Source organism: Actinomadura sp. NPDC048032, assembly GCF_040653175.1.
Lineage (GTDB): Bacteria > Actinomycetota > Actinomycetes > Streptosporangiales > Streptosporangiaceae > Spirillospora > Spirillospora verrucosospora.
In genome coordinates this window covers 1-41,066 of the sequence record NZ_JBEZJP010000015.1, presented here as the reverse complement: position 1 = coordinate 41,066, position 41,066 = coordinate 1, and the positions used below count along the sequence as shown (strand labels likewise).

The window sequence follows — 41,066 nt, the reverse complement described above, 5'->3', positions numbered from 1 at the left end:
GAGGACGACGGCGGCGCGGGTCCCGGTGGTGCCCTCGTCGATGCTCAGCACGCCGCGCCGGCGCTCTCTGATCATCTGCGAAACATTCCTCTCGTCAGCGCGCGCTCAGGCTGGCACCGTCTCGCGCCGCTCCAGCCGGATCGGCTCCTCCTCCAGGTTCACCGCGACGCGCGTCGGGTCCCACTTGACGATCACGCAGGTGACCAGGCCGAGCAGCGGGACGGCCGACAGCAGCATCAGGCTGGCGCCTACCCCGAAAGCGGCCTGGAGCTGCGGGAACACGTACAGGCCCGCGACGGAGCCGAAGCTGCCGAGCATCCCGGTCACGCCGGTGCCGAGGGTGCGGATGTCGCTGCGGTACGACAGCGCCGCGATCGACTTGCCGTTCGGGCCGGGGCCGGCGGAGTGGAAGAAGATGAACAGCACCGGCAGCGCCGCGGCCAGCGCGATCGGGAGCTGCTTGAACGTCGCGCCCATGACCAGCAGTGCCACGAACACCACCGCGTACCCGGCCGCCGAGCTCACCCGCAGGCCGAGCCGGCGCCCGAAGTAGGCCGACAGGCATCCGCCGACGATGCCGACGGCGTTGAACGCCATGGAGCCCGCGGTCGCCTTCTCGAACTCCTTGCCGAACAGCTCCAGGCTGATCACCGGGAGGTACCAGCCAACGGCGAAGTACTGCATGGACTGGGTCAGGGAGATCACCGTCGACAGCACGGTCCGGGGCAGGTACGCGCCGCGGAACAGCACTCCCGCGTCCCGGATGCCGACCTGGTGGCGCGCCTCCAGGGCCTGCGGGGTCTCCGGCGGGCCCTCCTCCGCCCGCACCCCGTACATGCGGCGCAGGTTCGCCGCGCACTCCCGCAGCCGGCCCTTGGACGCCAGCCAGGTCGGGCTCTCCACCAGGAAGGTCATCTGAAGGACGAGCAGCGCGGTCGCGAAGACGACCGCCGAGCCCACCGACCATCGCCAGATGTCGGAGCCGACGTCGAGCTTGTAGAACAGGAGCGTGAGCGCGAGGTTGGTGGTCGTCGCCACGTACCAGGCGCCCTGCCAGAAGTTGAGCCTGCCCTTGAGCGAGGACGGGGTGTACTCGGCGAGCAGCGCCATCGCCACGGCGAAGTCGATGCCGTAGGCGACGCCCACCAGCGCCCGCCCGGCGAAGACGGTCTGGAAGTCCGAGCCGACCGCGGTCAGGACCGCGCCGACCCCGAAGACGACCTTCGTCATCAGCAGGGGTTTGATCCGGCCGATCCGGGCGGCGAGCCAACCGCCGAAGGGATTGGAGACGATCGCGATGGCCGGGGCCATCGCGGTGAGCACGCTGACCTGCGTGGGCGAAAGGTCGAGCTGCTCGACCATGGGGGACAGCCCCGCGCCGAGCGCCGCGTTGGAGTAGGCGTCCAGGAACAGGCCCGAGAGGGCCAGGAACCAGATCCAGTTCGCTCGGCCGCGCAGACTGGTGAGGGTGTCGATGAGCCCGGCCGCGTCCGCCGCGTTGCGGATGACCGCCGTTCTCGTGCTCGCAGGGCCGTCGTTCATGCCCGCCGCCTTTCGGGGGTTGAAACCCTTGCCAGCGGTCCGGGAATGACAAAGGCACAGACGAAGACCACTGACAGGGGTGTCTTCGTCTGTGCCTGTCGGTTGACGGGAGGTTAAGCGGGGCCGATCCGGTGTGTCAAGCGCCACAACGCCGCCGGCCCTGCCGCGAACCGGCCGCGAACCCGCAGGCCAGGGGCATCCGCAGGCGCCGCGATGAGTTCTCGCCGGGCCGCGGGTCTTCATTCCCGACCCGTTGGCGACAGGAGGAGAAGCCGTGGGAAACGATGTGTGGCCGATGGTGCACGCGGAGCGGGCGGCACTGATCGACGACCTCTCGCATCTCGAAGGCGAGCAGTGGGAGCGGCCTTCGCTCTGCGACGGCTGGACGGTGCATGACGTGGTGGCTCACCTGGTCGACACGGCCCGCACGACCCGCCTCGGGTTCGTCGCCCGGCTCGCTCGGGCCCGGTTCGACTTCGACCGCCAGAACACGCAGGGGGTGGAGCGCGAGCGCGGCGCCTCACCTCAGGAGACCCTGGAGCGGCTCCGCCAGGTGGCCTCGCGGACGTCGACCCCTCCGGCGCCGCTCGACAGCCGGCTCGTCGAAGAGGTCGTCCACGGCGAGGACATCCGCCGGCCTCTGGGAATCGTCCACGCCTACCCGCTGGAGGCCGTCGTCAGATCGCTCCGCTACCAGGCCCGCACACCGGCGTCGTTCGGCGGAGCCAAGGAGCTGACGGCCCGCCTCCGCCTGACCGCGACGGACGCCGGCCTCTCGATCGGAGACGGCCCGGAGGCGAGCGGAACCGCGCTCTCCCTGCTCCTGGCGATCTCCGGCCGCCGCGCGGCGTTGGACGATCTCTCCGGACCGGGCCTCCCCGCGCTGGCCGCCACCTGAGGGATGCCCGCTCATGATCACGACTCGGCGACGGCTGTCGGAAATGCCGCTTTCATTGGCATTTCTCGTTCTACCGTGCCGCCGTGACCACGCCACCTCCCTCGGACGACGCCCCGAACGACCCCGTGCCGTTCCCTGCCTGGGTTCCGCCCGACGGCTCCACGCCTCAGGCTCTCCCGCCCGCCCCGCCACCGGCGCCGCTCCCGCCCGTCCCCGCTCGCCGCCGGACGAACCGGTTCGCGGTCACCGCGCTGGTCACGGGGCTGCTCGGCCTGATCCCGGTCGCGGTCGGCTTCGTCATCGCCGCGCTCGTGCAGACCGGCCGCCGCGGCGAGAAAGGCAAGGGACTCGCCATCGGTGGACTCGTCGCCTCCGTCGCCTGGGCCGCCGCCGTCGCCCTGACGCTGACCCTGCTGTCCGCGGACGCGAACGGACAGTCCGTGCGCAAGGACGGAAAGGTGGCGGTCACCACCATTCGACCGGGGGAGTGCTTCAGCGAGTTCGAGGAGACTCCCGCCGGTATGTACGTGCGGCGATCGTCCTGCACCGCGCCTCATCAGGGAGAGGTCGGTGCCGAGGGGGAGCTCCCGGACATTCCGTATCCAGGAGAAAGGGAGACGGCCGACCGGGCGTGGACCGTTTGCCGTGAGCGGACCGAGTTCCTGGAGAGGAGCCGGTACGGCTCCGATCTGAAGCTCCGCGTCGCGCCACCGGATGAGGACGCGTGGAAGGGCGGAAGGCGGGCCGCGACCTGCGTCATGGTCTACGGGGGATCAGGTCTGCTCCCGGCCCCTCTCGCGCAGACCATGGAAACGAAATCCCGGGACGAATCCGAACTGGCGCCGGGTGACTGCGTCCAAAAATGGAACGACGACGGCGTGCAGCCCATCATCGCCTGTACCGAAGAACATGAATTCGAAGTGCTCGCCGTCTACACGATGCAAGGCGGCAAGTACCCGGGAGACAAGGGGATGGAGAAGAAGGTAATAAAAGGCTGTCTCAAGTTCGCCCGCAAGGCTTGGGGGGAGAACCCGCCCGCCGACATCGACTTCGCCTACGTGGTCCCCAACGAGGACGGCTGGGAAGCCGAGAGGCGCTTGGGCTTCTGCCTGGTCGAGGGCCGTCATGGACCTCTGAAGCGGTCCGTGGTCCCGCACTAGGACGGCGGGCGAAACGAGCGGCCCGGCGCATCCGGTCAGTGGAGGGCTTCGATGAAGCGGAGCGCCTCGTCGCGCCGCATACCTGTTTCGGCGCAGACGAGCGCGATGGCCGATTCGAGGTCGCCGGCGGTCTTGAAGGCCCTGACCCGGTCCGAGAGCATGGGCCGGTCCACGGGCGGCTCCACGGGTATCAATCCCGCCCGCACGGCGTCGACGTAGTCTTTCGCGGCTCTCAGCCCCAGAGAGGTCTCCTGCCGGACGAACTTCGCCGCGTCCTTCCACCTGCCTTCAGCGATCATCGCGCGCGCTTTGGCCTGGACGTCGGCCGGGACGGTCCGGGCGTACGCCTCTCCCTTGAGGCCGTCCACGTAATCCTTGGCCTCCTTGAGGCCCAGCCCGGTGGCCTGGCGGATCAGCCTGACAGCGGGAATCATGTCGCCTTCCGCGACCAGGGCGACGGCCCGCGCCCTGGCCTCGGGCATGACATACGGGACGAACGGCTTCACTGAATCGCTCCTCCTCGCAGCGGGAGCCGAAGACTCCGCCTAGCGTTTGCGGCCTATGCCGCCGTACATGTGGACGTGGGCGTCCGGGACTTCGGACGCCGCCTGGTCGGGGTGCCAGTGGTTGACGAGCACGATGCCCGGGTCGAGGATCTCCAGGCCGTGGAAGAAGCGCTCCACTTCGGGCTTCGTGCGCGCCACCAGCGGGATGCCGTTGGCGTTGTAGGCGGCCACGCCCGCGGCCACCTCGTCTGGAGCGCTGTCGGCCGTGCAGGTCGACAGCGCCAGCATGCTTCCGGGAGCCAGCGGCTCCATGAGGCGGTCGATGATCCGCTGCACCTCGGCGTCGTCCGGGATGAAGTGCACGATCGCGATCAGGCTCAGCGCCACGGGCAGGCCCAGGTCGAGGGTGTCGCCCAGGTGGTCCGAACCCAGGATCGCGTCGGGGTCGAGGAAGTCGGCGTCCAGATAGGTGGTCCTGCCTTCGGCCGTGCTCGTGAGCAGTGCGCGCGCGTGCACCAGGACGATCGGGTCGTTGTCGACGTAGACGATCCGTGACTCCGGCGCCACGGACTGGGCCACCTCGTGCAGGTTGGGCGAGGTGGGGAGCCCCGTGCCGATGTCGAGGAACTGCCGGACGCCGAACTCGGCGGCGAGGTGACGGGCCGTCCGCGCCATGAAATTCCGGTTGGCCCGCATGGACTTCGGCAGGTGGGGCCAGTCGGCGACGATGTTCGCCGCGGCCTCGCGGTCCGCCGGATAGTTGTCCTTGCCGCCGAGAATGTAGTCGTAGACCCGGGCGGAATGGGGGATCTCGATATTCAGGTCCACCTGGTCCTCGGTCATTTCCAGCCCCCCGATCGTCATGACTGCCGCCCAAGATCACTCTAGGTGCCGCGCCGGCGTCCGTCCCGCGGATCTTCCGCATCGATGAACCGCCGCCGCGCCAGGGGCGGGCGACCGCGTCCGGATGCCGACCCGTGAGCCGCCCCAGCCGGACATGGTCGCCGAGATCCGCCCGGGACGGATCCGGCATGTGCCGCGGCGCCCGGTCCCTGTGACCCGGCGGAGGCTGCCACCAGGACGGCGCCTTCACGGCTCGCCGAGGGAGTGGGCTCACGAGGCCCCGCGCACTTCGTCATTGTGCTCGCGGGCGCTTTGAATTATGACACGGAGGCCCTCTCTCCAGAAGTTTCGCGTCCAAGAAATTCGTTCCTTCGAATTTGTCGGGTTAGGGAAAAGTGTTTGAGGGGCTCTTGGCCCGCGCGGCGTCCGGCGCGCCGCCGGGTGACTCTCTCGCCAGGTCAGAGGTGGTGATCATTGTCGTGGTGATCGACGACATCGTCATTCGCATAGCGGACAAACCTTGCCGATCTGGTGAGGCCTCGCAGCTGAGGCATGCAGAACAAACGACGCAAAATAAACGTCGCTCCGTGGGGCGGGCGCCGTGATGGCGCACTCGGTCCGGATTTCAGAAGAACTGCGCCCGAGGATCTCGAAAGAATCTACCTGTGGCCTGTCATTGATCGTTTTCTATTGGCTATAAACAAGAGAGTCCGCGCGGTTCGCGGAAAGGAGCGAAGCCGGATCGAGCGCCCGTGGTCTCCCGGACCGGAAGGCGCCGAAGCGACGCTCAACACCGATCTCCAGAGGCGTGACGGCCACTCTCGGCAGCCGAGCGAGGCGAGGGGCGCCGCCGCCGGCCAGGAAGGACAAAACCCCCTATGACCCGTACCCCCATGCTCCCTGGAACGCGTCGCGCCGGGCAGTGCGCCGCCCCGGCCCGCGACCGGCCGCGTTCCGCCCCGCCCGCTCCGGACGGTCCCGCCGGGGCCGGAAAGCGGGGCCAGGGAACGTGACCGCGCTCGAAGCCGTCAAGGTCCGCGCACGCGAGGTCGAACCGAACCACCGGCTCGGCGGCAGCGTCCGGATGCTCCTGTCGCCGGGCACGGCCCGGACGACGGCCGGCCTCATGGCCCTGCTCGAACTCCGGCCGGGGGAGCGTGTCAGCGAGCACTACCATCCGTACACGGACGAGCACGTGTACGTCTCCGACGGGAGCCTCGTCCTCACCGTCAACGGCACCGAGCACGTCGTGGACGCCCGGGAGGCGGTGCTGATCCGCCGCGGTGCCCGGCACCGCTACGAGAACCGGACCGACCGGCCGGTGACCGCCGTGCTCTTCCTCGGACCGCTGGCCCCGAGCCCCGACATGGGGCATGTGGAGACCGCGGAGCCGGCCGGCGACGGGCCCCCGCCCTCGGTGGACGCGCGGCCGCCCGCCGCCGCGGGCGAGCGGGAGCCGGCATGAGCGGGCGGCGGGCTCGCCCCGTGGCGATCACCGGGATGGGGGTCCTGACGCCGGGCGCCCCGGGAACGAGCGGTTTCTGGGGGACCGTGACCGGCGGCAAGCCCACCTTCCGCACGATCACCGTGTTCGATCCGGGGCCGTACCGGTCCCAGATGGCCGCGGAGATCGACTTCGACGCGGGAAGGCACGGGCTGACGCCCCGGCAGCGGCGCCGGATGGACCGCGCCGCCCAGTTCGCCCTCGTCACCGCGCGGGAGGCCCTGGCCGCCTGCGGGCTGCGGTCCGGCGACCTCGACCCCGCCCGCACCGGCGTGGTCGTCGGCAGCGCGGTCGGCTGCACCGTCTCGCTCGAACGCGAGTACAGCGTGGTCAGCGACAGCGGCCGCCTGGCGGTGGTGGATCCGGCCTACGGCTCCCCGCACCTGCCCGACTACCTCGTCCCGGCGTCCCTGGTCCGCGAGGTCGCCTGGGACGTCGGCGCCGAGGGGCCCGCCTGCGTGGTGTCGACGGGATGCACCTCCGGGCTGGACGCCGTCGCGCACGGTGTGGAGATCATCCGCGACGGCGCCGCGGACGTGGTGCTGGCGGGGGCGTGCGAGGCCCCCATCTCCCCGATCACGGTGGCCTGCTTCGACGCGATCCGGGCGACGTCCCCGGACAACGACGATCCCGAGCGGGCCTGCCGCCCCTTCGACGCCACCCGGGCGGGGTTCGTGCTCGGCGAGGGCGCGGCGATGCTGGTCCTGGAGGACGCGGCGGCGGCCCGGGCGCGGGGGGCGCACGTGCACGCGGAGATCCGCGGGTTCGCGTCCCGGAGCAACGCCTACCACATGACCGGGCTGCGGCCCGACGGGGTCGAGATGGCGGCGGCGATCACCACGGCGCTGGACGAGGCCGGCGTCCCCGCGGAGGGCGTCGACTACATCAACGCCCACGGGTCGGGCACCCGGCAGAACGACCGGCACGAGACGGCCGCCTTCAAACTCGCGCTCGGCCCGGAGAACGCCTACCGGCTGCCGGTCAGCTCCATCAAGTCGGTGGTGGGCCACTCGCTCGGCGCGATCGGCGCGATCGAGGTCGCGGCGAGCGCGCTGGCGATCGAGCACGACCTCGTCCCGCCCACCGCGAACCTGCGGCATCGCGATCCCGAATGCGACCTCGACTACGTCCCCGGGACGGCACGCGAGCAGCGGGTCGACACGGTGCTCACGGTCGGCAGCGGGTTCGGCGGCTTCCAGAGCGCGATGGTGCTCAGCGCCCCGGGACGGTGGCAGGGATGACCGCGGACGCGGCGGCGGCCGAGGACGACCAGGCCGTCATCACCGGGATCGGCGTGGTCTCGCCGAGCGGCCTGGGCGCCGAGCGGCACTGGGAGGCGACGCTCACCGGCCGCATCGCGATCGGCCCCATCACCCGGTTCGACCCGAGCGGCTACCCGGCCCGGCTCTCCGGGGAGGTCCCCGGATTCGTCCCCCGCGACCACCTGCCCGGACGGCTGCTGCCGCAGACCGACCGCCTCACCCAGCTGGCGCTGACCGCCGCCGACTGGGCGCTCACCGACGCCGGGCTGTCGCCGTCCCCCGAGGAGTCGCTGCGGTACGGCGTGGTCCTGGCCAACTCGGCCGGCGGTTTCGAGTTCGGTGAGAACGAGCTGCGCAAGCTCTGGTCGGCGGGGCCGAAGAAGGTCAGCGCGTACCAGTCGTACGCGTGGTTCTACGCGGTCAACACCGGCCAGATCTCCATCCGGCACGGACTGCGCGGCCCCTGCGGCGTCCTCGTCAGCGGCCAGGCCGGGGGGCTGGACGCGATCGGGCAGGCGTGCCGCGTGTTGCGCAAGGGCGCCGACGGCGTGCTGACCGGGGGGTTCGAGGCCCCGGTGTGCTCGTGGGGGGTGACCGCGATGTCGGCCGGCCGGGACGCGCCGACCGCTCCGCAGCTGTCCTCCGGCGACGACCCGGCGAGCGCCTACCGCCCCTTCGCCGCCGGCGCGTCCGGCCATGTGATCGCCGAGGGCGGCGCGATCCTCGTCCTGGAACGCGGGCGCCATGCCCGCGCCCGCGGTGCCCGGCACCGGTACGGGCGGGTCGCGGGGTACGCCGCGACCATGGACCCGCCGCCGGGTTCCGGCCGCCCGGCGACCCTGCGCAACGCCGCCGCGCTCGCCCTCGCCGACGCCGGCCTCGCCCCGGAGCGGATCGACGTGGTGTTCGCGGACGCCGCGGGCAGCGCGATGCGCGACCGCGCCGAGGCCGAGGCGCTCACCGGCCTGTTCGGCGCCGGCGGCGTCCCGGTGACCGCGCCCAAGGCGATGACCGGGCGGATGTCGGCGGGCGGCGCCGCCGTCGACGTCGCGACCTGCCTGCTGGCCATGCGCGACGGGATGATCCCGCCGACCGCCGACGTCCGGGCCGATCCGTCCTACGGACTCGACCTCGTCACCGGACGCCCCCGGCCCGCCCGCATCGACCACGCGCTGATCCTGGCGCGCGGCGAGGGCGGGTTCAACAGCGCTCTCGTCCTGGCCGCCTGCCCCCGCGAGGCCCCGTCCGCGGCCGGACACCTCGACGAACGGGCTCCCCGCGCCCTTCCCGGAAACGACCCCAGGAGCTGACATGGCCGAAGACGGCCCGATAACCCTGACCGACCTGGTCGCCGTCCTGCGCGCCTGCGCCGGCGAGAGCGACGGCGTCGACCTCGGCGGCGACATCGCCGACCACGCCTTCACCGACCTCGGCTACGACTCCGTCGCGATGATGGAGGTCTCCGCGCGGATGGTCGAGCGCTTCGGCCTGCGCCTCGACGAGGACAGGCTGTTCGACCTCCGCACCCCCGCCGAGATGCTCCGCTGCCTCAACCGGGCCGCGGCCGGGGACGGGGAGGTCCGGTCGTGACCGCGAGCACCGACAACCAGATCCTGGTCGACGCGCCCATGGAGCTGGTGTGGGAGCACACCAACGACGTGGCGGGCTGGCCCGACCTGTTCACCGAGTACGCCGCCGTGGAGATCATCGAACGGGACGGCCCCTCGGTGACGTTCCGGCTCACCACCCACCCGGACGAGCAGGGCAACGTCTGGTCGTGGGTGTCGCGGCGCACCCCCGATCCCGAGACCCGCACCGTCCGCGCCCACCGGGTGGAGACCGGGCCGTTCGCGTTCATGAACATCCGCTGGGAGTACCGCCGGCAGGCGGCGGGCGTGCTGATGCGGTGGAGGCAGGAGTTCGCGATGAAGCCGGACTCCCCGATCAGCGAGGACGCGATGCGCGACCGCATCGACCGCGGCACCGTCGAGCAGATGGCGCACATCAAGGCGGTCCTGGAGGAACGCGCCCGCACGGCCCCCGGCGGGTACGGGCCCGGCGACCTCCACGCGCAGCGCCTGCTGTACCTGACGTGCGGGATGCGGCTGGCCGCGGTGGTGAGCGCGCTCGCGGAACTCGGCGTGGCGGATCTGACCGCGTCCGGCCCGCGCTCCGTCACCGAACTGGCCGCGGCCGCCGGCGCCGTGCCGGACGCGCTCTACCGCCTCCTGCGCTGCGCCGCCTCCGTCGGAATCATGGAGGAGCAGCCGGACGGACGGTTCGCGAGCACACCGCTGGGCGACGGCCTGCGCGCCGACGACCCCTACAGCCTGCTGCCCCTGGTCCTGCACAGCACGCGGTCGTACGTGACGAAGCCGTTCGGGGCGCTGGCGCACAGCGTCCGCACCGGCGAGCCCGCGACGGTCCCGACGCTGGGCACCGACATCTGGCGCTACTTCGAGGACAACCCCGAGGACGGCGCCCGCTTCGACCGCACCATGACCACGCTGGGCCGCTGGGAGACCGAACGCCACCTGGACGTCGTCGGGCCCGAGAGGTTCGGCCGGATCGCCGACCTCGGCGGCGGGCAGGGCCATTTCCTCGCGGCGGCGCTGCGGCGCGCGCCGGACGCGTCGGGCGTGCTGTTCGAGCGGCCGTGCGCCGTCAAGGCGGCGGCGGAGGTGCTCGAAGCGGAGGGGGTCGGCGACCGCGTCACCCGGATCGCCGGCGACTTCTTCACCGACCCGCTGCCGGACGACTGCGACGCGTACGTGCTCAAGGCCGTCCTGCACAACTGGCCGGACGAGCGCGCCGCCGAACTGCTGACCGCCGTGCGTGAGGCCATCGGCGACCGGCGCGACGCGCGGCTCTTCATCGTCGAGCACGTGGTGGCGGAAGGGAACGGATGGGACCACGCCAAGTTCCTCGACCTCGACATGCTGGTGCTGTTCGGCGGCCGGGAACGGAGGCCGCAGGAGTGGCGGCGGCTCCTGGCGCGGTGCGGTTTCGCGCTGGTCGGCCGTCCCCGGGAGGGGCACTGGACGGTTCTGGAATGCCGCCCCGCGGAGGCCGCGTGACCGGGTGCCGGTGACCCGGGCCCCGACGTCAAGGAGGACGAGCATGCTTCCCCAAGCCCCGCCGCCCACCCACCGGGCGGTCATGATCCGGAGGATCGCGCCCGGCGACCGGGACGCCGTCGCCGCGGTGTTCCGCGAGCACGACCGCACCGACCTGCCGCGCCGCATCGGCGTCACGCGCCGCACGCTGCTGACCTACCACGACCTGTACATCCACCTGGTCGAGGGAGACGCCTCGTTCGAGCGGGCCCTGTACGCGGCCGGCGACGACCCCGGGTTCCTCGACATCAGCGCCCGGCTCGCGACGCTGCTCGTCCCGTACGACAGGGACCGCCCCGCCATGCGCCAGGCCCAGGCCGAGGAGTTCTACCACTGGTCGGACGACCGGCCGCAGGCGACGTACCGGCTGCTGCTGGAGATCAGCGTGGACGAGGGCCGTGCCGCGGAGTTCGAACGGACCTGGCGCCGGATGGCCGCCGCGGCGGCCCGCCACCCCGGGCACGTCGCCCAGTCGCTGTCGCGCGACATCGCCGACCCCGGCACCTTCCACCTGGTCAGCGACTGGACCGACGAGGACGCCCACGAGCGCTTCCTCGCCTCGCCCGGGCACCGGGAGCTCGCCGCCGCGCTCCGCGACCTGGACGCCAAGGTCCGCGCGACCCGCACGCGCATCAGCGCCTACCACCCCGGCCCGGCCGGGGACGGTGCGGCCGCCGCGACGTCCGGAACCGGGCGGGCGGAGCGATGAGCGAGCCGACGGGCCCGGCCGAACCGGGCGGCCACCCGCTGATCAACGACGTCCGCACGCCCGGACCGGTCGTCCGCGCGCGGATGCTGTCGGGCGACGTCGGATACGCCGTGACCCGGGCGGCCGATGCGCAGCACGTGCTGTGCGACCCGGCCTTCAGCAGCGCCGCGACGTTCCTGCCCCGCGCGCCAGCCGAGCCGCGGGAGCCGGTCGGCTCCAGCAGGGTCCTGTTCGAGATGGACCCGCCCGAGCACACCCGGCTCCGGCGCGCGGTCGCCCAGGCGTTCAACCGCCGCCGCGTGGAGGCCATGCGGGCGGGGATCGAGGAGGTCGTCGACGGGCTGCTGGACGAGACGGCCGCGGGCGGGCCGCCGGCCGACCTGGTCCAGTCCCTGTGCGCGCCGCTGCCGCTCACCGACATCTGCGAGCTGCTCGGCGTCCCGCGCGAGGACCGCGACTCCTTCCGCGGCTGGGCCGAGACGATCATGGCGCTGCGCGGCCCCTCCCCGCAGGAGATCGACCGCGCCCGCGCCGCGATCCAGCGCTACTTCGTCGACCTGGTCGCGGCCAGGCGCGCCGAACCGGCCGACGACCTGGTCAGCGAACTGCTGACGGTCCGCGACCGAGAGGAGCGGATCACCGAGGCGGAGCTGGTCAGGCTAGCGATCACCCTGCTGATCGCGGGGCACGGGCCCACGATGAACCAGCTCGCCCGGAGCGTGTACGCCCTTCTGACGCGCCCCGAGATGTACGCGGCGCTGCACCGCGACCCGGAGCTGGTGGCGACGGCGGTGGAGGAACTGCTCCGGACGGTGCCGTCGGTGCCGGTCGGCACGCCCCGCCTGGCCCTCCGCGACGTGGAGATCGGCGGCGTGCCGATACCCGCCGGAAGCACGGTGGCGGTGTCGTCGCTCGCGGCCAACCACGATCCCGCCCTGTTCACCGATCCGGAGGTGACGGACCTCGGCCGCACCGACAACAGGCACCTGACGTTCGGCTACGGCCCCCACTTCTGCGTCGGCGCCCAGCTCGCCCGCGCCGAGATGCAGACGGCCCTCGCCGCCCTGACGCGGCGCTTCCCCGACCTGCGCCTGTCCGTCCCCCCGGAATCGATCCGCTGGCGGACGGACTCCCTCTTCCACGGCCCCGTAGAACTACCCGTGACCTGGTAACCCGGTGGCCTGCCGGGTGTGCGGAGACGGCTGCGCGGCGGGGTCAGGGGGCGTGCCCGGTCAGCCTCGCGACCGTGTCGTCCAGTGCCCGGACCTGCGACGAATCGCCTGCGTAGGCGTGGACCAGCGCCAGGAACTCCTGGAGGCCGCCGGGGAACTCCGAGCACGTGCGGACGATCGAATGGACGTCCAGATGGGGCTGCGTGCGGCGCGGCACGCGGATCGCGATCTCCTTGCGCAGGGCGTCCACGATCTGCTGCCGGCCCTCGGCCGTCGTCAGCAGCGGAATGTCCATCAGCCGATCGACGATCTCGAAGAGCGCGGGGAGACCAGCGGACTCCGCCTGATCCGGTGGGCGGCGCGCGTCCGAGCCCGGGGCACGCGGTTCGGTACCGTTGGCCGGAAGCGGCCCCACCTGAGCGGGGGCTTTGGCGGCGTCCCCCGCCGGTGCCGTCGGAGGCGCGTCTCGGATGCAGAGCCAGGCGGTGGTCTCGGTCTCCTTGAGGCGCACGTCGATCGGCCGGAACTCAGTGGGGTCGACGGCGCCGCGGCCCTCCTGGATCACCGCGCGGTAGAACTCGTCGGACGCCAGGACCCCCAGGTCGGCCGGTACCGCGGCGAGTGCCTCCTTGAAGGACGGCGCGTCCAGAAGCCGGTTGACGTGGTTGACGGAGGTGCCGACGATCCCCTTGGCGTCCGATTCGAGCGGCCCGCCGTGCAGCGCGATCCGCAGCCGCATCCGGGCGTGTTCGGCGGCCAGCCCGTTGTGCCTGCGCAGAGCGCCGCGCAGGTGGTCGGGCAGCGGATGGGCCAGGCGGGACGGGTCGTAGGACGGCGGCAGCACGACGATGACACCGTCGCCGCGGTCCTCCTGGTAACAGCCTTCGAGGGGGATGCTCGACGCCTCGAAACAGCTCCGGAGAGCCTCGTATAAGACGGTTCGCAGATGGCTTTGCACGTGGTCAGCGCGTTTGCTGAAACTGATGATGTCGCAGACGAAGAGCGTGCAATGACCGGTCGGGGTCCAGCCTGTCCCCGCTTCGCCGGAGCCGTTCCGCATGACTCTGATGCCCCTTGAACGATTAGATTGCCCCCAAGGGTGCACGCATTGCGCTCACTCCGGCAAGTAGATGCCGACCGGCCTGTCCGGGAAAGGGCGCCCGTTGTGAAGGTGTGCCAAATCCCATTGTGTCCGGCGACGCAGAACGACCCGGTGATCGCGGCCTACATTGACTGGCGGAACGGCCGGGGGCGGGGAGGCGGGTGACGGCGCATGGCGGACGAGGAGACGAGGTCGCCCGCACTGGTGCCGCAGACGGCGCTGTCGCTGGGGCACGTGCAGGAGCAGGTCCGCACGGACCAGACCACCGCAGACATCGTCGCGCTGCTCACGGACATACCGGATATGCGGGAGGCGGCAGGCCGCTCCATCGTCGTCCACTACATCAACGAGCACGTGCGCGCGCCGCTGCTGTTGCCAGACCTGCCGCAGCCGAGGTACTACCTGTACCACCTCGTGCTTGCGTGCAGGGAGATACCCGACGGTCTGCAAATCCTTGTCCGCGCGGTTGAGTTCGTGGCCGGCCCGACCGCGGCCGTGGCGCACCTGAAGCGCATGCTGAGTCCCGTCCGCGCCCACCTGGAGCCGGTCGTCGAGACCCAGATCGAGGACCTGCTGACCGGTCTGCGTATACCTTCCCTCACCCGCCTCTACGTGGCCGCCACCGGGAACAGCATCGCCACCGTCCCGTTCCGGCTCACCGATGCCTGGGACGCGTTCTCGGCGCTCCTCGACCACAACACCTCGCCGGGGAAGCCTTCGCCGCACCTGATATTCGTCGCGATGCTGCTGCAGACGATGCAGACACGGCAGACCGCCGGAAGCGCCGGAACCGAGGAGGTCTGGCGGCTCAAAAGGCTGCGGGAGTGGCTGGCGATGCAGACGGAGCAACTGCGCGGCGCGGGCAACGCCGCCCAGGCCGACTACCTCGACCGCATGCGCGACCGCTCCGGGGTGCTTGCGACGCGCGCCGACAAGCCCATCTACCTCATCATTCAGCTCGAACCTCTCCCGGACCTCGTCGAGGACGAGGTCGTGTGCCGGCTTTCGCACTGGCGGCAGATCCATCCGCTCGAATGGCGGCCCGAGCCGGGGGAGGACAAGCTGGTCCGCCTGAGCGAGGTGCGCGAGCACGTCGGTGCCCTGATCCATGAGGCCGAGCGCGGCTGGGCCTATGAACTCGACGACTCCCTCGTGCTCGAGTTCGTGCTGCCGCTGGACATGATCAACCTCGATGTGGACCAGTGGACGCGCGACGCCTCGGAGATGCCGGACCCGCCGCCCCTCGGCGCGGAGTACGAGATCCTCGTCCGGAGCCAGGAGAGGCTGCGCGCGCTCGGTCTCCACCGCGCGTGGCGCCAGCGCTGGCAGGTGCTGGTCGACGCTGTGGACGGCCTCACCTACTGGGCCGCCGCGGAGGAGCCCGCCCATCCGCGTCCGATGGGCGACCGGCTGCTGAGCAGCCGCGAGATCGTCGCGTGCGTGCTGAGCGGTCCGCCCGACCGCGAGCCCGGCCGCAGCGAACTCTGGAAGGCGCTGCGCGCGGGCGTGCCCGTGGTCCTCTGGCACCGGGCGGATCAGCTCGCCTCGGAAATGCGAGAGGCGGTGCGGCAGGTCGTCGACCGTCCCGACATCAGGGCACTGCCGACCGACATCAGACGGCTCCGGGGAAACGCGCCGTCGCTTGACGGCAATGGTCGCTCCGCTCTGGAGGTAACCCTTCTTTGGGACGACCCGAATCACTTCCTGGACGACGCCCGTGCTCTTCGGGCTCCGACATCCCGGATCTGACTGCCGTCGTGATGTGACCGATAAAGGGTCGTGGCAGTCCGCCCTCCTGCCAAACCTTGCGAAGTGGCGTCTCGAAGGGGATGCTCGAACTAAGGTGGCCCTCACCGGTTCTGCCCGAGTTCGACCATTACATCGCAAGAACCCATAGCCACGCCAGAAGGGGACATCGTCGATGGCCGCTGACGAGCCGCCCGAGGTCCCTTACCCTCGCGACGCGCCCATGTCCGCCGGCCCGGGGGACGCCGCCCCGGACGCCCGCGCCGCATGGTGGATCTACCGCGGCACCGGCCGCCCCCTTCCGGAGGGGCGGTTCGCCGCGGCGCTGCCCCCGCCGCCCCCGTGGCGCGCCTTCGACGGCGGTCCGCCGCTCTCGCCTCCCCCCGCCGACGAGCGCGACCTCGTCCGCCGGCTCGGTCCCGTCAGCGCGCGGCCGCGCCAGGCCGATCCCGCGGAGGTCGACGCCGTCAACGCGGCGCTGTTCCTGCGGCGGCCGCTCCTTGTCACCGGGGAGCCGGGCGTCGGGAAGTCGACCCTCGCCTACCGGATCACCCGAGAGCTGGGACTCGGCCGGGTACTGCGCTGGCCCATCGGCAGCCGGAGCACGCTGCGTGACGGACTGTATGAATACGACGCGATCGGCCGGGCACAGGACGCCGCGACCGGCCGCGGAACCCTCGCCCGCCAGACGGGGGAGTTACCGGGGGCGCCGGTCAGTGGCGATCCAGGCGCCGCCGTGCCGGCCGACGCCGGAGTGGGCCACTACCTCACGCTCGGTCCGCTGGGCACCGCGCTGCTGCCCTATGAGCTGCCGCGCGTCCTGCTCGTCGACGAACTCGATAAGAGCGACATAGACCTACCGAACGACCTCCTCGACGTCTTGGAAGAGGGCGAATACGGAATCACCGAACTCTCCCGCGTGAGCGCTCGCGAACCCGTGGTGAAGGTTCACACCGACGATCCGGACGGCACGGCCGACATCGTGCGGGGGAGAGTGCGCTGCCGGGCTTTCCCCATCGTGGTCATCACCAGCAACGGCGAGCGGGAGTTCCCGCCCGCGTTCCTGCGCCGATGCCTGCGGTTCTCGATGGGAGAGCCCGACGAGGCGCGGCTCGCCGACATGGTGGCTGCTCATTTCGCCGAGCGGTCCGACGAACGCACCCGGCGACTGGTGCGCAGTTTCCAGGAGCACCGCAGCAGCCACCGCGGGCTCGCCGCCGACCAGCTCCTCAACGCCGTCTACCTCGCGACCTCCGGCGCGCGAGACCCCGAGGCCGGGTGGGAACGGCTCCTGGATCTCGTCTGGCAGCGGTTGGAAGTGGCGCCTGAGTGAGCGAGCGGACCGGACACCCAGCGGCGGGAGACGCGGCACGTTCCGACGCCCCGGCCGGTCCTCCCGTCTGGCACGAAGTGTCCGACGCCATCTGGCTGGCCGCGCAGATGAACGAGGCGGCCGTCGCGGCTGACCGCGTCGGCGACCCGGCTCGAGGACGCGCACCCCGAACGGAGCCTCGGCGGACTGCGAGCACGGAACCGGTCCGCACCGCCCGTGAGGGGCCACCACAGGACGAGGGTCTGGACGGCACTTCACGCGACTCCCCCGCGGGCCCGGTGCAGGCGACGCCGCCCAGCATGATCAGGACGTCGCCGGCGGGGACGGTTCGCGGCGATGGTCCGCCGGCTTCTGGGCCTCGTCTGAACGGAATCACCGCGCCCACCCGCCTCCTCTTGCCCGTGCGGAGCGACCCGTTCGCCGGAGTACGGCCTCTGACCGACCGTCGCCGCCTCGAACAGGCGCTCCGTCCCTTCAAACGGTCGGTCGAGTCGCGCAGGGGCGAGGTGGAGCTGGATGATGAGGCGACCGCGATCCGCGCGGTACAGGACGGGCTCTGGCTGCCCCAGACACGTCCAGTACCCGAACGATGGCTCGATCTCGACGTCGTCGTGGACGACGGTCGTCTGGCCGCGCTCAACCGCCCGACCACCGCCCGGTTCATCGACTGCCTCGGGGCCGTCGGCGCCTTCAGGATGATCCGCACGCACCTGCTCGACACCGATGGCGGAGGGGGCGGGCCGCTGGCGCTGCGCGAGCCGGGGCCGCTCGCCCCCGCGCACCCGGCCGCGGGGCTCACCTCCCGGGGACTCCCCGACCGGCGGCTCATCTTCGTGCTGACGGACGGGATCGCCGACGCCTGGCACTCGGGTGCCGCCCAGCGACTGCTGGCCCGGTGGGGCCGCCACGCTCCGATCGTGGTGATCAACCTGCTCGCCCGCCGCCAGTGGCGGCGGACGGGCCTCGCCACCAGGCCGGCCAGGCTCTACGCGGCGGGACCCGCGATCGCCAACGGCCTCTACCGCGTGCGCTACCCCTCGGCACCGCTCGCCGACCCTGGTGCCGGCGCCCCGCACGCCGACCGCTCGCACGTCCACGTGCCTGTGATCGAACTGGACCCCGGGCAGCTCGCCGGCTGGGCGGGGTTCGCGGCGGCACGCCGCGGCGACTGGTACGGCGCGGTCGCCGTCTGCGGTGTGTCCCCGGATCCCTCCCGGGCACCGGAGACGGCGCACGACGAGGATGCCGCGCCGGCGGAGGCGTCGGCGTCCGAGATCGTCCGGCGGTTCCGCGCCGCGGTCAGCCCGACCGTGTACGCGCTGGCGGTGCACCTGGCCGCGGCACCCTTGAACGCTCCCGTCATGCGGCTCGTGCAGCGCACCATGCTCCCGGAGTCGCGGCCCTCGGACCTGGTCGAACTGGTCGGCAGCGGGCTGCTGCACCGGGTCGGGCCAGAGCCGGGGCCGGCGGCCGACGCGCAGGACGAGGTCGTCTTCGACTTCGCTCCGGGAGTTCGCGACGAACTCCTCGCCGGGGGACGCCGTTCCGACACGACTCGGGTGCTGACGACGGTGGCCCGGCATCTGGGCGACCGCGTCGCTGGGCTCCGCGATCTGGCCGGATTGGTCACCGCCCCGGAGCGGGGTGAAATACCGGAATTGACCGCTGAGCTCGTGCCGTTCGCCGTTCCGGTCCTTCATGTTTTCCAGGCCCTCGCTGGACCCTATCTCAGGCCGGCGAAGGCGCTGGACGCCGAACTCAACGCCAAGGTTGACCACTTTTATGGACGTACACAGGATAGAGCCGTGCGAGATGCGGGAAGGACTGGCTCCATGCAATCGCTGGACATCGCCGCTCTCGACGCGCTCACCACACCTGGAGACATTGTCAAGGCCCCCCACCTTGGAGTTGGTGTGACAGTTCGAGATATCCCGGAGAAAGTCGGGCGCAAGGCGGGCGAGCCGCCGCCTGTCTGGGGAAACGTACCTCCCCAGAACATCAGTTTCACCGGGCGGGAAGAGCTGCTGGAGCAATTGCATGAGCGGCTTTCCCAGGGAACGACGGCAGTCCTACCTCAGGCGCTTCACGGAATGGGTGGAGTCGGCAAATCTCAGATAGCCATTGAATATGTTTATCGTCATATGGCGGATTATGACGTTATTTGGTGGGTCAGATCGGAACGGCCCGGCCAGATCCAGCAGGACCTCGCCGAACTGGCCGCAGAGCTCGACCTGCCGGTCAGCCAGGAGGTCAACGTCGCGGTGCCGGCCGTCCGCGAGGCGCTGCGGCTGGGCCGCCCCTACCGCAACTGGCTGCTGGTCTTCGACAACGCCGAGGAACTGCAGGACGTCCGCGACTTCTTCCCGACCAACGGCCCGGGCAAGATCCTCGTCACCTCCCGCAACCAGGAGTGGACGAAGGTTGCCAACTCACTGGAGGTCGACGTCTTCGCCCGGGAGGAGAGCAAGGCGCTGCTCCGCCTTCGAGGGCCCGAACTCGCCGACCCCGAGGCGGACGAGCTCGCCGAGGTGTTGGGCGACCTTCCCCTGGCGATCGCGCAGGCCGGGGTCTGGCTCGCCGAGACGGGCATGCCGGTCGACGAGTACCTGCAGCTCTTCCGGGAGAAGCACGAGAAGGCGACCGAGCTGCTGGCGGACGCAGCGCTGATGGCCAACGAACTGCCGGTCGCCGCGGCCTGGAACGTCTCGCTGGACCGGCTGCGGACCAGCGACCCCGCGGCCCTGCAACTGCTCCAGGTCTGCGCGTTCTTCGCGCCGGAGCCCATCTCGCTGCGGATGCTGTCGGGCGCGCGCAATGTGGACGGTCCCCGCGAGCTGATCGAGGCCCTGGGGGACCCGGTCAGGCGAGGGCGTGCGATCCGCGCGATCAACCGCTACGCGCTGGCCAAGATCAGCCACAAGCACAACACGATCATGCTGCACCGCCTGGTACAGCGGGTCCTCGTCGGACAGATCCCTCCGGAGGAGGCCGAGGAACTGCGCCGATGCGGTTACCAGCTGATGGCCAACTTCGACCCGCGCGACCCGGCGCTGCCGGCCAACTGGCGGCGCTACGCGGACCTGCTGCCGCACGTCCACTACTCGGGCATCGTCGGCTTCGACGACCCCTGGACGCGCCGGCTCGTTCTCAACGAGATCGACTTCCTCTTCCAGTGGGGTGACCACCGAGGCTTCCTCGAACTGGCGGAGACCGCGGTCAAGACCTGGACGGAGACCCTGGGCGAGGGCAACGAGCAGCTACAGGAGGCCATGCTCCACCTCGGCCGCGCTCTGCGCCTGCATGGGCGGTTCCAGGAGGCGTACAGTCATCACCTCCGAGTCCGCGACTTGCGCGCCGAAGCGCACGGTGTGGACGACGAACGCACGATCGAGGCGCAGCGCTTCGTGACGGTCGACCTGCGTTATCTGGGGCAGTTCCAGCAAGCTCTCGATGACGACAAGCGCTCCTTCGAGGCACTGCGCCGCATGTACGGCGAGGACGATCCGACGACGCTGCAGCAGGCTCATCTCTACGCCATCAGCCTTCGGCTCAACGGTGCTATTCAAGCGGCGTGCGATCTCGACCGGCAGACCTACCGGCACCTGATCAACATTTTCGGGGAGAACCACAGCCGGACCCTGTCGTCGCTGGCGGCGATTGCCGTGGACGAGATGGAGCTGGGCCACTTCGACGTGGCGAGGGAGCTTACGCGGCAGCACGCGCAGCGTCTCGAGTCCGCGTTCGGCAGCAGCTTTGCCGGTCTCGCCGAGAGCCTGACGTCGTTCTCCGTCATGGAGCGTAAGGCCGGTGACCACGAACGCGCGCTCGACCTCTCCACCGAGGCGCTCGAACGCTACAACGAGCGGTACGGGGGCTACCACCCCGGCTCAATCTCCGCCGCGCTGAACCACGCGGTGAACCTGCGCCAGGTCGGCCGGCTCGGGGACTCGATCCACCTCGCGCGCGTGACGGCGCAGAACTTCCTGCGGATGTTTGGTCCCGACCACCCCAACACGCCGAGCGCCAACGTCAATCTCGCGGTCGCGCTGCGGTTGAACGGGCAGCTCGAAGAGGCCAAGAAGCTGGACGAGGCGGCGCTGGAGGTCCTGACGCGGGTTCTCGATGTCGATCACCCACGCAGCATCGTCTGCGCGATCAACCTGGCGAGCGACCACTACGCGATCGGCAATTTCCACGAGGCCATGGAGAGAGACCGGAACACGCTGGAACGGGCACAACGCGTCCTCGGAGAGGAGCATCCCACCGCGCTCGCATGCTTGTTCAACCTCGGGCTCGATCTGCGCGCCATGGGCGAGGAGCAGGAGGCCGACGCGTTGACGGCGCGGGCCATCGACGGCATGCGCAGGGTGCACGGACCACAGCATCCGGCCACCATGGCCGCGCAAGAGGGCATCCGTGCCGACTGCGATATATATCCGATTCCGGTCTGATCGGAAACCGAACAGGTGCCCGGGAAAGTGGCCGCTTCGTGGCGGACCCCTCTGACTGGCGTCTGTTTCAATGCAGGCCCGGTTGGGTAGGGATAAACCCCGATGATTCGTCTTCCTCGGCGCTGAGGCTTTTAGTTTTTGATCTGGACACAGGCAAGCTCCCCACGTATAGTAGGGGAGCAAATTTATGTGTCCGCACGGATTGTTTGTCTTTGGTAATTGTCGGCGACCACGTGAGCGTCGCGGGAATCCAGCCGATCCGGCCGCCGAGGGATCGGCCTCGCGGACACCGCCGTCCTCTCTCACTGAGAACCGCCGCGATGCTCTGCAGGACGGAAGAGGTAATGGGCGGTCAAGGAGACTGGGACAAGGCGTCTTGGCGCAAGAGCAGGCGATCTGGCTCGGATGGGACGGGGTGCGTCTCCGTTGCCGTTTCCGCGTCGTGCGGAGCCATTCGGGACACTAAGAACCCTCGCCGGACGACCATCGTCCTCCCCAAGGCCGTCTTATGCAGGATGCTGGAAGAGATCAAGAGCGGGGCGTTCGACTTGCGGTGATGTGACGGCGGCGCTGGTCGGAGGCGCGGCGACCATGGGTGCCGCTCGCGCGGCCCACTGCGGGATCCGCGCCCCCTCTTGCGTCTGCTCAGGCCTGGAAGGCGTCGGACTTGACCGCGTCCATGAAGGTCCGCCAGGAGTCCACGGACAGTGACAGTCGCGGGCCTTCGGGGTCCTTGGAGTCGCGGATGGCGCGGGTGCGGCCGATCGACGCCACCTCCACGCATACCGCGAGGTCGGGGTCGCTGCTCCGGCTGCTCTTCCTCCAGACCGGCGCGGACGCTTTGCTATGGGTCATGAGTGAATGCTCCTTGTGAACTGTCGGCGTCGCCAGAGAAGTGCACGATGCAGTGCGCGGTGGCGCCTTGGTGGAAATTAACCTACCGTATGGGCCGGGTATGCTTCGCCAATTCGCATCCAAATCAAGGGCCATGCAGTCAGCTAAATGGCGAGAAAATGTGAATTGCCTGAAGTCTGGCGTTAAAGCAAATATGTCCACCGAAGGGATGGCTTCCCGGGTTGGTGTGAGTGGTGCTCGGCGGCCGCGAACTCGTCGTCTTGTGCGTCCGCGGCCTGGTGGCCCGCCTCTCGACGTGGTTCCCGTGGGGTCGTGTCGGCGCCTGCCGAGGGTCGGGCCGACGAACTGCCGCGTGAGCGGCCGTCCACGGTCCGTCGCCAAGAGGGGCGGATGGTGTGATCTGCGTAACCGTCGCGTCGGTCGGTGATCAAGGTCGCCTTCGGCATATTCCCAGGTAAAACGGTAGGTTTTATCGAGAAAGCGGCCTCGTGCAGACGTCTGTGCAGGTGGGGGCGGCTTTTTGGGGGGTTCACAGGGGCGGGCGCCGAGTGCATGCTGTGGGCATGAACGCAGCGGAGGTCCTGGTGGCGAGGCGCCACGTCGACCTCCTTCGCGTGTGCAGCGCGTCCTGTTGAGCCGTTCTTTCGTGCTCCGACGCCACTGATCGGCGAACCCCCTCCAGTACCGGCTGCCCTTGGGCGCCGGGCCCCCTGCCGCCTTCCTTCCGCTGCCCCTCCCGGAGGTGCCTCGTGTCCACCCATCTGCTCGATCCACCGCGCTCGGCGATTCCCGAAGCGGCGGCGCGCCCCGCGGTCGCCGCCCGTTCCGGGGCCGTGCTGCTGTCCCTGCTGCGCCGGGCCCGCAAGGTCAGCGGGCTCGTCGTCGTCCTCGCGCTGTGGGAGGCCGGCGCCCGCGCGGGCTGGCTCGGCAGCACGACCCCGCCGCTCAGCGACGTCGCCGTCCGCGGCTGGGAGATGGCGTCGTCGGGCGCGCTGTTCCAGAACCTCGGAGTGTCGCTGGGGCGGGTGCTGAAGGGCCTGGCCGTCGGGCTGCCGGCGGGGCTCGTCCTCGGGCTGCTCTCCGGGCTGTTCAGGATCAGCGAGGACGTCATCGACGCCCCGGTCCAGGCGGTCCGGATGCTTCCGCACCTCGCGCTGGTCCCGCTGTTCATCATCTGGTTCGGGATCGGTGAGACGTCCAAGGTCGGCCTGATCGCGGTCGGCGTCGTGTTCCCGCTCTACATCAACGTGTTCCACGGCATCCGGGGCGTGGACGAGCGGCTGGTCGAGTCGGCCCGCACCTGCGGGCTCGGCCGTCTCGGCCTCATCCGGAAGGTCATCCTCCCCGGGGCGCTCCCGCAGATCCTCGTCGGCCTGCGCCTGTCGCTCGGCGTCGCCTGGCTGACGCTCGTCGTCGTGGAGCAGTCCGCTACGGCCAGCGGCATCGGCTTCCTCATCAACCAGGCCACCCAGTTCCTGCAGATGGAGACCGTCTTCCTGGTGCTCGTGGTGTACGCGCTGCTCGGCGTGTCAACGGACCTGCTGGTGCGGCTCGTCGAGCGGCGCGCCCTGGCGTGGCGGCGGGGGCTGGTGGCGCGATGACGACGACGGTTGCGCAAGGGGTCCGCGTCCGCGGGCTCCGGCGGGTGTTCGGCGAGCGCTCCGTCCTGGACGGCGTGGACCTCGACATCGCGCCCGGCGAGTTCGTCGCGCTGCTCGGCGCGAGCGGCTCCGGGAAGAGCACGCTGCTGCGCGCGCTGGCCGGGCTGGACGGCGAGGGGGGCGGCGAGATCGACGTCCCCGGCAGGCGGGCCGTCGTCTACCAGGAGCACCGCCTGCTGCCCTGGAGCCGGGTGTGGGGCAACGTCGTCCTCGGGCTGCGAGGACGAAACCTGCGCGAGCGGGCCGACGCGGCCCTGGCCGAGGTGGGGCTGACGGCGCGCGCCGACGCGTGGCCGCTCACCCTGTCCGGCGGCGAGTCCCAGCGCGTCGCGCTGGCACGGGCGCTGGTGCGGACGCCCGACCTTCTCCTCCTCGACGAACCGTTCGGGGCCCTGGACGCGCTCACCAGGCTCAACGCCCAGGCGCTCGTCGCCGACCTGTGGGCCGAGCACCGGCCGGCGGTCCTGCTGGTCACCCACGACGTCGAGGAGGCGCTCCTGCTCGCCGACCGCGCGCTGCTGCTCGCGGACGGCCGGATCGAACGGGAGTACACCGTGGACCTTCCCCGGCCGCGGTCGCTGGACGATCCGGGGTTCATCGCGCTGCGGCGCGACCTGCTCGACGGCCTCGGCGTGCGGACCGTCCTCCAGCCCCCGCCCACCGCCATTCAATCGACGAGCTCCGCTCGACGGACCGTCTGACCGCCAAGGAGGCATCATGACCGACCTGACCGCCGACGTGCTCGTCGCGGGCGGCGGCCCCGCCGGCGCGTGGGCCGCGATCAAGGCTGCGGAGGACGGCGCCGACGTCGTCCTCGCCGACAAGGGGTACCTCGGGACGAGCGGCGCAACGGCGTCGGCGGGCACCGGCGTCTGGTACGTCGAGCCGGAGCCGGAGGCCCGGGAGGCGGCCATGGCCGGCCGCGAGGCGCTCGGCGGGTATCTCGCCGACCGCGGGTGGATGGCCCGCGTCCTCGACCAGACGTACGCGAACATGAACGAGCTGGCCGAGATCTCCCGGTACCCGTTCCCGGTGGACGGGAACGGCCGCCAGATCCGGCGCGGGCTGCAGGGCCCCGAGTACATGCGGCGGATGCGGGTGCGGGTCCGCCGGTCGGGGGTGCGGGTCCTCGACCACAGCCCGGTCACCGAGCTGCTCGCGGACGGCGCCGGGGCCGTCGCCGGCGCCGCCGGGTACCGCCTGCGCGACGACCGGCCGTTCCGGGTCCGGGCGGGCGCGGTCGTGCTCGCCACCGGCGGGTGCGCCTTCCTCAGCAGGGCGCTGGGCTGCGACGTCAACACCGGGGACGGCGCCCTGTTCGCGGCGGAGGCGGGCGCGGAGCTGTCCGGCATGGAGTTCTCCAACGCCTACGCGATCGCCCCGGCCTTCACGTCCGTGACCAAGACGGCGTTCTACTCGTTCGCCACCTTCTACCACGCGGACGGGACGGTCCTGGAAGGCGCGGGCAGCCGGCGGGGACGATCGGTGATCGCCCGGACGCTGCTCAGCGAACCCGTCCTGTGCCGCATCGACCGGGCCACGCCCGAGGACCGGCGGGCGATGCGGCTGGCGCAGCCGAACTTCTTCCTCCCGTTCGACCGGCAGGGCATCGACCCGTTCACCGACCTGTTCCCCGTCACGCTGCTCGCCGAGGGGACCGTCCGCGGCACCGGCGGCATCCGGATCACCGGCGCCGACTGCTCGACCTCGGTGCCCGGCCTGTACGCGGCGGGGGACGCCGCCACCCGCGAGCTGATCTGCGGCGGCTTCACCGGCGGCGGAAGCCACAACGCCGCGTGGGCGATGTCGTCCGGCACCTGGGCCGGGCAGGGCGCCGCCCGGTACGCCGCCGCGCTGGGCGGACGGGCCGGAGCGCGGACCGTGCACGCCCTCGGCGAGGCGGGCGTCCGCCCGGAGGGCCCGGCGGCCGGCGGCCACGCCGACTACGTCGCCGCCGTCCAGGCCGAGGTGCTGCCCTACCACAAGAACCTGCTGCGGCACGGCGGGCGCCTCGCCCCGGCCCTGGACACCCTGGACCGGACGTGGCGGCAGCTGCGCGGCACGCTGCGCGAGGAGGGCGCCGGGATCGTGCGCGCGCGGTCGGCCGCCGCCATGACCGCGCACGCCCGCTGGATGTATAGCGCCGCGCTCACCCGCACCGAGACGCGGGGCATGCACAAGCGCCAGGACCTGCCCGACCAGGACCCGGCCCAGCACCGCCGGCTCCTCACCGGAGGCCTGGACGAGATCTGGACGCGTCCGGAGACCGGGGCGGTGGCGTCGTGATCGAGATCGTCTCGCGGGAGCGGTGCATCGCCTGCGACAAGTGCGTGGACGTGTGCCCGACGAACGTCTTCGACCGCGGCGCGGACGGCGTCCCCGTCGTCGCCCGGCAGAGCGACTGCCAGACCTGCTTCATGTGCGAGGCGTACTGCCCGGTCGACGCCCTGTTCGTCGACCCGCGCTCGCACGCGCTGCCCGAGCCCCCGGACGAGGCGGCGCTCGCCGCGGACGGGACGCTCGGCGCCTACCGCGCGCAGATCGGCTGGGGCCGCGGGCGCACTCCCGGCGCCCGGCTCGCCATCGGCCCGTCGCTGGATTCCGCCGGCGTCCCCCTCACCTCCTGACCCCGACCCGAACGACCCCCATGAAAGGCCACACCGTGAGATTCCCCCGAGTTCTGGCCGCCGGCCTCCTCGTCCTCGCCGCGACGGCGTGCGGCTCCTCCGAGGCCGACAGCGGCTCCGGGACGCTCCGCATCGGAGTGATCGGGTCGGGGGTCGGCAACAAGCTGACCCGCGCCGTCGGCTTCCTCGACCAGCGCGGCGAGCTGCTGCCGGAGCTGAAGGCCGCCGGCATCACCAAGATCAAGGTCGCGACGTTCCCGAACGGCCCCGACCTGAACCAGGCCCTCGCCGGCGGCTCCCTCGACATCGGCCAGTACGGCGACACCCCTGCCCTCATCGGCCGGGGGCAGGGCCTGCCGACCCGGCTGCTGTCGCTCAACTCGATCCGCCTGGACGCCGCGATCGTCGCCCGGAAGGACGGCGGACCGGCGTCCCTCAAGGACCTGGAGGGCAAGCGGATCGGCGTCCAGACGGGCTCCTACATCCACCGCTACCTGCTCGGCGCCCTGAAGCAGGCCGGGGTGAGGCCGAAAGAGATCATCCACATGTACACGCCCGCGATCGTCGCGGCGCTGGAGAAGAACTCGATCGACGCGGGAGGCCTGGTCTCCGCCGACCAGGTCGCGCAGGAGCAGAAGGGCTACAAGTCGATCGACATCGCGTCCCGGGACCATCCGGACCTGCTCGGCACGTCCGTCACCGTCGTGACGGAGAAGTACCTGGCGGGACACAAGGACATCGTCCAGGTGTGGCAGAAGGCCGAGACCAAGGCCGCGCGGGTCGCCAAGGCGGACTGGCCCGGCTACACCGCCTACGTGGCCCGGACCGGCGGCTACGCCGCCGACGTCTCAATCAAGACGACGCTGAAGGACCAGCTGCCCGACGAGCCCTTCCCGGCGGAGGGGCTGAAGCTGCTCGAAGGGACCAAGACGTTCCTCGTCCAGCAGGCGCTGATCAAGAAGGACTACGCCCTCGAATCCTGGCTGGCGCCCGGGGCCAGGCCGTGACCCCGCAGGACACCGACGTCCTCGTCCTCGGCGGCGGGCCCGCCGGGGCGTGGGCGGCGCTCGCCGCGGCCGGCGCCGGGGCCGGGGTCGTCCTCGCGGACAAGGGCTACTGCGGCACCAGCGGGCCGACCGCGTCGGGCGGCAACAACCTCTGGCACGTCCCGCCGGACGGGGAGGCGCGGGCACGGGCGGTCGACGGGCGCTTCGAGCAGAGCGGCCGGCTCGCCGACCGCCGCACCATGGCGCGCGTCCTGGACGAGACCTACCGCCGGGTCGACGACCTCGCCTCCTTCGGATACCCGTTCCCCGTCGACGAGGACGGGGTCGAGCGGCGGGGCAGCCTCCAGGGGCCCGAGTACATGAAGCGGATGCGGCGCCGGGTGCGCAGATCGGGCGTGACGATCCTCGATCACCACCCCGCCCTGCGCCTGCTCGTGGACGACTGGGGCGTCGCGGCCGGCGCGTCCGGCATCGCCCGCCAGAAGGGCGGCGAGACCTGGACCGTCCGCGCGGGCGCGGTCGTCCTCGCCACCGGAGGCTGCGCGTTCCTGTCCGGCGCGTTCGGCACCAACGTCGACACCGGGGACGGGCACCTGATGGCCGCCGAGCTGGGCGCCGAGCTGTCGGGCATGGAGTTCTCCAGCGCCTACGCGTTCTCGCCGGCGCACGGTTCGCACACCAAGGGTCTGATGATGCAGTTCGCGACGTACTACACAGAACGCGGCGTCCCGATCGACGTGCCGGATCCGCTCGGCGCCAGGATCCGCGTCGCGGAGCGGCTCGCGGCGGGGGAGAAGGTGTACGCGCGGCTGGACAGGGCGCCCCCGCAACTCCACGAGGCGATGCGGCAGGCCCAGCCGAACTACTTCCTGCCACTGGACAAGGCGGGGATCGACCCCTTCCGCGACCGGTACGAGCTGCGCATGGTGCTGGAGGGCACGGTTCGCGGGACGGGCGGCCTGCGGATCGTCGGCGACGACTGCGCGACGACCGTCCCCGGCCTGTACGCCGCCGGCGACGTCGCGACGCGGGAACTGGTGTCCGGCGCCGTCAGCGGGGGCGGCGCCTACAACGGGGCATGGGCGATCTCGTCGGGCACCTGGGCCGGTCGCGGAGCCGCCGAGTTCGCGGTGGGACGGGCGCGTCCCCACGCCGTCCCGGCCGGGCGCGCCGGCCTGCGCCCCGGACGGCTCGACGCGGCGACCGTCATCATGGCCGTGCAGGACGAGATGCTGCCGCTCGACCGCAACCTCTTCCGGACGCGGGACGGGCTTCGCGCCTCGCTGGCCGTCCTCGACGCGCTGTGGGAGCGGATCACGTCCCAGGGAATCGCCGGAACCGGTCGCGAACGCCTCCGCGCGAGGTCGGCGGCGGCGATGACGGCGCACGCCCGGTGGAGCTACCGCGCCGCTCTGGCCCGTCCCGAGTCCCGGGGCATGCACCGGCTGGAGGGCCTCCCGCAACTGCCGCGGTACGAGCACCGGCGCCTCGTCGGCGGCCTGGACGAACCGTGGACGGCCCCCGAGCCCCAGGAGGCGCCGGCATGATCGAAGTGGTGAGCGCGGGGCGCTGCGTGCGGTGCGACGTGTGCGTCAAGGTGTGCCCGACGGACGTGTTCGACCGCGGTCCGGACGGCGTTCCGGTGATCGCCCGGCAGAACGACTGCCAGACGTGCTTCATGTGCGAGGCCCACTGCCCGACGGACGCCCTCTACGTCGCGCCGTTCACGGGTCCGGCCCCGGAGGGCTCGCCCCACACCGACGAGGACGCGCTGGCCGGCGCGTTCGGCGACTACCGGCGCATCGTCGGCTGGGGCCGCGGCCGCACCCCCGGCAGCCGCGCGGACCGCAACCACGTCTTCACCGAACGCCTCGGCCTCTGACCTCGGCATGAGGCCGACCGGCCCCAGGCCGGGCGATCGGCCGCGAACTCCCGGGCCGAGGGGTTCGCGGCCGTCGGCGTCCTCTAGCGGGTGGCGACCGGATCGTCGTCCTTGGCGAGGGTGAGGAAGAAGTCGCGGACGTCCTCGGCGAACGGCTCCGGCACCTCCATCGCGGCGAAGTGGCCGCCGCGTTCGAACTCCGACCAGTGCCTGATGTCGTACAGCCGCTCGGCCAGCGGCCGCACCGACTGCGTGATGTCGCGCGGGAGGACCGCCACGCCGACCGGCGCCCGGCACGGCTCGGTCCGCCGCGGGGCGTCGTGGTGCAGCCGCGCCGAGGAGGCCGCGGTGGCGGTCAGCCAGTACAGCGAGACGTCGGTGAGCATCCGGTCGTCGTCGATCTGCGAGCGAGGGTCCGTCCACTCCGCGAAGCGCTCGGCGATCCAGGCCAGCTGGCCGACCGGCGAGTCGGTCAGCGCGTAGCCGATGGTCTGCGGGGTGAGGGCCTGCAGCGCCTGGAAGGGCGGACGGTTCGCCATCAGCTGCCTGACCTTGGCCAGCCGGGCCTCGTCGGCCTCGGACAGTTCGACGCCGGCGTCCGGGGCCGGCCGGGTCGGCAGGTAGTTGACGTGGACGCCGACGACCCGCTCGGGGGCGACGGCGCCGAGCGCCAAGGAGACGCCCGATCCGAAGTCGCCGCCCTGCGCGCCGTAGCGCTCGTATCCGAGACGGCGCATCAGCTCGGCCCAGGCCCGCGCGATCCTGACGACGTCCCAGCCGCGCTCGTGGGTCGGGCCGGAGAAGCCGAACCCGGGAAGGGACGGGATCACCAGGTGGAAGTCGCGGGACAGCGGCTCGACCACGTCGAGGAACTCCAGGAACGAGCCGGGCCAGCCGTGGGTGAGGACCAGCGCGAGCGCGTCCGGCCTCGGCGACCGGACGTGCACGAAGTGGATGTTCTGTCCCTCGATCTCGGTGGTGAAGTGCGGAAGCTCGTTGAGCCGCGCCTCGTGCTCGCGCCAGTCGTAGCCGGTGCGCCAGTGCTCGGCCAGTTCCCTGAGCCGCGCCAGCGGGAAGCCGTAGTCCCACCCGGCGTCGGCGACCTCGTTGGGCCAGCGGGTGCGGGAGAGCCGGTCGGTCAGGTCGTCGAGGTCGGCCTGGGGGATGTCGATGCGGAACGGCTTGATCATGCTCTGACTCCAGAGATCGCCATTTCGTTGGCTTTGCCAACGTTGGTGTTGCCAACTCTACCCGAAACTGTTGGTCGTGCCAACAATGAGGGATGGCGACATGGGCGGGGGACAGCGCACGATCGACCGCGGCCCGAGGTGACGGAGATGGTCTCCTAGGCGCGCCAGAAGGAGGCGGGGAGTGCCTCGACCTCGGTCGCGGCCTGCTCCAGCTGCTCGGCGAACGGCCGCAGCGCGGTCTGGCCGGCGTCGACCAGGCGGCGTATGACGCCTGCCTGGCGACGGGCCCGGCCGGCGACGACGCCCGCGAAGGCCGCGCGGTCGCCCTCGTAGCCGTAGCCGTCCAGCAGGAGGTGCAAACGCCGGGACCTGTCCTCGAACGCTGTGAACCCCTGGAACTCGGCGACGTGCCGGGCCTGGAGCGGCACCCAGGTCAGGGCCAGGTGCGCCAGGTCGAACTCGCGCGAGGAGGGGCCTGCCGTGTCCCAGTCGACGAACCCGACGAGGCCGCCGGCCTCGGTCCACACCACGTTGTACGGCGAGGCGTCGTGATGGCCGATGACCAGTCCGGGCCGCCAGTTCTGCCCCGCGAACCAGGTCGCGTCCTCCGGGGGGACGAAGGACGCCATCGCGTCGTGCAGCCGCCGCATCCACGCGGCCGCCTGCCGCAGGGCTCCGTCCGAATGAGGCCACGCCGGCCAGGGGTGGCGTTCACCGATGGTGTCGCCGTGCAGGAACGTCAGGACCTCGCGCCCCTGCCCGTCGTACCCCAGCACCCGGGGCGCGCCTTCGAACCCCACCGTCTCCAGGTGGCGCAGCACGGCGTGCACGGTGGACGTCCAGGGATTCGCGGGACGGTGCACGGTGTCACCGATGCGGACCCCGCCCACGTGCCTGCCGCCCGGCAGCGGCTGCTCCTCCATTCCGGCTATGCAACCTGCGGCCCCGCGCCCGCGCATCTGGTTTTCCAGGTGCGCCCTGCTCGGATCCCGATAATGGCGCGAACCTTTCCCCTGCGGGCGACCGTCAGACAGACGCGTGTTCCTCCAGTCATCTTCCGTTGCCTTCTCTCCTCGGAGCTCCCCGTGACCAAAACGATCGCGATCCGACTGGCCGTGAGCGGCCTGCTCCTCATCGGCGCCGCCGCGTGCGACGGCGACGGCGGGAACGCGGCGGCCGGCTCCTCCTCCGCGCCCGCCCCGAGCACGCCCTCCGGGGGCACGACCGATGCGCCGCCGCCCTCCGCGGCGCCGCCCACGAGCGCCCGGCCGTCGCCGCCGCGGCCCACGCCGTCCGACCCCAAGATCACCAACAGCAGGCAGATCGTGATGATCGATCCGGACGGCAAGCGCTACACGTTCACGAGGATGGCGCAGATGGCCGCGGGCATGCGCGTCACCATGGGCGAGAACGCTCCGTCGGACTTCTGCGAGAAGTCCTACCGGCGGGGAGTGGAGGGAGGCGGGTCGTTCCCGGCGGGACGCGATGCCTTCCTGGCCGCCTGCCGAGAGGGATGGCGCAAGTCCGAACGCTGGATGCGGCGGCAGCAGTAGCGACCGGGCGGGACGCGGCGGTGATCGACGAGTTCAGGGCCTGCGGGCCGAAGGTCCGGCAGGGGTCCGCGGACCGGCCGCCGCCCCGTCCTGAGCTTCGGTGATTCTGTCGAGCACTGTGGTGTAGATGTGCCGCTTGTCCGGGCGCGCCTTGCCGGCGGCGTGCCTGAGGGCGGAAACCGCCGGCGCCCCGAGAAGGACGAGCCCGTCGGAGACGGCCCTCCGGACGGCCGGGTGGGAGTGCGTGAGCAGGCCGACCAGCGCCGGGACGGCCGGCTTCCACGCCGCGTGGCACAAGGTCTTGACCGCCGAGCGCACGATGTCGGGTTGCCGGTCGTCCAGCAGCAGCACGGTGTGTTCGAGGTAGTCCTCACGGTCCATCGCCTTCCGGGAGATCCGGTGGGCGTGGAGGCGCACCCTGGCCTCGGGATGGCCGAGCGACTCGGCCAGCAGCTCCCTGAACTCCGGATCGGGGTCCGCGGTCCGGTCCGCGCCGTGCCGGCGCGTGCGTGCGGGGTCGTCGTCGTGGCTCTCGGCGAGCAGGGTCAGCGCCCGGCGGATCTGCTCGGGGCCGCCCGTACGGGCCAGCCGGAACAGGTCCGCTCGGGTCGGCCGTCGCGCGGCCTCCGGGACGACCGGCCGGCTCCGGAGCGCCGAGAGAGCGGCGGAGTCCCGCTCGGCCGCGCCGGGACGGCGCAGCGGCCCGTCCACCAGCACGAGCTTGTCCGCGAGGTCGTGGCGTCCCTCCTCGCGTAGGCGCCGGTGCGCCCGCGCCAGCGTGGGGGTGCGCAGCAGCGCGACGCCGGAGATGAGATCGACCAGGCCCCAGTCTCCGTTGTCGAGCCGGCCGGACAGGGCCTCGGCCAGGACGTCGGGGTCCGCCTTGCGCAACGCTCGGCCGGCGTACGTGTGGAGGGAGCGTCCGCCGTGCTCCCACCATGCCGCCAGCAGCGGGATGAACCGGTCCACGTCCGGCGGATCCAGATGGGAGGCGACGCGGGCGATCCGTTCGCGAACCGCGTCGCCGCCGGAGTCGCGGTCTGCGGCCCGGCGCAGTTCGGTCTCGCTCACGAGCGCCAGGGCCTGCGCGAGGTCGCCGGAGACGGTGAGGTCGACCCGGCCGTCGAGGAAGGCGTGCAGGACCGCGAGCCGGAACTCGGGCTCGGGCCAGCGCAGCATGGCGCGGGCGGCGGCTTCGCGCCGGTCCCGCGCGGGATCTTCCAGCAGCCTCAGGAGGCGCTCACACTGAACCGCCGAACGGGGCTGGTCCCGGTCACCGGCACGAGACGCGCGGTCCGGCGCGGACCGGCGGGCGTCCTCCGCGATGGTCCACGGCGGTGCGTCGAGGGGCTGCAACTCGATCATCCAGTCCAGCAGAGGCCCGCGCACCCCCGTGTCGGCTTCGACGAACACCTCGATCAGTGCGTGGAGCCGGTCCCTCGAACCGATCGGGCTGTCGCCGAGGTCGGCGGGCCGGTCCGCGACGCGGAATCGCCGGAGGCCGTCAGGAGTTCGGGCGGCCGCGGACAGGGCGTCCCGCCACCGGCTCACGGCGGGAGGCTCGGACGTCTCGGCGCGACCGCTCGCGGCGGCGGCCCGTCCTGCCGCCCCGAACGCCTCGCGCAACACCTCCGCCTCCGCCAGCCACGGGTTCGCGCCCGCGCGGGCGGCGGCCAGCGCCCGCCAGAGATCGGTGCGGGTCAGCACCGCGCCGCACCGGCGCAGCAGCACGAGGAGGGACCGGCCTCCCACGGCCTCCTGGGGCAGCGCGCGGATCCGAGCGGCGATGTCGAACCCGCTGGTGGAGGGCAGCCGCCCGACCGCGTCCTCCAGCAGCGCGAGAAGGCGGTCGCGATGAGCGTCGCCGATGTCGGCCAGCCCCGCCACGAGTGTCCGCGCGGACCGGGCGAAGGCCTCCGACTCACCGGCCGTCCACGGCGGGGGGCAGAGGCGCGACACGAGCCGCAGGACCCGGCCGCGCTGTTCCGGCTCCTCGGCGGCCAGTTCCAGCCAGCGTTCCAGCATCGGCCGGAGCAGGCTCAGCCGTTCGGCGGTCGGCTCGGCGGAATCCCGATCGACCCTTCCGGCGAGGCGGCGTGCGATCTCGGTGTTCCAGCCGCGGTCCACCAGGGCGTCGATCTCAGCTTCCGGCAGGGCGGTCTGCGGTTCTTGCCGACGGCTCGGTGGCGTGATGCCGTGGGCCGCCATCCGGTCCGCCAGCTCCGCGGCCGTACCCGATCCAAGGGTGAGCCGGCGTCCGGCGACGAGTGAGAGCAGGGCCGCCCCGGTCGGCGACCCCTGGTCGGCCAGGGCTCCGACGGCACGGGCGGACAGCGCCCTGTCGAGCCCCGCCGCCAGGAGGGCACGGGTGCGGTCGTCGGCGGCGCGGTCGGCGGCGGCGACGACGGTCGCGGCGTAGGCGTCGCCGAGGATCGTCCGCAATGCCGCGATGAGCGCGCTTCGCAGGCCGGGGTTGTCGTGCCTTCCGAGCCAGAACAGCAGCTTCGGCACTGCCGCGGGGGCCCCGGCGTGGACCAGCGCGTTCGCGGCGGTCTTCTTGACGTTCATGTTGGGGTGGTCGAGGCAGGCGGCGATCGCGGCCGCGGCCCAGCACGCGCGCGCGTGCCCGAGTGCGAGCAGCGCCTGCCGCGCGGTCTGTACGTCGGAGGCGGCGGTGAGCGGGATCAGGCTCGCCGACAGCGCCTGCGCGTCCTCGCCGTCGGCGTCGCGGGCGAGGAGCGCGATCACGTGCTTGCGGACATGGCGGTCACGGTGGCGCAGCAGTGGATGCACGCGTGCCCTGATCCCGCGATGGGAGGTCTGCAGGAGCAGGCTGAGCAGCACCATCTGTTCAGCCGCCGTCAGGTCAGGGCGGTCCAGCAGATCGAGCGCGATGCCGGCGACGAGCGCCTCGCCCGCCTCACGCGCGTCCGCGGCGTCCAGAAGACAGCGCGGCCTGATCTTTCCTCTCTCGTGGAGGCGGCCGCCGAGGTCGCGGACGGCCGCGACGACTTCCTGCGGCACCGCCGGCTCGGTGGCATCTGCGGACGCGCCCGGCGCCCAGGACGCCGCGAGATCGGCGACCACCCGCAGCAGGAGGTCGGCGATGGCCGGCACGGTCTCGCAGGCGGCGTTGCGCGCCAGCCTGCACAGGGCCTCGACCGGCTTCTCCGGGTCCAGGCCCGCGCGGAGCAGCGCCAGTTCCCGGTCGTCCGGGCCGCCGAGATCCGCGGCGATCCGGCCCGGCAGATCCCGCGGGGCGAGCCGGACCAGGATCGACCTTCGCTGGTCGGGGTCCTCGGTGAGATGCCACAGCACTTCCAGGGCCCGGTGGCGCACGGGCCGCAGGTGAGGCACCACCGCGACGCCGCCTTCGGGCCCGTCCAGGCCCAGACCGTCTCGCAGGGCGGTGACCGTCCGGGCTCCGCCCACGGCTTCCAGGGCCTCCACCGCCGCGGCGGGCGACCTGGGCAGCGCGGCGATGACGGCCTCTTCGGCGGCCGTGTGGCGCAGCGCGCGGATCGCCCGCAGGAACGGCCGGGCATCCGGCGCGGAGCACAGCAGGTCAGTGACCTTCTCGCCCACCGGCAGGTCCCCGGTGCCCTGAGCGGCCAGAGCGACCAGGAGCTCCAGCCGGCGCGGCCAGTGCGGATCGTCCGCATCCGCGCCCATCAGCTCCTTGAGCGTCTCCTGCCGGGACGTGAACAGGACGGTGGCGACGTCGTCCGCGGGCACCGAGTGGTCGGCGACGGCCAGGCGCACGATCGCCGGGACGGCGTCGCCCGCCGGGAAGTGCCCGCGCCGGTGCAGCCCGCGCAGGCATCGCGTGACCGGCCCGGCGAGCAGGAGCGGGTCGGTGGCGGCGATGCTCACGAGATCGCCGATGTCGTCGCGGCTCGCGAGGTCTCCGAGCAGCTCCAGCGCCCGCTGACGGAGCCCCGGGGGCCGCCCTCGGTCGGCGGCCACGTCACGGAGCAGGTCCTGATGCCCATGGCGGGCGGCGGCTTCGATCGCCGCGGCGGCCACCGCGGGGATGGCGTCGCCCGGTCCGCCTTCGAGGAACCGGAAGAGGTGCTCCTGCGGCAGCGGATCCAACGCGGCCCAGGGCTCGGACAGCTCACGCAGCGCCGCCGCGGCGACGCCGGCCGCGGCGGCGCTCGCGGCGGGCTCCCCGGCGATCGTCCCGGTGAGCCCCACCACGAGGGTCCGGGCTCGCTCCGGCGCCAGCAGCCCCGCGCGCAGGGCCTCGCGAGTGACCCGCAGAGCCTCCGACCGCAGCACGGGGTCGAGCCGCCCCATCAGCTCCCGGGCGAGGCGCTCGGGTTCGTCGACGTCGGACACGCCGATCCCGCGGACGGCCTGGTAGAACAGCTCGCCCGGGGGCTCGTCCCGCACGGTCTCCGGCCGGTCGGCGATCTCGGCGGTCAGCCACGCGATCTGGATCCGGACCGGCAGATCCGCCTCCCGCCACTGCGGCCAGGGCCGGTCCCGGAGGTGGGAGCGCAAGCGCAGACGAAGGCGCGCCAGGGCCAGGGACGCCTCCGGCGAACCGTCGAGGGTTCCCGGCAACGACGCGGCGAACTCGGCCAGCTCGGAACGGTCCTCATCCCGTCCCGCCTCAAGGCGTTCGGCGAGGCACACGAGGCCGAGGGTCCGCAGGCGTGCGTCCTCGTGCCGGACGAGGAGCCGCAAGGTGGCGGGCGGGCACCGCGACGGATCGAGCGCGGCCGCGAGCCCGTCCGCGTCGGCGCAGCGTATGGCGGTGAGGACCGGGTCGTCGACCGACGTCATGCGCTCTCAACTCCAGCAGATCACGGATGCGCGCCAAGCGTAGCGAGCGCTCCGCGCCGCCCCCCGGCGGGTTCCGGGCGCCGGGGCGCGGCCCGTCCCGGACCCCGGCAAAGCCAGCAACGGGCGATCCGTCGACAAAGACCTCGTGTAAGAGCTGTGATCAACGATGACCGCCGCGCAGAATGGCCCCGGCTCAGGCACGGGAAGACGCAGGGGCCGCGCCGCGGGCGCTGCCACCGGACGACCGCCGTCACCGGGCTCGTCCTCGAGAAGACGATGATGTTCGACGAACCTGGGGCAGGTGAGATGTCCGGCACGGGACTCAGGGCGCTCAGGGCCGCCGATCCGGAACGGGTCGGGCCGTACCGGCTGCTGGCGCGGCTGGGAGCGGGCGGGATGGGGCAGGTCTACCTGGGCCGTTCCCAGGGCCGGCGGCTGGTGGCGGTGAAGGTCGTCCACCCTCACTTCGCCGACGACGCGGTGTTCCGGCGCCGGTTCACCAAGGAGATCGCGGCGGCGCGCCGCATCAAGGGCTTCTACACGGCGCAGGTGATCGACGCCGATGCCGACGCCGACCCGCCGTGGCTGGTCACGGAGTACATAGCGGGGCCGTCGCTGCAGGACGCCGTCGAGGAGAACGGCGCGCTGCCCGAGATCTCGGTGGCGGCGCTCGGCGCGGGGCTCGCCGAAGGGCTCCGGGCGGTCCACGAGCAGAACGTGATCCACCGGGACCTCAAGCCGGGGAACGTCCTGCTGGCCCAGGACGGGCCGCGGATCATCGACTTCGGCATCGCGCGCGCGATGGACGCGCCCACCCAGAGCCTGACCCTGGTGGGCACGCCTGGCTACATGTCGCCCGAACAGTTCCTGGGCGGCGACCTCGAACCTGCCAGCGACGTGTTCTGCCTGGCCGCGGTGCTGGCCTTCGCCGCGACCGGCCGCCATCCCTTCGGCGAAGGGCCGCCCGAGGCCCTCGGCTACCGGGTCCGCCACCAGAACCCGGACCTGGCGGACGTCCCGGCATCGCTGAGACCGCTGATCGCGGCCGGTCTGGAGAAGGACCCGCGCGGCCGCCCGGCGACCGGGGAGTTCCTGGACCGCTGCTCCGCGCTCGTCGCGGACGAGGGCATGCCCCTGCCGGAGACGTTCACCAGCATGATCGCTTCGCGGGTGGCCGAGACCGAGGTCTTCACGAGGAAGGGCGGCACGGGCGAACGCGGAGCGCGCCCGTCGCCGGCCGAGCGCGATCAGCCGCCCGCGGACCCGCGCCCGCCGTCGCCGAGCCCGTCACCGCGCCCGTCACCGCGCCCGGCGCCGGTGCGGGCGGAGCGTCGGCGGGAGCGTCCACCGGCCAGGCAGGCCGCGGTGGTCCTGGCCGCGGTCGCGGGGGTCGTGCTCGTCGCCGTGCTCATCGTCGTCGCCGGCAAGGGGGACTCGAAGGGCTCGAACAACGCCGACGCCGCGTCGACCTCGCCGACGAGCCGCTCGACCGGCCCCACGGGCGAGGGGAGCAGCGTCCGGCCGAGTCCGACCCCCGACAAGACCTGGAAGGCGTTCGACGACATCTCGGTCAACGACTGCTTGGACGCGTCCGGGGACCCCTGGAACCCCGGCGGGTGGCTCGGGGGCATGCCCCGCGCCGTCTCCTGCCGGGAGAGCGACGCCTACCTGAGGGTCACCGGCGTGGAGAAGACGAGCGGCGCGTGCGACGCCAAACCGCTCAACGGAGAGTCCTATTGGGAGTCCCCGGCTCACGACGGCGAGAGAACCTATCTCTGTCTAGAACGGCGGTTCAGGAACGGTGAATGCTTCCTGGGCAAGAAGGGCAGCAAACCGGGCCTGGCGGCCATCAGCGGCTACGGTCTGATGACGTCGTGGAGATGCGGCAAGAGCGGCCTTCCAAAGGAATACGGCCGCGTCCTCCGGTTCACCGGTTATCACAAGAGCCGGTGCCCCCGCGGCTCCCTGACATGGGATTTCCGGCGAGGCGTCCTCTGCGCCAAGGTCGTCTGACGCGAGGATCGCGTTTCCGGGCGGGGAGCGGAGCGTCCGGTTGTCGGTGCCGTCGCGTTTAATCGAGGCGTGGACGTTGGAGAGCGCATCGCCGAGCTGACCGCCCAGGTCAAGCGACTGAACGATCTGTACTACGGCGCCGGCGACAGCCCGCTGCCGGACGCCGACTACGACGCGTTGAAGGACGAGCTGGCCGCGCTCGTCGCCGAGCATCCGGAGCTGGAGCCCGCCGACAGCCCGCTCGGCAAGGTCAACGCGCCCGCGGAGCTGACCGGTCCGACCGTGCGCCACGCGCGCCCGATGCTGTCGCTGGCCAAGGCGACGAGCGAGGAGCAGATCCGCACGTTCTGCGAGCGGTTCGGCGGCCAGGTCTTCCGCGTGTCGGAGAAGCTCGACGGGCTCTCGCTCAGCGTCGTCTACACCGACGGGACGCTCGACTACGTCGCCACGCGCGGCACCGGCGCGGTCGGCGAACTGGTGACCGAGAAGGTGCGCCACGTGATCCCGGGCCTGCCGGCCGAGATCGAGGAGCCCGGGCGCGTGGAGGTCCGCGGCGAGGCGGTGATGCTCCGGTCGGTCTGGACGGCCTACAACGAGGCGCACCCGGAGCGGATCCTGACCAACCCGCGCTCGGGAGCCGCCGGAACGCTGGTGCTCAAGGATCCCGAAGCGGCCGTGAAGGCCAAGCGCGTGCTGAGGTTCTTCGCGTTCGGCGCCGACCGCGACGGCGTCGCGATCGATGTCCCGGCGGGCTTCGAGTCGGTCGCCCAGTACGTGGGCGCCGGCGCCGAGGAGGTCATCGCCGCGATCGAGGAGATCGGCGGCCGCCGCGACGGTCTGGACTACGACATCGACGGCGCGGTCGTGCGGCTGCACGAGCCGGCGGCGTTCGACGCGGCGGGGTTCAACAGCGCCGAGCCGCGCGGAGCGATCGCGTTCAAGTACCCGCCGGAGGAGAAGCTGACGACGCTGCTGGCGGTCCAGTGGCCGGTCGGCAAGATCGGCCGCGTCCCGCCGCGCGCGAAGGTCGCGCCGGTGTTCGTCGGCGGCGTGACGGTGGAGAACATCACCCTGCACAACCCCCGGCTGATCCGCGAGCGCGACCTGCGGATCGGCGACACGGTGGCGGTCGTGCGGCGCGGCGACGTGATCCCGTTCGCGGGCCGCTCGCTGCCGGAGCGGCGCGACGGCAGCGAGATCGAGATCGTTCCGCCGACGCACTGCCCGTCGTGCGACTCCGAACTGGAGGTCCGCGGCACCGGTGAGGAGCGCTGGTGCGTGAATCTTCAGTGCCCGGCGCAGGCGACGCGGCGGCTGATGCACTGGGCCTCGCGTCAGGCGGCCGACATGGAGGGCGTCGGCGACGTCTGGATCGAGAAGCTCGCCGAGGACGGCGTGCTCAAACACCGCAGCGACTTCTACGACCTGACGACCGAGCAGTTGCTGGGCTATGAGCGGATGGGCGAGGTCAGCGCCCAGAACATGGTCGACTCGATCGCGTCGTCCAAGGACGTGGGGCTGCGGCGCGCGCTGATAGGGCTGGCGATCCCGATGGCCTCCGAGGGCACGGCCAAGCGCCTGTGCCTGGCCGGCTACGAGCGCATCGAGGACGTCGCGGCGGCGACCGCCGAGGACCTGGTGGCCATCCGCGACATCGGGCCGAAGGCCGCCGAGAGCATCGTGGCCTTCTTCGCCCGTCCGGAGGTCCGGGAGGAGATCGCCGCGCTGCGCGAGCGCGGCGTGAACCTCGACGTCCTGCCCGAGGACCGGCCCCTCGACGCGGCCGCCGCGGGCGACTCGCCCCTCAAGGGCACGTCGGTCGTCATCACCGGCGCGTTCACCGACCCCCGCTCCGGCGCGAAGATCAGCCGCCCGGACGTCACCCGCCTGGTCGAGCAGGCGGCCGCGACGACCGCGTCGTCGGTCTCGGCCAGCACCGACTACCTGCTCGCCGGAGCCAACGTCGGAGCCGCCAAGACCGGCAAAGCCGAGAAGCTCGGCGTCACCGTCGTCCACCAAGACGAATTGTGGCGCTGGCTGACCGAAGCCGGCGTCATCTGACCGCGTCCGGCTCCCGCGGAACCACCCGGTCGGGTCGGACGCCTCACCTCCTCCCACGGCGCACAGGGGTGACGCCTGCCGT

At 71.9% G+C, this 41,066-nt stretch carries 31 protein-coding genes; 23 read left to right on the top strand and 8 right to left on the bottom strand.

Going from position 1 to position 41,066, the window contains the following annotated elements:
- Positions 1-105 precede the first annotated feature (105 nt).
- A complete protein-coding gene (locus AB0C69_RS04130; RefSeq protein ID WP_360349511.1) occupies positions 106-1,542 on the bottom strand; it encodes an MFS transporter in 1,437 nt (478 codons plus the stop codon).
- A 274-nt stretch (positions 1,543-1,816) separates the two neighbouring features.
- Here AB0C69_RS04130 and AB0C69_RS04125 point away from each other — a divergent pair, with 274 nt between their 5' ends.
- A complete protein-coding gene (locus tag AB0C69_RS04125; protein ID WP_360349508.1) occupies positions 1,817-2,440 on the top strand; it encodes a maleylpyruvate isomerase family mycothiol-dependent enzyme in 624 nt (207 codons plus the stop codon).
- Between the two features lie 83 nt (positions 2,441-2,523).
- Positions 2,524-3,600 carry a septum formation family protein gene (locus AB0C69_RS04120; RefSeq protein WP_360349505.1) on the top strand — a complete coding sequence of 359 codons (1,077 nt, stop codon included), beginning with the start codon at positions 2,524-2,526 and terminating at the stop codon, positions 3,598-3,600.
- A gap of 35 nt (positions 3,601-3,635) precedes the next feature.
- Here the strand turns inward: AB0C69_RS04120 and AB0C69_RS04115 are convergent, their stop codons facing one another.
- Together AB0C69_RS04115 and AB0C69_RS04110 are read right to left on the bottom strand one after the other, a co-directional pair.
- Positions 3,636-4,106, bottom strand: coding sequence for a ribosomal protein L7/L12 (locus AB0C69_RS04115; RefSeq protein ID WP_360349502.1), 471 nt, complete (start codon positions 4,104-4,106; stop codon positions 3,636-3,638).
- A gap of 39 nt (positions 4,107-4,145) precedes the next feature.
- Complete coding sequence (locus tag AB0C69_RS04110; protein ID WP_353831242.1) at positions 4,146-4,949, bottom strand: SAM-dependent methyltransferase; 804 nt, start codon at positions 4,947-4,949, stop codon at positions 4,146-4,148.
- Positions 4,950-5,958: 1,009 nt separating this feature from the next.
- On the opposite strand from AB0C69_RS04110, the gene AB0C69_RS04105 reads away from it, so the two are divergent.
- From AB0C69_RS04105 to AB0C69_RS04075, 7 genes are read left to right on the top strand one after another with little or no spacing between them, the layout of a single operon-like run.
- A complete protein-coding gene (locus AB0C69_RS04105; protein WP_360349498.1) occupies positions 5,959-6,414 on the top strand; it encodes a cupin domain-containing protein in 456 nt (151 codons plus the stop codon).
- Positions 6,411-7,694 (top strand): beta-ketoacyl-[acyl-carrier-protein] synthase family protein, encoded by a 1,284-nt coding sequence (locus tag AB0C69_RS04100; RefSeq protein ID WP_360349495.1) that lies wholly within the window; start codon positions 6,411-6,413, stop codon positions 7,692-7,694. The genes AB0C69_RS04105 and AB0C69_RS04100 overlap by 4 nt, the downstream gene beginning before the upstream one ends.
- Entirely contained in the window at positions 7,691-9,025 is a 1,335-nt protein-coding gene (locus AB0C69_RS04095) for a ketosynthase chain-length factor (RefSeq protein WP_360349492.1), read from the top strand. Before AB0C69_RS04100 ends, AB0C69_RS04095 begins: the two co-directional genes overlap by 4 nt.
- Position 9,026: 1 nt before the next feature.
- Positions 9,027-9,305: an acyl carrier protein gene (locus tag AB0C69_RS04090; protein WP_360349489.1), complete on the top strand. Its 279-nt coding sequence runs from the start codon at positions 9,027-9,029 to the stop codon at positions 9,303-9,305.
- The gene (locus AB0C69_RS04085; RefSeq protein ID WP_360349486.1) at positions 9,302-10,792 is read left to right on the top strand and encodes a methyltransferase; all 1,491 of its coding nucleotides are present in this window, start codon (positions 9,302-9,304) and stop codon (positions 10,790-10,792) included. Before AB0C69_RS04090 ends, AB0C69_RS04085 begins: the two co-directional genes overlap by 4 nt.
- A 43-nt stretch (positions 10,793-10,835) precedes the next feature.
- Positions 10,836-11,540: a TcmI family type II polyketide cyclase gene (locus AB0C69_RS04080; protein WP_360349483.1), complete on the top strand. Its 705-nt coding sequence runs from the start codon at positions 10,836-10,838 to the stop codon at positions 11,538-11,540.
- On the top strand, positions 11,537-12,712 hold the full coding sequence (locus AB0C69_RS04075; protein WP_360349480.1) for a cytochrome P450: 1,176 nt from the start codon (positions 11,537-11,539) through the stop codon (positions 12,710-12,712). Before AB0C69_RS04080 ends, AB0C69_RS04075 begins: the two co-directional genes overlap by 4 nt.
- A gap of 43 nt (positions 12,713-12,755) precedes the next feature.
- Here the strand turns inward: AB0C69_RS04075 and AB0C69_RS04070 are convergent, their stop codons facing one another.
- Positions 12,756-13,556, bottom strand: a complete 801-nt coding sequence (locus AB0C69_RS04070) for a hypothetical protein (RefSeq protein WP_360349478.1) — start codon at positions 13,554-13,556, stop codon at positions 12,756-12,758.
- A 429-nt stretch (positions 13,557-13,985) separates the two neighbouring features.
- On the opposite strand from AB0C69_RS04070, the gene AB0C69_RS04065 reads away from it, so the two are divergent.
- From AB0C69_RS04065 to AB0C69_RS04050, 4 genes are all read left to right on the top strand, one after another.
- Positions 13,986-15,563, top strand: a complete 1,578-nt coding sequence (locus AB0C69_RS04065) for a hypothetical protein (protein ID WP_360349475.1) — start codon at positions 13,986-13,988, stop codon at positions 15,561-15,563.
- Positions 15,564-15,783: 220 nt separating this feature from the next.
- Entirely contained in the window at positions 15,784-16,893 is a 1,110-nt protein-coding gene (locus AB0C69_RS04060) for a MoxR family ATPase (RefSeq protein ID WP_360349472.1), read from the top strand.
- Positions 16,890-21,344 carry an FxSxx-COOH system tetratricopeptide repeat protein gene (gene fxsT / locus AB0C69_RS04055; RefSeq protein WP_360349469.1) on the top strand — a complete coding sequence of 1,485 codons (4,455 nt, stop codon included), beginning with the start codon at positions 16,890-16,892 and terminating at the stop codon, positions 21,342-21,344. Before AB0C69_RS04060 ends, fxsT begins: the two co-directional genes overlap by 4 nt.
- A 320-nt stretch (positions 21,345-21,664) precedes the next feature.
- Entirely contained in the window at positions 21,665-21,901 is a 237-nt protein-coding gene (locus AB0C69_RS04050; RefSeq protein ID WP_360349466.1) for a DUF397 domain-containing protein, read from the top strand.
- Between the two features lie 88 nt (positions 21,902-21,989).
- Here the strand turns inward: AB0C69_RS04050 and AB0C69_RS04045 are convergent, their stop codons facing one another.
- Positions 21,990-22,199, bottom strand: coding sequence for a DUF397 domain-containing protein (locus AB0C69_RS04045; RefSeq protein ID WP_360349463.1), 210 nt, complete (start codon positions 22,197-22,199; stop codon positions 21,990-21,992).
- 749 nt (positions 22,200-22,948) lie between these two features.
- Here AB0C69_RS04045 and AB0C69_RS04040 point away from each other — a divergent pair.
- From AB0C69_RS04040 to AB0C69_RS04010, 7 genes are read left to right on the top strand one after another with little or no spacing between them, the layout of a single operon-like run.
- Positions 22,949-23,800, top strand: a complete 852-nt coding sequence (locus AB0C69_RS04040; RefSeq protein ID WP_345172197.1) for an ABC transporter permease — start codon at positions 22,949-22,951, stop codon at positions 23,798-23,800.
- On the top strand, positions 23,797-24,561 hold the full coding sequence (locus AB0C69_RS04035; RefSeq protein ID WP_360349459.1) for an ABC transporter ATP-binding protein: 765 nt from the start codon (positions 23,797-23,799) through the stop codon (positions 24,559-24,561). Before AB0C69_RS04040 ends, AB0C69_RS04035 begins: the two co-directional genes overlap by 4 nt.
- A 16-nt stretch (positions 24,562-24,577) precedes the next feature.
- Complete coding sequence (locus AB0C69_RS04030) at positions 24,578-26,146, top strand: FAD-binding protein (protein WP_360349456.1); 1,569 nt, start codon at positions 24,578-24,580, stop codon at positions 26,144-26,146.
- Positions 26,143-26,487, top strand: coding sequence for a ferredoxin family protein (locus AB0C69_RS04025; RefSeq protein WP_360349453.1), 345 nt, complete (start codon positions 26,143-26,145; stop codon positions 26,485-26,487). The genes AB0C69_RS04030 and AB0C69_RS04025 overlap by 4 nt, the downstream gene beginning before the upstream one ends.
- A gap of 35 nt (positions 26,488-26,522) precedes the next feature.
- The gene (locus tag AB0C69_RS04020; protein WP_360349450.1) at positions 26,523-27,494 is read left to right on the top strand and encodes an ABC transporter substrate-binding protein; all 972 of its coding nucleotides are present in this window, start codon (positions 26,523-26,525) and stop codon (positions 27,492-27,494) included.
- Positions 27,491-29,041, top strand: a complete 1,551-nt coding sequence (locus AB0C69_RS04015; protein WP_360349447.1) for an FAD-binding protein — start codon at positions 27,491-27,493, stop codon at positions 29,039-29,041. Before AB0C69_RS04020 ends, AB0C69_RS04015 begins: the two co-directional genes overlap by 4 nt.
- Positions 29,038-29,376, top strand: coding sequence for a ferredoxin family protein (locus tag AB0C69_RS04010; RefSeq protein ID WP_360349444.1), 339 nt, complete (start codon positions 29,038-29,040; stop codon positions 29,374-29,376). Before AB0C69_RS04015 ends, AB0C69_RS04010 begins: the two co-directional genes overlap by 4 nt.
- Positions 29,377-29,459: 83 nt before the next feature.
- On the opposite strand, the gene AB0C69_RS04005 is transcribed toward AB0C69_RS04010, so the two are convergent.
- Both AB0C69_RS04005 and AB0C69_RS04000 read right to left on the bottom strand, forming a co-directional pair.
- Complete coding sequence (locus tag AB0C69_RS04005) at positions 29,460-30,566, bottom strand: epoxide hydrolase family protein (RefSeq protein ID WP_360349441.1); 1,107 nt, start codon at positions 30,564-30,566, stop codon at positions 29,460-29,462.
- A gap of 155 nt (positions 30,567-30,721) precedes the next feature.
- Positions 30,722-31,489: a phosphotransferase gene (locus AB0C69_RS04000; RefSeq protein WP_360349438.1), complete on the bottom strand. Its 768-nt coding sequence runs from the start codon at positions 31,487-31,489 to the stop codon at positions 30,722-30,724.
- A gap of 162 nt (positions 31,490-31,651) precedes the next feature.
- Between AB0C69_RS04000 and AB0C69_RS03995 the strand changes: the two genes are divergently transcribed.
- Positions 31,652-32,119 (top strand): hypothetical protein, encoded by a 468-nt coding sequence (locus AB0C69_RS03995; RefSeq protein WP_360349435.1) that lies wholly within the window; start codon positions 31,652-31,654, stop codon positions 32,117-32,119.
- 33 nt (positions 32,120-32,152) lie between these two features.
- On the opposite strand, the gene AB0C69_RS03990 is transcribed toward AB0C69_RS03995, so the two are convergent.
- Positions 32,153-36,910 carry a HEAT repeat domain-containing protein gene (locus tag AB0C69_RS03990; protein WP_360349432.1) on the bottom strand — a complete coding sequence of 1,586 codons (4,758 nt, stop codon included), beginning with the start codon at positions 36,908-36,910 and terminating at the stop codon, positions 32,153-32,155.
- A gap of 156 nt (positions 36,911-37,066) precedes the next feature.
- Between AB0C69_RS03990 and AB0C69_RS03985 the strand changes: the two genes are divergently transcribed.
- Both AB0C69_RS03985 and ligA read left to right on the top strand, forming a co-directional pair.
- Positions 37,067-38,923: a serine/threonine-protein kinase gene (locus AB0C69_RS03985; protein ID WP_360349429.1), complete on the top strand. Its 1,857-nt coding sequence runs from the start codon at positions 37,067-37,069 to the stop codon at positions 38,921-38,923.
- A gap of 69 nt (positions 38,924-38,992) precedes the next feature.
- Positions 38,993-40,984 carry an NAD-dependent DNA ligase LigA gene (gene ligA / locus AB0C69_RS03980; protein ID WP_360349426.1) on the top strand — a complete coding sequence of 664 codons (1,992 nt, stop codon included), beginning with the start codon at positions 38,993-38,995 and terminating at the stop codon, positions 40,982-40,984.
- The last annotated feature ends 82 nt before the right edge of the window (positions 40,985-41,066 follow it).

Excerpts from the sequence above, each read along its gene's own strand:
- AB0C69_RS04050 (WP_360349466.1), top strand. The coding sequence starts at position 21,665 with ATGCTCTGCAGGACGGAAGAGGTAATGGGCGGTCAAGGAGACTGGGAC.
- AB0C69_RS04075 (WP_360349480.1), top strand. The coding sequence starts at position 11,537 with ATGAGCGAGCCGACGGGCCCGGCCGAACCGGGCGGCCACCCGCTGATC.
- AB0C69_RS04045 (WP_360349463.1), bottom strand. The coding sequence starts at position 22,199 with ATGACCCATAGCAAAGCGTCCGCGCCGGTCTGGAGGAAGAGCAGCCGG.
- AB0C69_RS04035 (WP_360349459.1), top strand. The coding sequence starts at position 23,797 with ATGACGACGACGGTTGCGCAAGGGGTCCGCGTCCGCGGGCTCCGGCGG.
- AB0C69_RS04030 (WP_360349456.1), top strand. The coding sequence starts at position 24,578 with ATGACCGACCTGACCGCCGACGTGCTCGTCGCGGGCGGCGGCCCCGCC.
- AB0C69_RS04090 (WP_360349489.1), top strand. The coding sequence starts at position 9,027 with ATGGCCGAAGACGGCCCGATAACCCTGACCGACCTGGTCGCCGTCCTG.
- AB0C69_RS04000 (WP_360349438.1), bottom strand. The coding sequence starts at position 31,489 with ATGGAGGAGCAGCCGCTGCCGGGCGGCAGGCACGTGGGCGGGGTCCGC.
- AB0C69_RS04060 (WP_360349472.1), top strand. The coding sequence starts at position 15,784 with ATGTCCGCCGGCCCGGGGGACGCCGCCCCGGACGCCCGCGCCGCATGG.
- AB0C69_RS04110 (WP_353831242.1), bottom strand. The coding sequence starts at position 4,949 with ATGACCGAGGACCAGGTGGACCTGAATATCGAGATCCCCCATTCCGCC.
- AB0C69_RS04100 (WP_360349495.1), top strand. The coding sequence starts at position 6,411 with ATGAGCGGGCGGCGGGCTCGCCCCGTGGCGATCACCGGGATGGGGGTC.
- AB0C69_RS04095 (WP_360349492.1), top strand. The coding sequence starts at position 7,691 with ATGACCGCGGACGCGGCGGCGGCCGAGGACGACCAGGCCGTCATCACC.
- AB0C69_RS04010 (WP_360349444.1), top strand. The coding sequence starts at position 29,038 with ATGATCGAAGTGGTGAGCGCGGGGCGCTGCGTGCGGTGCGACGTGTGC.
- AB0C69_RS03990 (WP_360349432.1), bottom strand. The coding sequence starts at position 36,910 with ATGACGTCGGTCGACGACCCGGTCCTCACCGCCATACGCTGCGCCGAC.
- AB0C69_RS04065 (WP_360349475.1), top strand. The coding sequence starts at position 13,986 with ATGGCGGACGAGGAGACGAGGTCGCCCGCACTGGTGCCGCAGACGGCG.
- AB0C69_RS04080 (WP_360349483.1), top strand. The coding sequence starts at position 10,836 with ATGCTTCCCCAAGCCCCGCCGCCCACCCACCGGGCGGTCATGATCCGG.
- AB0C69_RS04005 (WP_360349441.1), bottom strand. The coding sequence starts at position 30,566 with ATGATCAAGCCGTTCCGCATCGACATCCCCCAGGCCGACCTCGACGAC.
- AB0C69_RS04130 (WP_360349511.1), bottom strand. The coding sequence starts at position 1,542 with ATGAACGACGGCCCTGCGAGCACGAGAACGGCGGTCATCCGCAACGCG.